The sequence below is a fragment of the Achromobacter sp. D7-1 genome (genome assembly GCF_059760445.1).
Map to the genome: position 1 here is coordinate 1 of NZ_JCBAMT010000001.1, position 55,320 is coordinate 55,320.

The 55,320-nt window shown below is 66.6% G+C and carries 55 protein-coding genes (1 of these 55 only partly in view); 34 read left to right on the forward strand and 21 right to left on the reverse strand.

What is annotated here, in order from left to right:
• Window positions 1-17 precede the first annotated feature (17 nt).
• A complete protein-coding gene (locus AC6LKD_RS00005; RefSeq protein WP_013395963.1) occupies window positions 18-1,337 on the reverse strand; it encodes an MFS transporter in 1,320 nt (439 codons plus the stop codon).
• A 222-nt stretch (window positions 1,338-1,559) separates the two neighbouring features.
• Here AC6LKD_RS00005 and cyoA point away from each other — a divergent pair, with 222 nt between their 5' ends.
• The 8 genes from cyoA to AC6LKD_RS00045 all read left to right on the forward strand — a co-directional run bounded on the left by cyoA (window position 1,560) and on the right by AC6LKD_RS00045 (window position 9,592).
• A complete protein-coding gene (gene cyoA / locus AC6LKD_RS00010) occupies window positions 1,560-2,603 on the forward strand; it encodes a ubiquinol oxidase subunit II (RefSeq protein ID WP_498114652.1) in 1,044 nt (347 codons plus the stop codon).
• Window positions 2,604-2,676: 73 nt separating this feature from the next.
• Window positions 2,677-4,680, forward strand: coding sequence for a cytochrome o ubiquinol oxidase subunit I (gene cyoB / locus AC6LKD_RS00015; RefSeq protein ID WP_013395965.1), 2,004 nt, complete (start codon window positions 2,677-2,679; stop codon window positions 4,678-4,680).
• Complete coding sequence (cyoC, locus tag AC6LKD_RS00020; RefSeq protein ID WP_498114653.1) at window positions 4,673-5,314, forward strand: cytochrome o ubiquinol oxidase subunit III; 642 nt, start codon at window positions 4,673-4,675, stop codon at window positions 5,312-5,314. The genes cyoB and cyoC overlap by 8 nt, the downstream gene beginning before the upstream one ends.
• Window positions 5,311-5,715, forward strand: a complete 405-nt coding sequence (cyoD, locus tag AC6LKD_RS00025; protein WP_013395967.1) for a cytochrome o ubiquinol oxidase subunit IV — start codon at window positions 5,311-5,313, stop codon at window positions 5,713-5,715. Before cyoC ends, cyoD begins: the two co-directional genes overlap by 4 nt.
• On the forward strand, window positions 5,715-6,494 hold the full coding sequence (locus AC6LKD_RS00030) for an SURF1 family protein (RefSeq protein ID WP_498114654.1): 780 nt from the start codon (window positions 5,715-5,717) through the stop codon (window positions 6,492-6,494). The genes cyoD and AC6LKD_RS00030 overlap by 1 nt, the downstream gene beginning before the upstream one ends.
• Window positions 6,495-6,606: 112 nt before the next feature.
• Entirely contained in the window at window positions 6,607-7,713 is a 1,107-nt protein-coding gene (locus tag AC6LKD_RS00035) for a porin (RefSeq protein ID WP_498114655.1), read from the forward strand.
• A 135-nt stretch (window positions 7,714-7,848) separates the two neighbouring features.
• Window positions 7,849-8,232 carry a hypothetical protein gene (locus AC6LKD_RS00040; protein WP_498114656.1) on the forward strand — a complete coding sequence of 128 codons (384 nt, stop codon included), beginning with the start codon at window positions 7,849-7,851 and terminating at the stop codon, window positions 8,230-8,232.
• Window positions 8,233-8,266: 34 nt separating this feature from the next.
• Window positions 8,267-9,592, forward strand: coding sequence for a ParB/Srx family N-terminal domain-containing protein (locus tag AC6LKD_RS00045; protein ID WP_498114657.1), 1,326 nt, complete (start codon window positions 8,267-8,269; stop codon window positions 9,590-9,592).
• Window positions 9,593-9,615: 23 nt separating this feature from the next.
• Here AC6LKD_RS00045 and AC6LKD_RS00050 read toward each other — a convergent pair whose 3' ends face one another.
• Entirely contained in the window at window positions 9,616-10,221 is a 606-nt protein-coding gene (locus AC6LKD_RS00050; protein ID WP_498114658.1) for a glutathione S-transferase family protein, read from the reverse strand.
• 118 nt (window positions 10,222-10,339) lie between these two features.
• Between AC6LKD_RS00050 and AC6LKD_RS00055 the strand changes: the two genes are divergently transcribed.
• From AC6LKD_RS00055 to AC6LKD_RS00070, 4 genes are all read left to right on the forward strand, one after another.
• Window positions 10,340-11,323, forward strand: coding sequence for a helix-turn-helix transcriptional regulator (locus AC6LKD_RS00055; RefSeq protein ID WP_498114659.1), 984 nt, complete (start codon window positions 10,340-10,342; stop codon window positions 11,321-11,323).
• A gap of 99 nt (window positions 11,324-11,422) precedes the next feature.
• Window positions 11,423-11,869 carry a gas vesicle accessory protein GvpU gene (gvpU, locus tag AC6LKD_RS00060; RefSeq protein WP_207465905.1) on the forward strand — a complete coding sequence of 149 codons (447 nt, stop codon included), beginning with the start codon at window positions 11,423-11,425 and terminating at the stop codon, window positions 11,867-11,869.
• Window positions 11,870-12,036: 167 nt separating this feature from the next.
• Window positions 12,037-12,687 (forward strand): response regulator, encoded by a 651-nt coding sequence (locus tag AC6LKD_RS00065; RefSeq protein ID WP_498114660.1) that lies wholly within the window; start codon window positions 12,037-12,039, stop codon window positions 12,685-12,687.
• 41 nt (window positions 12,688-12,728) lie between these two features.
• On the forward strand, window positions 12,729-13,424 hold the full coding sequence (locus tag AC6LKD_RS00070; protein WP_498114661.1) for a pentapeptide repeat-containing protein: 696 nt from the start codon (window positions 12,729-12,731) through the stop codon (window positions 13,422-13,424).
• On the opposite strand, the gene AC6LKD_RS00075 is transcribed toward AC6LKD_RS00070, so the two are convergent.
• The 3 genes from AC6LKD_RS00075 to AC6LKD_RS00085 all read right to left on the reverse strand — a co-directional run bounded on the left by AC6LKD_RS00075 (window position 13,404) and on the right by AC6LKD_RS00085 (window position 15,549).
• Complete coding sequence (locus AC6LKD_RS00075) at window positions 13,404-14,399, reverse strand: bifunctional helix-turn-helix transcriptional regulator/GNAT family N-acetyltransferase (RefSeq protein ID WP_498114662.1); 996 nt, start codon at window positions 14,397-14,399, stop codon at window positions 13,404-13,406. The two genes, AC6LKD_RS00070 and AC6LKD_RS00075, sit on opposite strands and share 21 nt — an antisense overlap.
• A gap of 86 nt (window positions 14,400-14,485) precedes the next feature.
• The gene (locus AC6LKD_RS00080) at window positions 14,486-15,130 is read right to left on the reverse strand and encodes a DNA-3-methyladenine glycosylase I (protein ID WP_492274422.1); all 645 of its coding nucleotides are present in this window, start codon (window positions 15,128-15,130) and stop codon (window positions 14,486-14,488) included.
• Between the two features lie 8 nt (window positions 15,131-15,138).
• Complete coding sequence (locus tag AC6LKD_RS00085) at window positions 15,139-15,549, reverse strand: lysozyme inhibitor LprI family protein (protein ID WP_013395979.1); 411 nt, start codon at window positions 15,547-15,549, stop codon at window positions 15,139-15,141.
• Between the two features lie 100 nt (window positions 15,550-15,649).
• On the opposite strand from AC6LKD_RS00085, the gene AC6LKD_RS00090 reads away from it, so the two are divergent.
• Complete coding sequence (locus AC6LKD_RS00090; RefSeq protein ID WP_041654302.1) at window positions 15,650-16,468, forward strand: metallophosphoesterase; 819 nt, start codon at window positions 15,650-15,652, stop codon at window positions 16,466-16,468.
• Here AC6LKD_RS00090 and AC6LKD_RS00095 read toward each other — a convergent pair.
• The 3 genes from AC6LKD_RS00095 to AC6LKD_RS00105 all read right to left on the reverse strand — a co-directional run bounded on the left by AC6LKD_RS00095 (window position 16,458) and on the right by AC6LKD_RS00105 (window position 20,432).
• Complete coding sequence (locus AC6LKD_RS00095; protein WP_498114663.1) at window positions 16,458-18,647, reverse strand: TonB-dependent siderophore receptor; 2,190 nt, start codon at window positions 18,645-18,647, stop codon at window positions 16,458-16,460. The genes AC6LKD_RS00090 and AC6LKD_RS00095 overlap by 11 nt on opposite strands.
• A gap of 109 nt (window positions 18,648-18,756) precedes the next feature.
• Window positions 18,757-19,188, reverse strand: a complete 432-nt coding sequence (locus tag AC6LKD_RS00100) for a YciI family protein (protein ID WP_498114664.1) — start codon at window positions 19,186-19,188, stop codon at window positions 18,757-18,759.
• A gap of 194 nt (window positions 19,189-19,382) precedes the next feature.
• Window positions 19,383-20,432 (reverse strand): NADP(H)-dependent aldo-keto reductase, encoded by a 1,050-nt coding sequence (locus tag AC6LKD_RS00105; protein WP_498114665.1) that lies wholly within the window; start codon window positions 20,430-20,432, stop codon window positions 19,383-19,385.
• Window positions 20,433-20,592: 160 nt separating this feature from the next.
• On the opposite strand from AC6LKD_RS00105, the gene AC6LKD_RS00110 reads away from it, so the two are divergent.
• Window positions 20,593-21,369 (forward strand): bestrophin-like domain, encoded by a 777-nt coding sequence (locus tag AC6LKD_RS00110; RefSeq protein ID WP_013395984.1) that lies wholly within the window; start codon window positions 20,593-20,595, stop codon window positions 21,367-21,369.
• A gap of 33 nt (window positions 21,370-21,402) precedes the next feature.
• On the opposite strand, the gene fhuE is transcribed toward AC6LKD_RS00110, so the two are convergent.
• From fhuE to AC6LKD_RS00140, 6 genes are all read right to left on the reverse strand, one after another.
• Window positions 21,403-23,598, reverse strand: coding sequence for a ferric-rhodotorulic acid/ferric-coprogen receptor FhuE (gene fhuE, locus AC6LKD_RS00115; protein WP_498114666.1), 2,196 nt, complete (start codon window positions 23,596-23,598; stop codon window positions 21,403-21,405).
• 258 nt (window positions 23,599-23,856) lie between these two features.
• Window positions 23,857-24,867, reverse strand: a complete 1,011-nt coding sequence (locus tag AC6LKD_RS00120; RefSeq protein ID WP_498114667.1) for a Dyp-type peroxidase — start codon at window positions 24,865-24,867, stop codon at window positions 23,857-23,859.
• Window positions 24,868-24,957: 90 nt separating this feature from the next.
• Window positions 24,958-25,746 carry an alpha/beta fold hydrolase gene (locus AC6LKD_RS00125; RefSeq protein WP_041654305.1) on the reverse strand — a complete coding sequence of 263 codons (789 nt, stop codon included), beginning with the start codon at window positions 25,744-25,746 and terminating at the stop codon, window positions 24,958-24,960.
• Between the two features lie 71 nt (window positions 25,747-25,817).
• The gene (locus tag AC6LKD_RS00130) at window positions 25,818-26,126 is read right to left on the reverse strand and encodes a DUF1634 domain-containing protein (RefSeq protein WP_498114668.1); all 309 of its coding nucleotides are present in this window, start codon (window positions 26,124-26,126) and stop codon (window positions 25,818-25,820) included.
• Window positions 26,123-26,980, reverse strand: coding sequence for a sulfite exporter TauE/SafE family protein (locus tag AC6LKD_RS00135; protein ID WP_498114669.1), 858 nt, complete (start codon window positions 26,978-26,980; stop codon window positions 26,123-26,125). The genes AC6LKD_RS00130 and AC6LKD_RS00135 overlap by 4 nt, the downstream gene beginning before the upstream one ends.
• 10 nt (window positions 26,981-26,990) lie before the next feature.
• On the reverse strand, window positions 26,991-27,734 hold the full coding sequence (locus AC6LKD_RS00140; RefSeq protein WP_498114670.1) for a GntR family transcriptional regulator: 744 nt from the start codon (window positions 27,732-27,734) through the stop codon (window positions 26,991-26,993).
• Window positions 27,735-27,871: 137 nt separating this feature from the next.
• Here AC6LKD_RS00140 and AC6LKD_RS00145 point away from each other — a divergent pair, with 137 nt between their 5' ends.
• A complete protein-coding gene (locus AC6LKD_RS00145; protein ID WP_013395991.1) occupies window positions 27,872-28,381 on the forward strand; it encodes a DUF1993 domain-containing protein in 510 nt (169 codons plus the stop codon).
• A gap of 40 nt (window positions 28,382-28,421) precedes the next feature.
• On the opposite strand, the gene AC6LKD_RS00150 is transcribed toward AC6LKD_RS00145, so the two are convergent.
• Window positions 28,422-29,183, reverse strand: coding sequence for a class II aldolase/adducin family protein (locus AC6LKD_RS00150; RefSeq protein WP_498114671.1), 762 nt, complete (start codon window positions 29,181-29,183; stop codon window positions 28,422-28,424).
• Window positions 29,184-29,388: 205 nt separating this feature from the next.
• Here AC6LKD_RS00150 and AC6LKD_RS00155 point away from each other — a divergent pair, with 205 nt between their 5' ends.
• The 7 genes from AC6LKD_RS00155 to AC6LKD_RS00185 are packed head-to-tail and all read left to right on the forward strand — an operon-like array spanning window position 29,389 to window position 38,518.
• Window positions 29,389-30,918 (forward strand): class I adenylate-forming enzyme family protein, encoded by a 1,530-nt coding sequence (locus tag AC6LKD_RS00155; RefSeq protein WP_498114672.1) that lies wholly within the window; start codon window positions 29,389-29,391, stop codon window positions 30,916-30,918.
• A 37-nt stretch (window positions 30,919-30,955) separates the two neighbouring features.
• On the forward strand, window positions 30,956-31,945 hold the full coding sequence (locus AC6LKD_RS00160; protein WP_498114673.1) for a Bug family tripartite tricarboxylate transporter substrate binding protein: 990 nt from the start codon (window positions 30,956-30,958) through the stop codon (window positions 31,943-31,945).
• 14 nt (window positions 31,946-31,959) lie between these two features.
• On the forward strand, window positions 31,960-32,823 hold the full coding sequence (locus AC6LKD_RS00165; protein ID WP_013395995.1) for an IclR family transcriptional regulator: 864 nt from the start codon (window positions 31,960-31,962) through the stop codon (window positions 32,821-32,823).
• Between the two features lie 26 nt (window positions 32,824-32,849).
• On the forward strand, window positions 32,850-34,034 hold the full coding sequence (locus AC6LKD_RS00170) for an acyl-CoA dehydrogenase family protein (RefSeq protein ID WP_498114674.1): 1,185 nt from the start codon (window positions 32,850-32,852) through the stop codon (window positions 34,032-34,034).
• Window positions 34,035-34,047: 13 nt separating this feature from the next.
• On the forward strand, window positions 34,048-35,181 hold the full coding sequence (locus AC6LKD_RS00175) for an acyl-CoA dehydrogenase family protein (protein ID WP_492274411.1): 1,134 nt from the start codon (window positions 34,048-34,050) through the stop codon (window positions 35,179-35,181).
• A gap of 32 nt (window positions 35,182-35,213) precedes the next feature.
• Window positions 35,214-37,322, forward strand: a complete 2,109-nt coding sequence (locus tag AC6LKD_RS00180; protein WP_498114675.1) for a 3-hydroxyacyl-CoA dehydrogenase NAD-binding domain-containing protein — start codon at window positions 35,214-35,216, stop codon at window positions 37,320-37,322.
• Between the two features lie 14 nt (window positions 37,323-37,336).
• A complete protein-coding gene (locus AC6LKD_RS00185; protein WP_498114676.1) occupies window positions 37,337-38,518 on the forward strand; it encodes an acetyl-CoA C-acyltransferase in 1,182 nt (393 codons plus the stop codon).
• A 540-nt stretch (window positions 38,519-39,058) separates the two neighbouring features.
• On the opposite strand, the gene AC6LKD_RS00190 is transcribed toward AC6LKD_RS00185, so the two are convergent.
• The 4 genes from AC6LKD_RS00190 to AC6LKD_RS00205 all read right to left on the reverse strand — a co-directional run bounded on the left by AC6LKD_RS00190 (window position 39,059) and on the right by AC6LKD_RS00205 (window position 43,047).
• Window positions 39,059-40,051, reverse strand: coding sequence for a Bug family tripartite tricarboxylate transporter substrate binding protein (locus tag AC6LKD_RS00190; protein ID WP_498114677.1), 993 nt, complete (start codon window positions 40,049-40,051; stop codon window positions 39,059-39,061).
• A gap of 114 nt (window positions 40,052-40,165) precedes the next feature.
• Window positions 40,166-41,077: a LysR family transcriptional regulator gene (locus AC6LKD_RS00195; RefSeq protein WP_013396001.1), complete on the reverse strand. Its 912-nt coding sequence runs from the start codon at window positions 41,075-41,077 to the stop codon at window positions 40,166-40,168.
• Window positions 41,078-41,116: 39 nt separating this feature from the next.
• On the reverse strand, window positions 41,117-42,253 hold the full coding sequence (locus AC6LKD_RS00200) for a CaiB/BaiF CoA transferase family protein (protein ID WP_498114678.1): 1,137 nt from the start codon (window positions 42,251-42,253) through the stop codon (window positions 41,117-41,119).
• A complete protein-coding gene (locus tag AC6LKD_RS00205) occupies window positions 42,253-43,047 on the reverse strand; it encodes an enoyl-CoA hydratase (RefSeq protein ID WP_498114679.1) in 795 nt (264 codons plus the stop codon). Before AC6LKD_RS00205 ends, AC6LKD_RS00200 begins: the two co-directional genes overlap by 1 nt.
• Window positions 43,048-43,198: 151 nt before the next feature.
• On the opposite strand from AC6LKD_RS00205, the gene AC6LKD_RS00210 reads away from it, so the two are divergent.
• The 11 genes from AC6LKD_RS00210 to AC6LKD_RS00260 all read left to right on the forward strand — a co-directional run bounded on the left by AC6LKD_RS00210 (window position 43,199) and on the right by AC6LKD_RS00260 (window position 52,912).
• On the forward strand, window positions 43,199-44,119 hold the full coding sequence (locus AC6LKD_RS00210; RefSeq protein WP_492274406.1) for a LysR family transcriptional regulator: 921 nt from the start codon (window positions 43,199-43,201) through the stop codon (window positions 44,117-44,119).
• A 165-nt stretch (window positions 44,120-44,284) separates the two neighbouring features.
• Window positions 44,285-45,247 carry a Bug family tripartite tricarboxylate transporter substrate binding protein gene (locus AC6LKD_RS00215; protein WP_498114680.1) on the forward strand — a complete coding sequence of 321 codons (963 nt, stop codon included), beginning with the start codon at window positions 44,285-44,287 and terminating at the stop codon, window positions 45,245-45,247.
• Window positions 45,240-45,614 (forward strand): Zn-ribbon domain-containing OB-fold protein, encoded by a 375-nt coding sequence (locus tag AC6LKD_RS00220; RefSeq protein ID WP_013396006.1) that lies wholly within the window; start codon window positions 45,240-45,242, stop codon window positions 45,612-45,614. The genes AC6LKD_RS00215 and AC6LKD_RS00220 overlap by 8 nt, the downstream gene beginning before the upstream one ends.
• On the forward strand, window positions 45,611-46,777 hold the full coding sequence (locus AC6LKD_RS00225) for an acetyl-CoA acetyltransferase (protein WP_498114681.1): 1,167 nt from the start codon (window positions 45,611-45,613) through the stop codon (window positions 46,775-46,777). The genes AC6LKD_RS00220 and AC6LKD_RS00225 overlap by 4 nt, the downstream gene beginning before the upstream one ends.
• A 12-nt stretch (window positions 46,778-46,789) precedes the next feature.
• Window positions 46,790-47,695, forward strand: a complete 906-nt coding sequence (locus tag AC6LKD_RS00230) for an SDR family NAD(P)-dependent oxidoreductase (RefSeq protein ID WP_013396008.1) — start codon at window positions 46,790-46,792, stop codon at window positions 47,693-47,695.
• Between the two features lie 7 nt (window positions 47,696-47,702).
• Window positions 47,703-48,578 (forward strand): MaoC/PaaZ C-terminal domain-containing protein, encoded by an 876-nt coding sequence (locus AC6LKD_RS00235; RefSeq protein WP_492274402.1) that lies wholly within the window; start codon window positions 47,703-47,705, stop codon window positions 48,576-48,578.
• Window positions 48,575-49,243 (forward strand): 3-oxoacid CoA-transferase subunit A, encoded by a 669-nt coding sequence (locus AC6LKD_RS00240; RefSeq protein WP_013396010.1) that lies wholly within the window; start codon window positions 48,575-48,577, stop codon window positions 49,241-49,243. The genes AC6LKD_RS00235 and AC6LKD_RS00240 overlap by 4 nt, the downstream gene beginning before the upstream one ends.
• Entirely contained in the window at window positions 49,240-49,908 is a 669-nt protein-coding gene (locus AC6LKD_RS00245) for a CoA-transferase (protein ID WP_013396011.1), read from the forward strand. Before AC6LKD_RS00240 ends, AC6LKD_RS00245 begins: the two co-directional genes overlap by 4 nt.
• A 12-nt stretch (window positions 49,909-49,920) precedes the next feature.
• On the forward strand, window positions 49,921-51,096 hold the full coding sequence (locus AC6LKD_RS00250) for an acyl-CoA dehydrogenase family protein (protein ID WP_498114682.1): 1,176 nt from the start codon (window positions 49,921-49,923) through the stop codon (window positions 51,094-51,096).
• Window positions 51,089-52,045 carry an acyl-CoA dehydrogenase family protein gene (locus AC6LKD_RS00255; RefSeq protein ID WP_498114683.1) on the forward strand — a complete coding sequence of 319 codons (957 nt, stop codon included), beginning with the start codon at window positions 51,089-51,091 and terminating at the stop codon, window positions 52,043-52,045. Before AC6LKD_RS00250 ends, AC6LKD_RS00255 begins: the two co-directional genes overlap by 8 nt.
• Window positions 52,046-52,171: 126 nt before the next feature.
• Entirely contained in the window at window positions 52,172-52,912 is a 741-nt protein-coding gene (locus AC6LKD_RS00260) for a hypothetical protein (RefSeq protein ID WP_498114684.1), read from the forward strand.
• An 11-nt stretch (window positions 52,913-52,923) separates the two neighbouring features.
• On the opposite strand, the gene AC6LKD_RS00265 is transcribed toward AC6LKD_RS00260, so the two are convergent.
• Window positions 52,924-54,369 carry an NAD-dependent succinate-semialdehyde dehydrogenase gene (locus tag AC6LKD_RS00265; RefSeq protein ID WP_013396015.1) on the reverse strand — a complete coding sequence of 482 codons (1,446 nt, stop codon included), beginning with the start codon at window positions 54,367-54,369 and terminating at the stop codon, window positions 52,924-52,926.
• On the opposite strand from AC6LKD_RS00265, the gene AC6LKD_RS00270 reads away from it, so the two are divergent.
• Entirely contained in the window at window positions 54,353-54,556 is a 204-nt protein-coding gene (locus AC6LKD_RS00270) for a hypothetical protein (RefSeq protein ID WP_498114685.1), read from the forward strand. The genes AC6LKD_RS00265 and AC6LKD_RS00270 overlap by 17 nt on opposite strands.
• Here AC6LKD_RS00270 and AC6LKD_RS00275 read toward each other — a convergent pair.
• Window positions 54,534-55,320 carry the 3' portion of an NAD(P)-dependent oxidoreductase gene (locus AC6LKD_RS00275; protein WP_492274397.1) on the reverse strand. It continues 101 nt past the right edge of the window, so the window shows 787 of its 888 coding nt (coding positions 102-888); the start codon falls outside the window, past its right edge — the gene reads right to left on this strand; the stop codon is at window positions 54,534-54,536. The two genes, AC6LKD_RS00270 and AC6LKD_RS00275, sit on opposite strands and share 23 nt — an antisense overlap.

Consider the following 55,320-nt stretch of genomic DNA (forward strand, 5'->3'; position numbering starts at 1 on the left):
GCCTTGGTTTCATCCCTTCAATCCCGCGTTTCCAGCACCTTGTTGATGCGCAGCGCCAACAGCGTGCAGGCCGCACCGGACAGCAGATAGACGCTGACCGCCACCAGCCCGAAGCGCGCCGACAAGCCCAGAGCGACCAGCGGCGCGAACGCGGCGCCGATCAGCCAGGCCATGTCGGAAGTCAGCGCCGCGCCCGTGTAGCGGAAGCGGCGCGTGAAGTTCGCGGTAACGGTGCCCGAGGCCTGGCCGTAAGACAGTCCCAGCAGCGCGAAGCCCACCAGAATGAATGCGTCCTGCGCTTTCGGGCCGCCGCCCAGCAGCCAGGGCGTAAACAGCGCAAACACGGCGATCAGCAAGGCCAGCAGGCCCAGCGTGGTGCGCCGGCCGATGCGGTCGGCCAGCCAGCCCGAGGCGATGGTGCCCAGGATGCCCAGCACTGCGCCTATGATCTGCACGACCAGCACGTCCTGGATCTGCTGGGTGGCGCTGACCGCGATCCACGATAGCGGAAACACCGTGACCAGGTGGAACAAGGCATAGCTGGCCAATGCCGCGAAGGCACCGATGAACAGGTTGTAGCCTTGCTCGCGCACCATCTGCGTGGTGCTGATGGGTTCGAGCTCGCCCTCTTCCAGCAGTTGCGTGTATTCCTCGGTCACCACCAGCCGCAGCCGCGCGAACAGCGCCACTACGTTGATCGCGAACGCCACGAAGAAGGGATAGCGCCAGCCCCATTCCAGGAAATCGGCTTCGGTCAGCGTCACGTGCAGGAACAGGAACAACGCGCTGGCAACCATGAAGCCCACGGGCGCGCCCAGTTGGCCCAGCATCGAATACCAACCGCGGCGATTCGGCGGCGCATTCAAGGCCAGCAGCGACGGCAGCCCGTCCCATGAGCCGCCCAGCGCCAGGCCTTGCAGGCAGCGGAACAGCGCCAGCAGCGTGATCGCGTGCGCGCCGATGACGTTGTAGCCGGGCAGGAAGGCCATGCCCACGGTGGCGGTTCCCAGCAGGAACAAGGCAATGGTGAGTTTGGTCGCGCGCCCCCAGCGCCGCTGCGCCGCCATCGACAGCGCCGTGCCGATGGGCCGCATGATGAACGCGAACGAGAAGATGACGAAGGACCAGAGCGTGCCTTCCAGGCGCGGTTCAAAGGGGAAGAAGACCTGCGGAAACACCAGCACGCAGGCAATGCCGAAGACGAAGAAATCGAAGTATTCGGAAGCGCGCCCCACCACCACGCCCACCGCGATTTCACCCGGCGCCACCTTGGCGTGGCCGCCGCCGGCTGCGGGGACTGAAGGGGCATGACCGGGATATTGCGTGGTGGTCGCCATGTGAATGCTCGCTGAAAGGAGGTTCGGAACAGCCTGGCCTACGATCCTGAAACACACCCGCGCGCCTGCGGTCCATATCGCGCAGAGCCGCTCCGTTATTGGGATGCAGCCCTGGTCCGCGCGCGCCGCCCTGCACATTTTTGTTCTTTTTACCCTAGATTTTTCGCGGCTTCCAGCGTAGTGTTGCGTTTACTTCCCACGGTTACGTTTCGGGGTATGGTCATGCCGTCCTTCCCAAGGTTCCGCGGATTGGTCCTGATTGCCGCTCTGCCATTGCTCGCCGGATGCAATGCGGTCCTGCTCTCGCCGTCAGGCGACATCGCCTTGCAGCAGCGCAATCTGATCATCATTTCCACCGGCTTGATGCTGCTGATCATCGTGCCGGTGATCTTCCTGACGTTCCTGTTCGCGTGGCGCTATCGCGCCAGCAACAAGGAAGCCCACTACGACCCCGACTGGAACCACTCCACCATGCTGGAGCTGCTGATCTGGGCGGCGCCGCTGCTGATCATCATTGCGCTGGGTGCGGTTACCTGGGTCAGCACTCACCAGCTGGACCCCTACCGCCCGCTCGCGCGCCTGTCCGAAGGCCGCGAAGTGCCGGCCGGCACCAAGCCGCTGGTGGTCGAAGTCGTGGCGCTGGACTGGAAATGGCTGTTCATCTATCCCGAACAGGGCATCGCGGCGGTGAACGAGATGGCAGCCCCCGTGGACCGTCCCATCCAGTTCAGGATCACCTCGTCCACGGTAATGAACTCCTTCTTCGTACCCGCGCTGGCGGGCCAGATCTACGCCATGCCCGGCATGCAGACCACCTTGCACGCCGTGATCAACCACCCCGGCGAATATGAAGGCATTTCCGCCAACTACAGCGGCTCTGGCTTCTCCGGCATGCGCTTCAAGTTCCACGGGGTAGACCAGCAGGGCTTCGACCAGTGGGTGGCCAGCGCGCGCGCCTCCAGCGCCGCGCTCAGCCGCGACGCCTACCTGAAACTTGAACAGCCGAGCGAACGCAATCCGGTGCAGCTCTATGCCTCCAGCGCACCCGGCCTGTTCGAAGCGATCGTCAACCGCTGCGTGGAGCCCAACCGCATGTGCATGCGCGACGCGATGGCGATCGACGCGCAGGGCGGCATGGGCATACCCGGCGCGCTCAACGTCACCACCCTGGATGCGGAAACGCGGGAGCGCCTGGGACTGACCGGCACGCCGCCGCGCAAATACGTGGGCGCGATGTGCACGGCCACCGAAGGATTGGTCCTGTAGCGGATCGCTGGCGCACGGCGATCCGGATGATGCAAGGGCTTCGTGAAATTGCGGTCTTTTTGCTGGAATCGAGATGCCTGACCAACCAGACCTCACCAAGCTGATCTTCGGTAAGTTGACCTGGGAAGCCATTCCCTACCATGAACCGATCCTGCTCTTCACCTTCATCGCGGTCGCCATAGGCGGCATCGCGGTAGTGGGCGCCATCACCTACTACGGCAAGTGGGGCTATCTGTGGCGCGAGTGGTTCACCAGCATCGACCACAAGAAGATCGGCATCATGTACGTCATCCTGGGCATCGTGATGCTGCTGCGCGGCTTTGCCGACGCCATCATGATGCGCTTGCAGCAGGCGGTGGCTTTCGGCGATTCGGCGGGCTACCTGCCGCCGCACCACTACGACCAGATCTTCACCGCGCATGGCGTGATCATGATCTTCTTCGTGGCCATGCCGCTGGTCACGGGGCTGATGAACTACATCGTGCCCTTGCAGATCGGCGCGCGCGACGTGGCCTTTCCCTTCCTGAACAACTTCAGTTTCTGGATGACCACGGGCGGCGTGATCCTGGTCATGATGTCGCTGTTCGTGGGCGAATTCGCGCGCACCGGCTGGCTGGCGTATCCGCCTTTATCAGGGATCATGCAGAGTCCCGACGTCGGCGTCGATTACTACATATGGGCCTTGCAGATAGCGGGGGTAGGCACACTGCTGTCCGGGGTCAACCTGCTGGTCACCATCGTCAAGATGCGCGCGCCGGGCATGACGATGATGCGCATGCCCATCTTCACCTGGACCGCGCTGTGCACCAACGTGCTGATCGTGGCCGCCTTCCCGGTGCTGACCGCGGTGCTGGCGCTGCTGTCCATGGACCGCTACGTGGGCACCAACTTCTTCACCGCGGACTTCGGCGGCAACGCCATGATGTACGTGAACCTGATCTGGATCTGGGGCCACCCCGAGGTCTACATCCTGATCCTGCCGGCGTTCGGCATCTTCTCCGAAGTGGTCTCCACCTTCTGCCGCAAGCGCCTCTTCGGCTATGCGTCCATGGTGTATGCCACGGTCGTGATCACGGTGCTGTCGTACCTGGTGTGGCTGCACCACTTCTTCACCATGGGGTCGGGCGCCAGCGTGAACTCGTTCTTCGGGATCACCACCATGATCATCTCGATCCCGACGGGCGCGAAGATCTTCAACTGGCTGTTCACCATGTACCACGGCCGCATCCGCTTCGAGGTCCCCATGCTGTGGACCCTGGGCTTCATGGTGACCTTCGTGATCGGCGGCATGACGGGCGTGCTGCTGGCCGTGCCGCCCGCCGATTTCGTCCTGCACAACAGCCTGTTCCTGATCGCGCACTTCCATAACGTGATCATCGGCGGCGTGCTGTTCGGGCTGATGGCAGGCATCACGTACTGGTTTCCCAAGGCCTTCGGCTACAAGCTCGATCCATTCTGGGGCAAGTGCTCGTTCTGGTTCTGGCTGGTGGGCTTCTACGTCGCCTTCATGCCGCTTTACGTGCTGGGGCTGATGGGCGTGACGCGGCGCGTGAACCACTTCGAGGACATGTCGCTGCAGATCTGGTTCCAGGTGGCGGCCTTCGGCGCGCTGCTGATCGCCTGCGGCATCGCCAGCTTCCTGATCCAGCTGGTGGTCAGCTACCGCCGCCGCGAATCGCTGCGCGACACCACCGGCGACCCCTGGGATGGGCGCACGCTGGAATGGTCGACCTCGTCGCCGCCGCCCAACTACAACTTCGCCTTCACGCCGCGCGTGCATGACCAGGACGCCTGGTGGCAGATGAAGCAGCACGGCTACCTGCGGCCGCAACAGGGCTTCATTCCCATCCATATGCCCAAGAACACCTGGGCCGGCATCGTGCTGGCGGGGATCAGCGTCGTCATGGGTTTCGCGCTGATCTGGCACATGTGGCCGCTGGCCGTGCTGTCGTTCGCGGCGCTGATCCTGGTGTCCATCGTTCATACCTTCAACTACAAGCGCGACTACTACGTGCCGGCCGACGAGGTCGTGCGCGCCGAAGACGCCCGCACAAGGTTGCTAGCGAAAAATGTCTGATACCCTGGCCCCCAACCTGCCCGGCGGCGCCGCGCCGCCCGCGGAGCCCGTGTTCTACGTCGCGGGCGAACACCATCCCAAGAACGGCACCCTGCTGGGGTTCTGGGTCTACCTGATGAGCGACTGCCTCATCTTCGCCTGCCTGTTCGCCACCTACGGCGTGCTGGGCCGCAACTACGCGGCAGGCCCGTCCGGCGCCGACCTGTTCGATCTGCCGCTGGTGGCGGTGAATACCGCGCTGCTGCTGCTGTCGTCGATCACCTACGGTTTCGCGATGCTGGAGATGCGGCGCAACCGGGTCGGCGCTACCCAGCTGTGGCTGGCCGTGACCGGCATCCTGGGGCTGGGCTTCCTGTCGCTGGAACTGTACGAATTCACGCACCTGATCCACCAGGGCGCCGGCCCTCAGCGCAGCGCCTTCCTGTCGTCCTTCTTCACGCTGGTCGGCACCCACGGGCTGCACGTCACCTTCGGCATCGTGTGGCTGGTGACGATGATGATCCAGGTGCAGATGCACGGGCTGATTCCCGAAAACCGCCGCCGCCTGATGTGCCTGTCCATGTTCTGGCACTTCCTGGACCTGATCTGGGTGGGCGTCTTCACCTTCGTGTACCTGATGGGAGTGCTGCCATGACCGCGCACCTGGAGCACCCGGCCGATCATGGCCATGGCGGCCATGACCATCACGACGATGATGACGGCGCCGCCCACGGCACTTTCAAGAGCTACATGACCGGCTTCGTGCTGGCCGCCGTCCTGACCGCCATCCCGTTCTGGCTGGTCATGGGCCGCGTCTTCACCGAATCCCGCACCACCGCGCTGGTGATCCTGGCGTTCGCCGTGGTGCAGATCGTGGTCCACATCATCTACTTCCTGCACATGGACACCAAGTCCGAAAGCGGCTGGAACATGTTGGCGTTAATATTCACGCTGGTGCTGGTCGTAATCACGCTCAGCGGATCCATCTGGATCATGTACCACCTCGACTCCAATATGATGCCCATGTCTACCCACGACATGCGGAAAATGCCCTGATGGCCGCAGTAAACGACTCTACTTCCCGCGACACCTCCTCCCGCAATCCGCGCAGCAAGATCACCCTGATCATCCTGGGGGTGCTTGCTGTCGCCATTTTCGCGGGCCTATGCGCCCTGGGCACCTGGCAGGTGCACCGGCTGGCCTGGAAACGCACCCTGATCGCGCAGGTCGAACAGCGCGCCCATGCGGCGCCCACGCCGGCTCCAGCCCAGGCCGAATGGCCCGCGCTGAGCTCCGACAACGCCGAGTACCGCCGCGTCACGGCCACGGGCACCTACCTGTACGACCGCCAGACCCTGGTGCAGGCCGCAACCGAACTGGGCAGCGGCTACTGGGTCATGACCCCGCTGCAGTTGCCCGACGGCGGCACGGTGCTGGTCAACCGCGGCTTCGTGCTGCCCGAATGGCGCAAGAGCAAGTCCGCCATCCAGTCCGCGCCCGAACAGGCCAGCGTCACCGGCCTGCTGCGCATGGGCGAGCCCGGCCATGGCTTCCTGCGCAACAACGATCCGGCGACCAACCTCTGGTACTCGCGCGACCTGCCCGCCATCGCCGCGGCGCGCGGCCTGACCGACGTGGCGCCCTACTTCATCGACGCCGACGCGACGGGCAAGGACGGCAGCGGGCGCACTGCGCCGGTCGGCGGCCTGACCGTGCTGAACTTCCCCAACAACCACCTGGGTTACGCCATCACCTGGTACGCGCTGGCGGCCATGGTGCTGGTCGGCGCATTCATCTTCGTGCGCGAGGAAAAGCGGGCGCGCCGCAAGGGCTGAGCCTGCCGGCCACGGCCGGTGTCCTACAATGAGGGCTGGGAACAGCGCTGGGCTACATGCTCGCGTGCTGTTCCCTTTTGTTTTTTCCACCCCTCTACAGGAGTCCCCAAGGATGAAAAAGACGCTGCTCGCAGCCGCAATGTTCACTACTTTTGCAGGCGTCGCTCAGGCAGAATCGTCGGTAACTCTCTATGGTGTCATCGACACCGGCATCGGCTACAACAAGATCAAAGGCGATGGATACGACGGTAGCAAGATAGGCATGATCAACGGCATCCAGGCCGGGTCGCGCTGGGGCCTGCGCGGCGCCGAGGACCTGGGCGACGGCCTGCGCGCCGTGTTCAAGCTGGAAAGCGGATTCGACTCGGCCAACGGCCAGCGCGGGCAATCCGGCCGCCTGTTCGGCCGCCAAGCCACTATCGGCCTGGCCAACGACGCCTGGGGCACGCTGGAGTTCGGCCGCCAGGCCACGGTGGGCTCGAACTACCTCGCCGACATCGACCCCTTCTACACCAGCTACACCCAGTCCAACATGGGCCTGGGGTTCAGCGCCGCCAACACCATGCGCTGGGACAACATGGTCATGTACAAGTCGCCATCCATGAGCGGCTTCGAGTTCGGCGTCGGCTACTCATTCAATGCGGACGACACGGTGGCGGACCAGACGGGCTTTCGCACCGCCGACAACACCCGCGGCATCACCGCCGGCCTGCGCTATGTGCAGGGCCCGGTGAACGTCACGCTGACCTATGACCAGTTGAACGGCTCCAATCGCGGCGCCATCGATCATGACGCCACGCCGCGCCAGTACGCGCTGGGCCTGTCCTATGACCTGGAAGTGGTGAAGCTCGCCGCCGCCTACGGCCGTACCACCGACGGCTGGTTCGTCGGCCAGGATCTGCCGGCCGGCACGCCCTTCAGCGACGAATTCGGCACCAACCGTTTCGTTGACGGCTTCAAGGCCAACTCCTACATGCTGGGCGCCACCATGCCCATGGGCGGCGCCGGCAGCCTGTTCGCATCGTGGCAGCACGTATCGCCGAACAACGACAAGCTGACCGGCGGCGACACCAACATGAACGTCTGGAGCGTGGGCTATACCTACGACCTGTCCAAGCGCACCAATCTGTACGCCTACGGTTCGTACGGCAAGGACTACGCCTTCATCGACGGCCTGAAGAGCACGGCCGCCGGCATCGGCGTGCGCCACACGTTCTAAAGCAAAGCGGCGGAGCGGCTGCGGGGCCGCCTCCGCCTATGGCGAATCCGTCCGATTCGCAGCCTCCTGGTACCGGGCTTTTTTAATATCGCCCGCGAGCCTGACGTCATTCGCATGTACGCCTAGGAGGCTCTCATGCACAAATCGCTCCCCCATGCTCCCGCCGGCCCTGCCGCTGGCACGCTCGCGGTGTACGCCGCGCTTGCGCCCGACCATCGCCAATTGATCCGGGACACCATGACCCAGGATCTCGACGCGCTGGAACAGGCCGCCGAAAAACCCGACGCCGTCGCCACGGCCCAGATGCTGCATCGCATACAGGGCGCGCTGCTGGCCTTGCAGATGCGGGCGCCCGCCTCGCACTTCGAAGCCCTGGAAGAGGAACTTTCGACAGGCCTGTCCGCCGCCGCCGCCGCCCGGATCCACGATCAGGCCACCGTCGTGCGGGGCCTCATGGACAGGCTGCATGCATGGCAACCCGCTGCCGTGCAATCTTCAGGAAACACGTGTGCCTCATGATCGGCTATCTTTGAAACCAGATCCTGAACGGACCATGACCCCGACCTTCCGCCCCGCGCGCGCTTCCCTTCCCAACCGGCAACGCCTGTTGCGCATCCTGGCCGCGGCCTTGTTGCCGCTGGCCCTGGCGGCCTGCAACGGCGGCGGCGACGACCATGACGACGAACCCGTCGCCGTCACGCCTCCCCCCACCGGGGAAACGCCGCCGCCCGTCGAAACCCAGCCGCCTCGCAACACTGCTTACCTCGAAGCCAAGCCGGGCGACGTGATCCAGGTCCGCATCGAGGAACTGCACCCCACCCAGGCCGCCATCGGCTACGACCAGATCTACTACAAGCTGGGCCGCTGGCAAGGCGACTTCGAGCGCCCGACCTGGACCGACAAGCCGGTGCAGCAGCTGGACTACCTCAACCGCACGGTCGGCAAGAAGTTCGACGACTACTGCGAAGACATGGGCGGCGCCGAGCGCGCGCAGGAATTCCAGAGCATCGCCGAGGCGCGCGCCGCCCGCCTGGACCAGCCCGCCACCTACGCCTGCAAGAACGCCCCCGGCACCAATGCGGCCAACCTCAAGACGGTGGTGGTCGGCTGGGACGGCAATCTGTATCTGACCGACGGCCACCATACCTTCTCGTCGCTGCGCGAGATCGCCGATGGCGGCCCCAAGCTGCCGGTCTGGGTCAAGGTGGACGCCAACTACAGCAGCCTGCCCAACGCCGCCGCCTTCTGGCAGCGCATGGTCGACGAACGCCGCGCCTGGCTGCGCGACGGCCAGAACCAGCCCATCACCGTGGATCAACTACCCGCCCGCCTGGGCCTGGCCAGCGCCCAGGAGGCCGGCGGCATGCAGGAGGACCGCTACCGTTCGCTGGTGTACTTCACCCGCGACATCGCCTACAGCAACGGCAATTTGCCGGAATTCGCCGAGTTCCTGTGGGGCGACTGGCTGCGCCGCCAGGCCGCCGGCGGCCAACTGCCCGGCCTGGATCAGTACAAGATGATGGCGCCCGCCGCCCCCGCACAGATCCTCGCCGTCAGCACGCTGGACAAGAGCCTGGCCCCGGCCGGCGCGAGCGACAGCTATGCTGCCGCGGTGCGCGACGCCTCCCTGAAGATGGCGGCGCTCAAGGACGGCGACATCGTCTTCGACGACCGCGACGCCGCCGGCCTGGGGCGCATCGTCCTGGTGGCCGACGCTGCCAGCGGCTCGCCCACCAAGAAGGCGCGCGACACCCTGGAGGAGCTGCCGCGCAACGATGCCAAGGCCGACGGCAGCCCGCGGGGCGCGGGCAAGCTGTGGTTCGCCGTGAACTACCGCAACTGCGGCAAGCCCGCGGCCGGCACCTGCTGGGGCTGGTAGGCCGCGGCGCCAGTCAGCCGGCGCTAGGCATCGATCTGCATGGCGGGCCGGGCCTGGACCCGGCCCAGCCATGCCTGCACATGCGGGTGCAAAGCCACCCTGGCGCCCAGATAGGCGCTATAGCCGACCACCGAACCCACCACCAGGTCGGCCAGCGAATAGGCCGCGCCCAACATCCAGGGCTGCTGCGACAGATGGCCGTCCAACACGGCCAGCAATGCATCCACGTCGTCCAGCACGCGTTCCGCTTCGGCGCCGCCGGGCGCGCCCTCGGCCTGCGTGGCGAGAAACAGGCGCATCACCGCCGCACCGTAGCTGACATAGGACCAGGCGCACCACGACATCGCCAGCAGGCGTTCGGGCGTGCCGGCGGCAGGCCACAGGCCGCGCTCCACGCCGTAGCGCTCGCCCAGCCACAGTTGTATCGCCAGGGCCTCGAACAAGGGCGCGCCGTCCACCGTCAGGGTGGGAACCTTGCCGTTGGGGTTCAGGGCCAGGAATTCGGGGCGGCGCTGCTCGCCCGTCCTGATGTCCACCTTGACGCGTTCGTGCGGCACGGCCAGTTCGGCAAGCGCGCAGGCCACCGGGGTCGCGCTGGACATGGGGTGCCAATAAAAGACGATAGACATGGGCAAATCTCCAATTCAATCAAGGGATGAGCGTCGCGGCCCCTGCCGCTGACTACGGGCGCCACTGTAGAATCCATTGAGGACAGATTCCGCCCTCGATACGCGTTATCGTGCCTTCATGCTTACTTCCAGCAACCGCCTCCTGCGCCTGTTGTCGCTGCTGCAGACCCGCCGCCACTGGACTGGGACCGAACTGGCGGCGACGCTGGCCATCCATCCCCGCACCCTGCGCCGCGACATCGACAAGCTGCGCGAACTGGGCTACCCCATCCATGCCAGCAGCGGCGTGGCCGGCGGCTACGCGTTCCGCGCGGGGCAGGCCCTGCCGCCCCTGCTGCTGGACGACGAAGAAGCCCTGGCCGTGGCGCTCACCCTGCGCACCGCGGCCACCGGCACGGTGGGCGGCATAGAGGAGACCGCGCTGCGGGCGCTGGTGAAGCTGGAGCAGGCCATGCCGCAGCGCCTGCGCCGCCGGGTCGACGCCCTGCGCTCGGCCATCGTGCCCATACCGCGCGATGGCGCCACCGTCGACGCCACCCTGCTCGCCACGCTGGCGGCCGCCTGCCGCGACCAGTTGCGGCTCGGCTTCGACTACGCGGACGGCAGGGGCCAAGCCAGCACCCGGCTGGTCGAACCGCAAGGGCTGGCGCATACGGGGTATCGCTGGTATCTGGTGGCCTGGGACCCTGCGCGCGACGACTGGCGCACCTTTCGCATCGACCGCATCGCGGGCGCCCCGCAGGTCGGCGCGCATTTCGCGCCGCGGCCTCCACCCGAAGGCGGCGACCTGCGCGCCTACGTGTCGCGCTCGGTCAAGATGACGCCGCATCCGGAACCTGCGCGCGTGGTCCTGCACGCGCCGCGCGCCGTCATGGCCGCGCGGATCCCGCCCGGCGCCGGCCAGATCGAACCCCTGGACGAAACGCGCTGCCTGCTGCTATGCGCGGTGCCTTCCCTGGACGCGCTGGTGTATTGGCTGATGGCGCTGGACGTGGAGTTCGAGGTTCTGGCCCCTGCAGCGCTGCGGGACCGCCTGCGGCTGGCGGCCGGAAGGCTGGCTCGCGCCCTGGAAAAAATGCCAGCGCCCGAAGCCGGGGGATAGGGGTCGGATTTGGCTGTTTTTCGGGCGATCCCATTCTGTGTATTTCGCCCGCGATTCGAGTATCTTGGCTGCTTTCCAAATATTCCAGAAGATCACGCCATGAGCACCGCTCCCAACGCCAGCCTGGGCGCCAGCGCCACGCCCGACGCCGACGCCTTTCTGCAATTCCTGGTCAACCTGGTGAACAACGGCAGCCAGATCGAGAGCATCGGCGTCACCCTGCAAATGGGCGGCATGCTGGTGTCGGGTTCCATCGTGTCCGGCGCGGATTACTTCGACAGCTTCGCAGCCAGTTTCACGGGGTCGCTGAACACCGTGGACGAAGCTACCCGCAAGGCCGTGCATGTCTCCCTGGCGGAGTTGGGCGACGTCTTCCGCGTGCCGCAGCCGGCGGATCCGCTGCCGAACTACATCCATCTCGCCGATGCCCTGTTCTTCACGGCCGATGGCACCCCCATCGCCGGACAGCCCACGCTCTGGCGCGGCCGCACCAGCGCGGTCGACGGCTTCATCCTGGGGCGCATGCAGGCCGAAGCGGCGGCCTGAAGCCGCCCGGCGTCAGTCCCTCGGACCTCCCCCCGGCCCGCGCCCCGGCGCGGGGCGCGCAGCTTCGCAAAAACCACTACGCTATCGGTTTGCCTCCGACCCCAACCCCGAGCCCGACCGCCCTATCTCCGCTTGAAACCAGGGCTCGCCTGACGGCACTCCCCCGCATGGAAAGACTCCGAATCGTCCTGGTCGACGACCATCCCCTGGTCTTGATGGGGATGCGCGACCTGCTGGAAAAAGACCTCAATTTCGAGGTCACGGCCACCCTGCCCGGGCCAACCGCGTTGATCCAGCACCTGCAACGCGACGCGCCGCACGTGGTCATCACCGACTATTCCATGCCCGGCGACGATACCTACGGCGATGGCATCCGCCTGGTCAAGTACCTGACGCGCCATTACCCGCAGGTACAGATCGTGGTGCTGACCATGGTGTCGAATTCCATGATCATCTCGGCGCTCTACGACGCCGGCGTAGCCGCCGTGGTGCTCAAGCGCGACAATCTCAGCGAAATCATGACCGCGCTGGAAACGCTGCATGCCGGCCGCAAATACTATCCGCCGGGCTTCCAGCGCGACGGCGCGCCCGATGAGCGCAGCAAGTTCATCGGCGAACGCATCAACAGCCTGTCGCCCAAGGAATTCGAGGTGCTGCGTCATTTCATCCGCGGCGGATCCATGATGCAGGTGGCCGAGGCGCTCAAGCGCAGCGTCAAGACGGTCAGCGGCCAGAAAATATCGGCCATGCGCAAGCTCAACGTCCGCACCGACCAGGAACTGATCGCCTTCTGCGTGGAAAGCGAGATTTTCCAGTAGGCTTTCCGTCTTTTGCAGAAATTCAGGCAGGAACGCGCGGCATGACACAAGCAGCAATCGGGACAGTGACGGGCCAGGAAGTGGACCGCAAGATGATGCAGGCCTTGATCGAACAGTCCGCCGGGCACGCGCTGTCGTTCCAGGACTGCGACTTCCAGGACGCCGATTTCTCGCGCCTGGATTTGCGCGGCGCGCAACTGACCGCCTGCGCCATCGCGGGAGCCTCCTTTCAGGGCGCCAACCTGGCGGACTCGGCCTGGCTGCGCTGCCGCGGCGGCCAGGTCAACTTCGCCTCGTGCGACGCCAGCGACGCCGTCTTCGAAAATTGCGATCTCAACAATGCCAACTGGCGTCGTGCACGGCTGGCTGCGGCCCGTTTCCAGGGCTGCAAGCTCACCGGCAGCGATTTCGACGGCATCGCCTGCCTGGGCTGGTCCCTGCGGGAATGCCTGCTGGTCGGCGCGCTGCTGCGCGGCCTGTCGTTTCGCAAGAGCGACGTGCAGCAGCTGGACTTCTCTGATGCCGACCTGACCGGCAGCGATTTCCGCGACACCGTATTCCATGGCGGCAGCCTGCGCAACGCCGTCCTGAAGAACGTACGCTTCGAAGGCGCGGACCTGCGCGAAGCCGACCTCGGCGGCCTGGACCTGAACTCGGCCGCGCGCCTGGCCGGCGCCACCATATCCAAGACTCAGGCGGCGGCGCTATTGGCCGAACTACGCATCAGCGTGATCTGAGGCGCGCTGGCTGCGGCGGACGAAGCGCTGCTCGACCACCACGCTGCCCCACTGCCTGCCTTCGGATTCCTCGGCCAGCGTGAAGCCCGCAGCCTCGTAGAGGTGCCTGGCGGCGTCCAGCCCCTTGAAGGTCCACAAGTAGGTTTCATCGTAGTTCGCGTCGGCAAAGGCCAGGGCCTGTGACAGCAGCGCGCGGCCCACGCCCATGCCGCGCAGCGACTCGTCGACGATGAACCAGCGCAGGTGCGCCTGGCGCTTAGCCAGATCGCCATCGATGACGATGGAAGCCAGCGTCCTGCCGTTGTCCACGTACAGCCAGATGTTCTTGCCAGCGGCGGGCAGGCCTTCGGCAAATTCGGCCAGCTGGGTCGCCACCTTGCGTTCGAAGTACACGCCGAATCCCGAGGCCTGTGCGTAATAGCGCGCATGCAGGCTGGCCACGTCGCCGATGCAGCCAGGCAGATAGCCGGCGCGTATCTGGTCTTCGATGCCGCTGGCGGCGGCAGGCGCGGTGTTGGGGTTCTCGTGCGACAGGGCGTCGGCATAGAGCGAGAGGAACCGTATCAGCGACTGCTGGTCCGCCGGCGCCAGCTGCCGCAAGGCGCGCGACACCTGGTCCGTGGCGAACTGGTCGATCTGGGCGCGCAGCTGGTTCCCCGCCTCGCTCAAGTGCAGCCGCGACGAGCGGGCGTCTTCGCTGTCGGCCTCGCGCGTCAGCAGTCCGGCAGACTCCAGCTTGGCGACCTGACGGCTGGTATTGGACTTGTCCAGCCTGAGGATGGCCGCCAGGTCGCGCGCCTGGATGCCGGGCTGCAGCCCGATCTCGATGATGGCGTGGACCGCGGACGGCGCCAGTTCGCTGCCTGCCAGCGAACTGCGCATGAAGCCCAGTTCGCGCACCAGTTTGCGGGAGAACTCCCGCAGGTCCCGGATCGTCTGGTCGCGGGATTGGACAGGAGGGTCGATCAGATCCATGGCGCGCCTTTAAAGTTGCGGTTCGCAACCAATATACTTGCGAAGCGCAACCAATTCAACAATTTTATCGGCGTCCCTGCCGCGGCCTACTGGGGCCGCTTGAAGCCCGCGCGCGCCGCCTCGACCGCCTGGCGGCAGACGCAGCCGCTCATATGGTCGTTGACCATGCCCACAGCCTGCATGAAGGCATACATGGTCGTCGGCCCGACAAAGGTCCAGCCACGCTTTTTCAGTTCGCGCGACAGAGCCGCCGACGCTGGCGAGGTCGGATTGCCATTCCAGTAATCCAGGTCCACCGTCGCGGGCCGGTCCTGGACCGGCGGCTCATGGCGCCAGAGCCAGGCCGACAGCGAACCCGACTCATGGGCCAGGGCCTGCGCGCGCTTGGCGTTGTTGATGGCGGACAAGATCTTGCTGCGGTTGCGCACGATGCCGGCGTCACCCATCAGGCGTTCTACGTCGCGCTCGGTGTAGCGCGCCACCCGCTCGAAATCGAAGTCGTCGAAGGCCGCGCGGAACGCTTCGCGCTTGCGCAAAATCGTGATCCAGGCCATGCCGGCCTGAAAACCCTCCAGGCAGATTTTCTCGTACAAGCGGCGGTCGTCCGCCACCGGCATGCCCCATTCGTGGTCGTGATAGTCGGGCATGGACGGCTGCCAGAAGCAGCGCGCCGCGCCCTGCCCGTCCGTGATCAGGCCTGGATTGGTCGGGCTCATCTCGTTGGTCTTCATGCGGTGGCTTACTGCTTGCCCGGCACCGGGCAGCTCAGGTCGCCTTCCTCGCACTTCAGGTAGGCCCGCAATTCCTTGGTGCGCGCCTGCGTCAGCTTGTCCAGGCACAGACTCAGCGTCATGGGATAGGCGCTGCCGCCGGACGTGCTGCTGGACGCAAAGGCGCACTCCGCGTCGCGGAAGAACAGCCAGGCCTTCTGGGCGGCATGCAGCTGGGTCGTCGCGTCCCGGTCGTTCTTCAGGCGCGCGCCCACCTCCTTGTAGGCGGCGTTCAAGGCGGCGTCGGACTTGCGGTACGCCTGGTCGGCGCACAGGCTCATGTCCGTCTGCGTGGCCGCGTTGCCGCAGTCCAGCGGCTGCGCCTGCGCGTTGGCGGCCAGCGCAAGCGCGGCAGCGGCGGTCATGATGGCGATACGCATGGAATTCCTCCTGTGTGACTGGGTGAACCCGGAAAGTGTCGCATGGAACAATGACCCCATGCAGCGGCGGCTCCGTCGCCGGTGGCCTAAGATGGCGGCTATGAAGATCCAACTGCTCTCAGACTTGCACCTTGAAACCGACCCGGACTTCCTGGCGCGGCCCGCGCCCGGCGCCGATCTGCTGGTGCTGGCCGGAGACATAGGCTCCTACCGCCGCGGCTCGCTCATGACGGGGACCGACTTCGGCCTGGGCAGCTATGCGCCGCACAAGGGCTGGCCCACGCCCGTGGTGTACGTGCCTGGCAACCACGAGTACGACAACGTGGATTTCGACGAAACCCACGAGCGGCTGCGCGGGCTCTGCGAGGAACTCGGCATCCACTGGCTGGAACGCGAAACACTGGTGGTCGATGGGGTGCGCTTCATCGGCACCACGCTGTGGACGGATTTCGACGCGCTGGCAGCCCCCGGCGACACGGTGGGCGCGGCCCTGAAAAAGCGCGAGAAGGCTTTCCGCGCGGCCGACTTCTACCTGGAAAAGGCCGAGATGCGCCGCAACGGCGCGCCCTTCATGGCCGAGCAAATGCGCGAGCAGGGGCTGCTTTGCCAGCAATGGCTGCAGGACGCCCTGCGCGTGCCCCACGACGGCCCGACCGTGGCCATCACCCACTTCGCCCCCACGCTGGCAAGCGCCGATCCGCGCTACGGCGTCACCCCGGGCACCGCAGGGTTCTGCAATGCCCTGGACGCCCTGCTGCCCCTGGCCGACGTCTGGATGCACGGCCATCTCCACTGCCCGCAGGACTACGTGAAGGATGGCTGCCGCATCGTGGCCAATCCGCTGGGCTACGCCAAGAAGGGAGAGCAGCAGGACTTCGCGCCGGATCGGCTGTGGGAGGTAGCGGCGCCTAGAACTTGAGACTTGCGCTCAAGGCATAGGTGCGAGGATCGCCCGCCTTCACGTAGTCCGGGGATTGGTACAGCCAGTAGCGCTTGTCCGCCAGGTTGTTGATGCCCGCGCGGAACGTGGTTTCGTAGCCGTAGATGCGCGTGTCGTAGGTGGCGCCGATGTTGACGATGGCGTAGTCGGGTACCTGGACCGCGTTGGAAGCGCCCAGCATGGTGCTGCCGGTGTATTTCACGTCGGCCCTGAGCTTCAGGCCAGGCAGCTGCGGCACCGAGTATGCGACCTGGGCGGCGGCGACGAACTTGGGGGCGCCCGCGACGCGGTTGCCAGTGAAGCTGGAGCCCTTCTTGTATTCGGTGTCCAGGAACATCAGGCTGCCGCCCACGTTCCAGCTCGTGGCGATGCGCGTGGACGCTCCCAACTCCAGGCCTTGATAGATCGACTTGCCGTCCTGCACCAGCTCATTGGCGGCATTGGTGTATTCCGCCTTCTTCTCGATGCGGAACAGCGCAGCCGTGGCCGCCCAGCCATCCTGGTTGGTCTTGATGCCCAGTTCGTACTGCTTGCTCTTGAGCGGGTCCAATAGCGCGCCGTAGTTGGCATAGGTATTGCCCACCGACGACCCCGGCTCCAGCGATTCGATGTAGCTGGCATAGGCCATGGTCTGCGGCGTGATGTTGTACATCAGCGCCACCGTCGGCGTCAGCACGCCGTTCTTGTCGTAGCGCGAATTGCGCGCCCCCGCCGCATCGAAGCCGACCTGCTCGTAGTTGGTATAGCGCAGACCGCCCAGCACGGACCAGCCGCCGGTCAGGTCTATGGTGTCGCTGGCGAACAGCGCCTTCTGCGTGATCTCGGCAGCGCGATACAGGTCCAGGCTGCCCTGGCTGTAGTAGGTGTTGGTGTTCTGGGAGCGCAGATTGCCCGTGCCTTGCAGCTGATACACGCCGTTGACGCTGTAGTCGTTCTTCTGCTTCTGCCATGACGCGCCGGCCACTACCTGATGCTTCAAGGGGCCGGTGTTGAACTTGCCTTCGACCATGCCCTGCCATTGGTTGTAGGCATAGGCTTCGCCGTAGTCCGAGCGGTAATCCTGGTAATCGCCCGCCTGGTTCTGCAGGAACAGCACCGATTCATTGCGGCGGGTCCGGGTGGAGCTGTAGCTGTAGTCGGTGCGCACTGACCAGTCGGAAGACAACTGGTACTTCAACCCGGTCGAATAAAAGCGGAATTTGTTGTCGGCATACGGGCCCTCGCCCACCAATCTGCCGTTGTCGTTGCGCACCGGCGACGGCAACTCCGAACCCGCCATCTGGCCCGCGTAGATGGTCGGCTCCTGGCCGATCGCCTTGCGGTCCTGGTAGATCGACTGGAAGTCCCAACTCAGCTTGTCGGTCAGGCGCGCATCCAGCGCCAGCGACACCGAATCCCGGTACAGCGAACCGCCGTTGTAGGTATTGCCCTCTTCATGCGTGGCGTTCAGGCGATAGCCGAACCTGCCCTCGCCGCCCACGCGTCCGCCCAGATCGACGTGCTCGCGCAAGAGTCCCTTGGACACATAGCCCAGTTCAATGCTGCGCACCGGCTCATCGGTCGGTTTCTTGGTGACGTAGTTGATCAGTCCACCTGGCGAACCGAAGCCGTACATGAAACCAGACGCGCCCTTGAGCAGGTCGATCTGCTCGAAGTGCTCGTAGGGCAAGGTTGTGACGTAGCTAAGGAAGGGCTTGCCGTCGATGCGGTAGGAATTCTGCCAATCCAGCGGCAGGCCGCGCACGCTCAGATAGCTCGCCCAGGCGCCGTAGGAGGCGCTGTTGTCGGTGACCGATGCGTCCAGGGCGAACACGTCGCCCAGCTTGCGGACCTGCCGCTCTTCGATATCCGCGGCGGTGACCACGGCCGTGGAAAACGGCGTCTCCAGCTGGCTGCGGTTGCCCAGCGCCCCACTGTTTACTGGCGCAGACAGATGCTCTAGCGTGTCGTCCACCGAGGTCGCGTTGACGGTCACTGCGGGCAACTGGGCCACGCCTTGCGTATCCCCCGCGCCCTTGGGCGGCGGCACGCCGGCAGCCTGGGCATGGACGCCCGCGGAATGGACGATGCCCAGGGTCAGGGCTAGGGCATAGGGCGCAACTGCATGCCGCGCGTGCTTGCGCGCGCGGCACTTCCTGGCGGAAGCGGGACGGACCACGTTGAATACTCCAGAGCGGGAGGGGAAGAAACAATTATTTTAATGAATAGGACTGATTCGCAATTGTATTATCAACTGAAAACTTCCCCATTCCGCTCAGGCATTGCGGTCACTGCTTGGACGCTTTCTCCAACTGGTCGCGCAGCCGTTCCTCCTGGGCGCGCAGCTCAGGCGTGAATTCGTCGCCGAAGTCCTCGGCCTCGTACAGCGGGCGGATTTCGATATCGGACGGGCCCGGCATCGGATTGGGACAGCGCTTGACCCATTCGATCGCCTCTTCCAGGGAGGCGCACTCCCAGAGCCAGTAGCCGGCGATCAACTCCTTGGTTTCCGCGAAGGGGCCGTCTATCACTTGCCGGCTGCTGCCGGAAAAATGTACCCGCGCGCCCTCGGAACTCGGCTTCAGGCCGTCGCCCGCCAGCATCACGCCCGCCTTGACCAGTTCTTCATTGAACCGCCCCATGTCCGCCAACAACTGCTGAGTAGGCATCACCGCTGCTTCGCTATCGGCGGTGGCCCTGACTTGAACCATGAATCGCATCTCGGTCTCCTTGTGTGGATGGTGGAACTTGCATGCTCCATCCACACGACGAACCGCGCCAGACGAAATCGACATTCGCCGCGAAAAAAAATGTATCCGGGGCCGGATCGGCGCAATTTTCCATGAAAAAACCCATGACGCCCCGAGGAGCATCATGGGTCCCGGCCACCATCGCGGACGGGGCGATCAGCCCGTCACGGCGCCGGATTCGGCTGGCGGGCGTGGATCTTGTCGATCGCCTCCAGCACCTCCGCCGACAGGGTCACGTCCACGCTGTCGATGTTTTCCTTCAGCTGTTCCAGCGTCGTGGCGCCGATCAGGTTGCTGGTGACGAAGGGGCGTTGGTTGACCCAGGCCAGGGCCAGGTGGGTAGGCGAAATGCCATGCGCGCGCGCCAGTTCGACGTAGGCGCGGGTGGCGGCCTCGGCCTGCTCGTTGCTGTAGCGGGTGAAGCGCGTGTACAGCGTCAGGCGGGCGCCGGCCGGGCGCGCGCCGTCCAGGTACTTGCCGCAAAGCATGCCCATGGCCAGCGGCGAATAGGCCAGCAGGCCCACGCCTTCGTGGTGCGAGTACTCCGACAGTCCGATCTCGTAGACGCGGTTCAGCAGGCTGTAGGCGTTCTGGATGGTCGCGATGCGCGGCAGGCCCTTGTTCTCGGCATGGCGCAGGAACTGCCCCACGCCCCAGGGCGTTTCATTGGACACGCCGATGTGGCGCACCTTGCCGGCGCGCACGAAGTCCTGCAGCACCTCCAGCGTTTCCTCGATCGGCACGGTGTATTCATCCTGGACCCAGGGATAGGACAGCTTGCCGAAGGTGGCGGTGGTACGGTCCGGCCAATGCAGCTGATACAGGTCCAGGTAATCCGTCTGCAGGCGCTTCAGGCTGGCGTCCAGGGCCGCGGTCAGATTCTTGCGGTCCAGATGGGTCTTGCCGTCGCGGATGTGGCCGGGGCGCTTGGCGTCGCGTACCGGGCCCGCAACCTTGCTGGCCAGCACGATGTCCTGGCGGCGCTTGCTGCGCGCCAGCCAGGTGCCGATATAGGTCTCGGTCAAGCCTTGCGTTTCGGGTTTGGGAGGCACCGGATACATCTCGGCGACGTCAACCAGATTGATGCCACGCTCCAGGGCGTAGTCCAGCTGCTGGTGCGCCTCGGCTTCGGTGTTCTGCTCGCCCCAGGTCATGGTGCCCAGTCCGATCAGGCTGACATCCAGGTCGGTACGGCCGAGTTTGCGGTATTTCAATTTCTGCTCCGTGCGGTGTCGCTTACAAGGGAAGCGACACCTTACTCCAAGACGGTTTTCAAGAACCTGGCAACTCGCTCCGGCTGCGGGTTATTCGCCCCTTGCCCGCCGCATTCCTCTCGGCATACGCTTTATCCCCAAATAACCACCAGGAATCGACGTGCTGCGCGAAATTGATGAAACCTATGTGTTCTTCATCTGCGTCATCGTTTGCCTGGCCATCATCGAGCTGGGCTTCCAGCTGGGACGCAAGCGCCGCCGGGCCTCCGACGACGCCGCCAAGACCCATATCGGCGCGCTCCAGACCGCCCTGCTGGGCCTGCTGGCGCTGCTGCTGGGCTTTACCTTCGCGATGTCGGTAACGCGCTTCGAGACGCGCAAGAACCTGGTGCTGGAAGAGGCCAACGCCATCGGCAACGCCTACTGGCGTTCGCAGCTGCTGCCTCCCGCCGCCCGCGAGCCCATCGCAAAGCTGTTGCTGGACTACACGACGACGGCGCTGGAGTTCAGCGACGCCGACAACGACAAGGAACGTCTGACAGCGGCCAGCGCGGCGTCGCGGCGCATCGAGCGCCAGATCCGGAGCACCGCGGCCAGCGTCCTGGAAAATCCGCCCTCGATTTCCGCGGTCATGTTCATCCAGGCCATCAACGAAATGGCGCAAGTCAACGAAAAACGCCGCGTCGCGCTGGAAAACCACGTTCCCGAGCCCGTCTTCTATCTGCTCTTCATCGTCACGGCGGGCGCCATGGGCTTCATCGCCTACGGCACCGGACTGCACAAGCGCAGGCGGCTGATCTCGACCGGCCTGTTCGCCATGCTTATTTCCCTGGTGCTGACCTTCATCCTGGACATCGACCAGCCCGCCACGGGCGTCATCATGGTCAGCCAGGAAAGCATGGTGCGGATGAAGACGACGCTGGAGCAGGAACGGTAGGCGCGCGGCGCCCCCGTCCCGGCTGCCGACGCATCAGTACTGATAGCGCATCGTCAGCATGGCGCTGCGGCCCGCACCCCACGCCCCCTGGCTGTAAAACCCGATCTGGCTGTAGTACTTGCGGTCGAACAGGTTATTCACATTGAGCTGGGCGCTCAGGTTGCGATTGAAGCGATAGCGAGCCATCAGATTGGTGATCGCGTAGCTGCCCTGGCCCACGCGCTCTTCGCCATTGGGTCCGGTGGCCATGGTGTACACATGGCTCTGCCAGTTGACGCCGCCGCCGACCGTCAGCCGGTTCCAGTCGCCGGGCAACTGATAGGTCGTGAACACGCGCACCAGGCTGCGCGGCTGATCGGTCTGTATCGCGTTGCCGTCTCCATCGCGCGCGGTCCAGTGCGACCAGCCTGCGGCCAGGTTCCAGCCCGGCATCACCTCACCCGAGACTTCCAGGTCGAAACCGCGGCTGCGCGTGCCCTGCGCGGCGGTATAAGCCTGATTGATGGTGCCGGGCACCATGTAGCCCGGATCAACCTGGGCCACATTGTCCTGCTCGATCTGGAACACGGCGGCGCTGGCGTTCAGCTTGCCCTCCAGGAATTCGCCTTTGATGCCGGCCTCGTAAGCCTTGCCCTCGAGAGGATCGAGCCAGCTACCGCTGCGGTCCTGATAGCTCTGCGGATTGAAGATTCCGGTGTAGCTGACGTAGGCGGTATAGGTATCGTTGATGTCGTAAAGCAACCCGGCATAGGGCGTGAATTCGTTCTTCTTGAAAGCTTGGCGGCTGCCGCCGCCGAAGCCGACCGAATCCGTCTCCCACGTGCTGTAGCGCCCGCCCACGATGAGCTTGAGCGGATCGGCGAGGTTCAGCCGCAAGGCGCCATACCAGCCCGTCTGCTTGGTGGTATAGCGGTTGGCGGTGACCGAGTCGCTGTTCCACTCCGGTTCCGGATACGAGCCGTCCCAGTCCAGGAAGTTGCCCACGGCTGCGCTTGACAGGGCCGAACGGTAGTCGAAATCGCCGTGCTGGCGGTTGAAGCTGGCGCCCACGACAGCTTCGTGGCGCCGGCCGAACAGTGTGAATGGGCCGGACGCCTTCACATCCAGACTGTTCTGCTTGCGGTCTCCCAGATACCAGCTGGGCGATGCGCCCATGCCCAGGCCGGTATTGCGGTCGGGCCAGCCATAGAGATAAAGGAGCTTGGCGTCCATTTCGTTCTTGGAGTGCGATCCCACTGCGTTGACGGTCCAGCCGTTGTCGAAGCGGTGCTCCAGACTGGCGAAGGCCCCCTGGGTGGTGCTGCCCCACGACGACCAATCCGCGCCCGTGTTCAGCGATCGGCTCCAGTCGGTGCGGCCGCCGTCCGCATACCATAGCGGGAAGCCGCCCCAACTGCTGCGTTTCGGATCGTTGTCCTGATAATTGAAACCCACGCTCAGCGTCGTGCGGGAAGTGATGTCGGCGTCCACCACGCCGTAGAAGATCTTCTTGCGGTTTTGGTAGCCGTCCAGGTAGGAATGATTGTCCTGGTAGGCCGAGACGATGCGCCCGCGCACGCTGCCGGCAGCGTTAAGCGGCGTCGACAGATCCACGGTGGCGCGGTAGGTGTCCCAGTTCCCGGCGCTGACGCTCATGTCCGCCTTGAACTCGCGGCTGGTGGCGCGCTTGCGCACCAGGTTGATCGATGCGGACGGATTGCCTGCACCGGTCAGCAAACCGGTCGCGCCGCGCACCACTTCGACGCGGTCGTAGATGATGGGGTCAAGCGATGATTCGCCCGCTGCGTAACCCGTGTCGAAGCTCGTCGGGATGCCGTCATACATGTAGTTGCTGACGCTGAACCCGCGCGAATTGAACGAATAGCGCTCGCTGTCATAGTTCTGCACCGAAATACCCGGTGTGCTCGCCATCACGTCGACCAGCGACAGCATGTTCTCGTCATCCATGCGTTGGCGCGTGACTACCGTGACCGACTGCGGCGTTTCGCGTAATGTCAGCGGCAGCCCCGTGCTGGCGGCGGTGGCGCGCGGCGTATACGAACCGGTACCCTCGGTGGTCGTATTGTCTGCATTGCCGACCACCTGCATGGACGGCAAGGTGGCCACGCCCTCCTCCTGCGCGGCGGCTACGCCGCATGCCAGCGCCATCAGCACCAGGCATGGCGTGCGCCGCAGGACAAAGCGCGGACGGATGAGACGAGCGCGGCCGGCAGGCCTGAGGTGTTGCATGTTGGCTTCCTTTCCCTGTTTGAAACTTCAAATCGGAAGAAAGTGTAATGCAAACGATTCTCAGGTGCTTTATTGATAAAGCTAAAACTACCGCGCAGAAAGGCGCGATTTTTGGGGACATAATCGCGGCAAGAGGCGCGCTGCCCGGACCGTGAAACGACTTCGCGTGGCATGGTCAGAATGAAAACTGGCGCGGCCACCATCGCGGCCGCGCCAGGAATTTTTGCTGGCGCAGCCAAGGCTGCGCCTCGATGCGCTTTAGTTGGCCTTGCCCGCCGATGCGAGCGCCGACGCCGCAGGCTCGCCCGCATCCGTACAGGCCGCCGGACTGCGCTCCGCGAGTTCTTCCAGCAAATCTGCCGAAGGCACGAAGAACAGGCCGCCCGTGACCGCGTGACTGAAGTCGAGCAGGCGGTCGTAGTTGCCGGGTGGACGCCCGACGAACATGTTCTCCAGCATCAGTTCAATGGGACGCGGCGAACGCGCGTAGCCGATGAAATAGGTACCGAACTCCCCTGCCCCCGGCCTGCCGAATGGCATGTTGTCGCGCAGGATCTTCAGTTCCTGGCCGTTTTCCTCGATGGTGGTCAGGGCGCTGTGCGAAGACGTAGGTTTGATGTCATCGTCGAGTTCGACGTTGGACCACTTGTGGCGGCCGATGACGCCTTCTTGGCCCTCCACCGTCAACGCGTTCCATGCCGCCATGTCGTGCAGGTATTTCTGCACCAGCACATAGCTGCCGCCGGCGAACTCGGCGTCCTCGTCGCCGATGACGGTGAAGTCGAACGCCTCGCGTCCTTCCGGGTTCTCGGTCCCGTCCACGAAGCCGATGATGGCGCGCCGGTCGAAGTAGCGGAAGCCATGGACTTCATCGACGACGGTCACGGCATCGCCCAGCCCGCCTAGCAGCAAGGTCGCCAGCTCGAAACAAAAATCCATCGAATCCGCGCGGATGTGCAGCAGCAGGTCTCCCGGGGTAGCGACGGCCAGGCGCTCGCCCGCGCCAAATTCGCGGAAAGGATGCAGCGCAGCTGGGCGCGGCGCGCCGAAAAGCGTGTCCCAGGCCGTGGAGCCGAAGGCGGTGACACAGGAAAGATTCTGCTCGGGCGCGCGCGTGGACACCGTGCGGACGACGCCTGCGATATCGGCGCACCAGTCGCGCACGGTACCTGCGGCGGCAGCCCCCTGGTTGAGCGTGGCGACGATGAAAATCGCGTGGCGGGTGGTCGTGTTGTGTACGGCTTGGGATTCGGGTTGACGGTCGGACATCGGATCTGGGACCTCAAGAAAACGAGCGCGGCGGCGCGGAAAGGCTAGTCCGATTCTAAGCGCGGACTGTGGATGAATGCACCGGGTTCGTCAGGGCACCGCCCTCAACCATTCGCTCACCACGTCCAGCACGATGCGGCTTTGTTCACGGTGGGGGACATGGCCGCAGTTCTCCAGCAGCAAGGGGCGCGCGCCCGCCAGGGCGACGAGCTTGTCCTGATGCCTGGGGGAGCCGTATTCGTCGACTTCGCCGTGCAAGGCCAGCACCGGGCAACGGACCTGGCGCAGTTGCTCGTCCAGGTTCCAATCGGCGAAGTCCGGCGACAGCCAGGTGTCGATCCAGGCGCCCAGCACCCATGCGGCTTTTTCGCCGTGGTACTTCTTCAGGCGGTCCAGTTGGCCGGGTTCCGCAAAGCTCTGTTTGGCCGCGCGTATGCCTTCCAGCGTGCGGTCTTCCGCAAACATCTGCGCCGACTCGGTGATCAGCGCGCGGCAATCGTCGGCGTACACGCCGGCGCTGCAGACGGCCATGCCGCCGCCCACGCTGTGGCCGAACCCCACGAAGGCGCCGATGTTCAGTTCTTCGCGCAGGCTGCGGAACCCCTCGCGGGCCTCGTCTTCCACAAAGCCAGGCTCGAACACTGCCGTATTGGGATCGGAGCGGCCAAAACCCAGACGGTCGTAGGCGATGACGCTGCGTCCGGTCGCTTGCGCCAACTGTTCGGGGAAATCCCGCCACAATTCCACGCAACCCAGCGAATCGTGGAACATCACGATGGGCGCCGCGGCCACCGCCTCCCCTGCGGGGTCCCAGCGCCGCGCGTAAAGACGGCCCTGGCTGGTGTGCACGTAGACATCCTGGCTGGTAATGGCAAGCATGAAAAGTCCTGGGGAGAGTATGCGGCGATGCGCCATCGCACCGCGCTCCGATTATAGGAAAGCCCGCAGCCTCACCGCAGCCCGGACACCACGCCGGCTGCAATGATGAGCAGCACCAGCGCGGAAATCGCCATGTAGGCGTAGTCGCGTTCGCGCAGGAAGATGGCCAGCATCAGCGCCACCCGCGCCACCGGCAGCAGGATGAAGAGGGCCACTCCGGCCCTGACCAGTTCGAGCGCGCGCAAGCCGGCCGGCACTTGCGGCAGGAAATCAATTGCCATGCCCGCGGCGATGAGAGCCGAGGCAATCCATGTTCCATACCAGAGCAATCCGGCGATGACACGGTCGCGCCGCGCCTGCCTGTCTGCCGCCTGCGTCATGCCGGACCTCCCGGAATATGCACCCCCAGCGCGCTCAGCAACATCTGCACCGCCAGCAGGGACAGCACGATCACGAAGAAGAGGCGCAGCTTGTCCGCAGGCAGGCCCATCAGCAGGCGGGCGCCCAGCAGCGCGCCCGCAACCGAACCCAGCGCGACGGGACCGGCGATGCCGATGTCGATGTCGCCGCGCACGAAGTAGGCGCCCGCGCTGGCTGCGGCCGTCACGCCGATCATGAAGTTGGAAGTGGCGGACGAGACCTTGATCGGCAGCTTCAGCGCGGCGTCCATGGCGGGGATCTTGAGCACGCCCGAGCCTATGCCGAGCAAGGCCGAAATCAGGCCCGCGCCATACATCAGCGACAGGCCCAGCGGCACGCGGTCCACCTGATAGTGCACCTCGCGGCCCTGCGCTCGGTCGGGAAAGCTGGAATGCAGGCGCAACGCCGTGGCCCAGCTTGCGGCGTCGGGCGCGATTGCCACGGCCTCGCGGCGACGTGCCAGCATCTGCTGCGCGGACACGGCCAGGATGGCGGCGAACAAACCGTAGAGGAATTCGGTGGAGACAATGCCGATGAGAAACACGCCGGTCAGCGCGCCCAGCGTGGTGGCGGTCTCCAGCACGATCGCCAGCCGGACGTTGGTCAGCCGCCCCTTCAGGAATGGCGCGGCGCTGCCGCAGGAACAGGCAATCACCGAGATGATGCTGGCGCCGATGGCCACATGGATGTCCACGCCGAACAACAGCGTCAGGATGGGCACGATGAAGATGCCGCTGGCCATCCCCAGCACCCCGCCCAGCGCGCTGGCGCCGAAAGCGGCGGCGAACAGCCAGAAAAGGGTCGACGTCTCCATGGCCGCCGGCTCAGGCCCGCTTGCGCGGTTGCCGCGAGAGGCGGGTGGTGAACCGGATCAGGTCGCCGCGGTAATACAGCTTCTCGTAGTCGACCGGCCGCTGTCCCTCGGTGTAGGAAGTGCGCTCGATCAGGAAGATCGGGCTGCCCACGGCAACGCCCAGCGCCTGCGCGACGCGCTCGTCCGCCGTCACCGCTTCAAGCTGGTATTCGGCCTCGATCAGCGGCAGGTCGTAGCGCAATTCCAGCAGGTCGAAGATGGGTTCGGCTTCCAGGTCGTTGCTGGCAACCTTTACGCCTATGTCCAGCGGCAGATAGGTTTCATCGAACGACATGGCCACGCCGTCCGCCAGCCGCACGCGCTCGATGCGGTAGACCTGCGCGCCACGCGTCACGCCCAGCTGGCGCGCGACGTCTGCCGTGGCCGGCACCGGCCGCTTGTCCAGCAGGCGCGCCGTGGCCTGGCGGCCGAGCGCGTCCATGTCTTCGACGAATCCGCTCAGCGCCGTCAGCGCCTGCGTCAACTTGGGTTCCGTGACGAACGTGCCCTTGCCGCGCCGGATTTCCACCAGCCCGCGGGCAACCAGGTTTTCCACCGCCTTGCGCACCGTGGTGCGACTGACGGCGAAGCGCTCGATCAGTTGGTCTTCCGTCGGCAATTGGCTGCCCCGCGCCAGGCTGCCGGCCGCGATTTCCGCGGCCAGTGCCGTTTCCATCCGGGCATAGAGAGGCGCATTTTCGGATTGATTTTGCATGAAGACATCATAACATCATGATGTCATGATGATGCAAGCAACTCCCCGCGTTACAACGGAGTCGCCAGCAACTGGTAGTCTTCGCAGGCCCGGCCGGCGCCTCCCGCGCCGGCGCCCACTCTCAAGCGAGACACGATATGAGCAGTTTCATGCACAGCGCCTCCGTTCCCGTCCTGACGCAAATGCTGTCGGCCCTGTCCGATGTGCTGAAGAAGGCGGAAGCCCAGGCCACGGAAAAGAACATCGATCCGGACGCCTATCTCGGCGCCCGCCTGTTCCCCGACATGTTCCCGCTGGCGCGTCAGGTGCAGATCGCGTCGGATTTTGCCAAAGGCATCGCCTCGCGCCTGGCCGGCGCGGAAGTGCCGTCGTGGCCGGACAGCGAAGCCAGCTTCGCCGGCCTGCAGGCCCTGATCGCCAAGACCTTGGAGCACCTGGGTTCCTTCGGCCCGGAACAGTTCGCGCAGAGCGAAGCCCGCGAGATCGTGCTGCGCCCTGGCACGCCGAAGGAAAAGAAGCTGAGCGGCAGCGCCTACCTGCTGCACTATGGCCTGCCGCAGTTCTTCTTCCACGTCACCACGGCCTACGACATCCTGCGCCACAACGGCGTGGAAATCGGCAAGCGCGATTACATGGGCAAGTATTGATCCACCACTGCGGGCCCCTGCCACGGGGCCCGCATCGCCGCTACTCCGCGTAGCCGGGGTTGCGGCGATCCAGCCGGCGCAGCAAGCCCGGCCAGGCCAGCATGGCCTTGTGCGCGCGGTCGGCCTGCGATTCCACCGTCGCGTTCTTCAGGATGTCGGGCGGTATGTAGGTCAGCTCGCCGCCGGCCTGGGCCCGCACCTGCACCATGCAGGCGGCCTCCAGCCGGTGCATGGCCTGGAAGGCTTCGGCCATGCTCTGCCCCACGGTCAACAGGCCGTGGTTGCGCAGGATGAGATAAGAATTGCTGCCCAGGTCCCGCACCAGCCGCGGTTGTTCCTCGGGATTCAACGCCAGGCCTTCGTAGTCGTGGTAGCTGAGCGAGCGCAGCACGATGAACGCGAACTGCGACAGCGGCAGCAACCCGGCCTTCTGCGCCGACACCGCCACCCCGTTGATGGAATGCGTGTGCAGCACGCACATGGCGTCCTTGCGGGCCGCGTGGATACAGCTGTGGATGGTGAAGCCGGCCGGATTGATGTCGTATTCCGAGTCCATGACCTTGCGCCCATCGAGGTCGATCTTGACCAGGCTGGATGCGGTGATCTCGTCGAACATCATGCCGTAGGGGTTGATCAGGAAGTGTTCGGTCCCGGGCACCTTGGCCGTGATGTGGGTGAAGATCAGGTCATCCCAGCCGAACAGCGCCACCAGCCGGTATAGCGCCGCCAGATCCTTGCGGACCTCCCATTCCGTTGCGCTGACCTGTTCGCGCACGCTGGCGCCCTTGCCTGCCGTATCCATACTGTCTCCATTTTTCGATGATTGCCCGCGGCCACTGCGCGGGCGCTGACTGGCACTTTATTCGTTTTGCCCCAGGCCGGCACGCGGCGCGGCCAAGGAGCGGTCACCGCGGTTCACGAAGAATTCACATATGTGATGGAAATGGCGAGATGTCATTCCTATGATTCCGCTCAATAGCAGCCCAGTACAGACGCCCCGCCACACCATGTCCGTTGATCTACCCGATACCGATTTCCGCATACACCAGCTGGTCAGCCGGCACCTGCCTGGCCTGGCCGCGCATACCGCCCTGATTTCCGATGAAGGAAGCTGGACCTATGCGGAACTCGACACGGTGGTCGACGCGCTGGCCGCCTATCTGCGGACCCAGGGCCTGCGCGCTGGCGACCGCCTGCTGATCGCCGGGGAAAGCGGCGGCACCCAGCTGGCCGCCGTGCTGGCCTGCAGCCGGCTGGACGCCTGGGCCGTGGTCGTCAACGCCCGCATGACCGGCGTGGAAGTCGACGCCATCAAGGCGCACTGCCAGCCGCGGCTGCTGCTCGCCACCAGCGGCCTGTCGACGGAAGCCCAGGCCCACGGCCTGCGCCATGGCGCGCGCGAGGTCGAGCTTGCCGGCCTGCGCTTTGCCTGCACCGAAGCGGACCCCGCCGCGCAAGCCGAGCCGGCGCAGGCGGACTCGCGCGAACAGGTGGCGGTGATGATCTACACCAGCGGCACCACCGGCACGCCCAAGGGCGTGATGCTTACGCATGCCAACCTGGGCCATTCGTCCGCCGTCGCACGCCACGCGCGCGGCACCAGCCGCGATGACCGGATCTATTCGGCGCTGCCCATCTCGCACGTGTATGGCCTGAGCACCGTGGCCCTGGCCGCGCTCGGCGCCGGCGCGACGCTGCAATTGGCCAGCCGCTTCGACGTTGCGCACGCGATCGCCGCGCTGGCCGGCGGCATCACCATGCTGCATGGCGTGCCCGCCATGTACGTGCGCCTGCTGCAGGCGCATGAGCAAGGCACGCCGATCCCCGCGCCGCGCGTGCGCCTGCTGCATTGCGGCGGCGCGCCGCTGGATCCGTCGCTCAAGGCGCGCATCGAAGCAATCTTCGGGGAACCCATCAACAACGGCTATGGCCTCACCGAGGCCTCGCCGACGATCAGCATGGTGCCCTACCGCCAACGGCGCGCCGACCTGAGCGTGGGTTATCTGATTCCGGGCATGCAGGCCCGCATCGTCGGTGAAGACGGCCAGGAAGTGGCGTCCGGGGAAGTCGGCGAACTGCAAGTGCGCGGCCCCAACATCATGAAGGGCTATTACAAGGCGCCCGAGCAGACCGCGCAGGCGCTGGACGCCGCGGGCTGGCTGCGCACCGGCGACCTGCTGCGCGCGGAGCCGGACGGCGCGCTGTTCGTGATGGGCCGGATCAAGGACCTGATCATCCGTTCCGGCTTCAACGTCTACCCCAGCGAAGTCGAGGCCGCGCTCAACGCCTATGCCGGCGTGCGCCAATCCTGCGTGGTCGGCGTGCCGCTTGACGGCGACGAGCAGATCATCGCCTTCGTCGAAGCGGAGGACGGCCTCAGCATCGAGGCGGAAGCCTTGCAGGCCTTTGCGCGCGAGCGCCTCGCGCCCTACAAGCGCCCGCAGAAAATCATCCTGCTTTCCAGGCTGCCAGCGGCAGATAATGGAAAGATCCTCCGCAAGGCCGTCGTCGACATGGCGCGCGCGCATTGCAATTGACTTACCAAAACAAAATATCCATCCACAGGAGACAACCATGAAATTCGCAGCACGCAGGCATTTCCTGGCGGCCGCCGCCGCCCTGGCCGCGGTTTGCAGCCTGCCGGCGCAGGCGGCCGACAACGCCTGGCCCGAGAAGCCGATCCGCTTCATCGTGCCCAGCGCCGCAGGCGGCGGGGCCGACACGGTTGCGCGCCTGTTGGCCCAGCACATCGGCGGCGTGCTCAAGCAACCGATCGTGGTCGAAAACCGCGCCGGCGGCTCGGGCGTGATCGCCGGCAATGCCGTGCTGGGCGCGCCGACCGACGGCTATACCTTCATGCTGGGTTTCACCACCATGTCGCAGCTGCCGGCGACCTCGACGGTCAAGATCCCGTATCAGGTGGACCGCGACTTCATTCCGGTATCCCTGGTCGCCCGTTCCTCCAACGTGCTGGTGGTCAATCGCAGCAGCGTGGACGTGGATTCGGTCAAGGCCCTGGTGGAAGCGCTGCGCGCCGCTCCCCAGAAATACAGCTACGGGTCCTACGGCAACGGTTCGACCGGCCATTTCCTGGGCGCCCAGTTCCTGCAGGAAACCAAGACCAGCGCCCAACACGTGCCGTACAAGGGCGCTGCGCCCATGATGTCCGACCTGCTGGGCGGCGTGGTCTCCTTCGCCTTTCCCGACATCGGCTCGGCCCTGCCGCACCTGAATTCCGACCGCCTGCGCGTGCTGGCCGTGACCGGCGACAAGCGCATGGCGACCCTGCCGCAGACGCCCACCATGACGGAACTGGGCTACCAGGGCTTCAACCTGGGCGCCTGGTTCGGCCTGTTCGCGGCCAAGGGCACGCCCGACGCCATCGTCCAGGCCATGTCGACGCAGATCGCCGACGCGGTCAAGGCGCCCGAGGTCCAGTCCAAGCTCGTCGGCATGAACCTGGATCCCGTGGGCAGCGATCCCAAGACCTTCGCCACGTTCTTCCAGACCGATCTGAAGCGCTGGGCAGAACTGGCAGACAAGGCCAATATCCGCACCGACTGATCCCGAGGCACGCCATGTCCCGTTCATCTCGCCGGCTCGAACTTCCTGACGCGTCCATCAAGGACAGCACGCGCGACCTGGGCCAGCGCTCGGTGAAGTCGGCCCAGCGCGTGCTCGAACTGATCGAGCTGCTCGAACAGCTCGGACGGCCCGTCACGCTGGCGGAGATCGTGCGCGCCAGCGGCTATCCGCAGTCCAGCACCTGGATGCTGGTGCAGACGCTGATGCGCATGGGCTATCTGTGCCACAACCCGGACGATGGCACCTACATGCCCAGCCTGCGGCTCAACATGCTGGGCGGCTGGGTGCATGACCTGGCCCTGCCCCGCAGCAACCTGCGCCTGGCCATGCGCGCACTGGGCGAACGGCTGGGCCTGAGCATCATCCTCGGCCAGCGCAGCGGCCGCTATGTGCAGTACGCCCACGTGCTCTACGGCGCCAAGGACCGCAAGACCCAAGTCCCCATCGGCGTAGTGCGTCCACTGATCGACACTGGCCTGGGCTACGCGCTGCTGGCGCAGTTGCCCGACGACGAAGTCTGCGCCATTGCCAGCGTCTGCCTGGCGCGCGCCGAGCACGAATCGCCGGTGACGACCCTGCGCCAGGTCCTGACCATTGTCGACAAGGCCCGCAGCGCCGGCTTCGTCTACTCGCACCGGCTGCAAAGCGCCAACCGCGCCTCCTTCTCCTTCGCGCTGGTCACCGACCCAGGCGCCGGCGACCACACCGGGCTGATGGGCCTGGCCATCGCCGGCACGCGCCAGGACGTGGCCGCGCGCCTGCGCGATATCCCCCGCACGGTCAATGAAGTTGCCGCCGAATTTCTGCCCGATGTCCCCATACACATCAAGGCCGCCCATCCCATTTCGCCGATCTGAAGGCGCCCCATAGAGCGATCATCACCATGGATATTGAAATCACGCCTGAAGAGCGGGAATTCCGCCAGGAAGTCCGCAGCTTCGCGCAGGCCCACCTGCCCGAAGGCGTCCGCCGCAAAGTGCTGTATGGCGAGAAACTGGAGAAACACGAATACGTGGATTGGCAGCGGCATCTGCACCGCCAGGGCTGGATCGCGCCGGCATGGCCCGTGCAATACGGCGGCACCGGCTGGAGCCTGGGAAAACAGCGCATCTTCCTGCACGAGCTGGCCCTGCAATGCGCGCCCGAGACCATTCCATTCGGCATTTCCATGGTCGGCCCGGTGATCTACACCTTCGGTTCGGACGAGCAGAAGGCGCAATACCTGCCCGCCATACTCGGTTCTGAAACCTGGTGGTGCCAGGGCTTTTCGGAACCCAACGCCGGCTCCGACCTGGCCTCGCTGCGCACCCGCGCGGTCGATTGCGGCGACCACTATCTGCTCAATGGCCAGAAAGCCTGGACCACCCACGGGCGCCATGCCGACATGATGTTCTGCCTGGCCCGCACCAGCGACACCGGCAAGCCACAGCAAGGCATTTCCTTCCTGCTGCTCGACATGAAGACCCCGGGCATCGAGGTCCGGCCGGTGCGCACCATCGATGAAGGCGCCAGCATCTGCGAAGTGTTCTTCAACGACGTCCGCGTGCCGAAGTCCGGCCTGGTCGGCAAGGAAGGCGAAGGCTGGACCTACGCCAAGTTCCTGCTCGGCCACGAGCGCGCCATGATCGCCCGCGTCGGCCGCTCGCGCATGCAGCTGGTGCGCGCGCAACGCCTGGCCTCGCATCCGCTGGCCGACGGCAGCCGTCCCATCGACAACCCGATCTACCGCCAGCGCCTGTGCGACATCGAAGCGCGCCTGCGCGCACTGGAATTGACCGAGTTGCGCGCCTTGTCGGCCTACCGCCCGGGATCCGGCTTCGACGTCGCCGATTCTTCCATGCTGAAGATCGAAGGCTCCGAGATCTGCCAGGCCCTGACCGAACTGCTGCTGGACCTCGCCGGCCGCTACGGCATGGTCTACACCGGCCGCTACACCCAGTCGCCCATCGGCGACGCCACGGCGCACGGCCTGCTGGGCGACCACCTGTTCAACCGCGTGGCCACGATTTACGGCGGCAGCTCCGAAATCCAGAAGTCCGTGATCGCCAAGAGCCGATTCCAGAAATAAGCAAGGACACGCCATGAATCTGAACCTCTCCGACGAACAAGCGATGATCCGCGCGAGCGTGTTCGATTATTTTTCGACCGCTTACGGCTTCGACCGCCATCTCGAACGGCTGGCCAACCCCGCCAAGACCGACCGCGCCGCCTGGCAGGCCATGGGCGAACTGGGCTGGCTGGGGCTCACCGTGCCGCAGGACGACGGCGGCCTGGGCCTGGGGCCGCAGGAAACCATGCTGTTGATGGAAGGCGCGGGCGCCTCGCTCAGCACCGAACCGCTGCTGGCCAGCGCGGTATTGACGGCGCCGCTGCTGGCGGGCGCGGCCGCGGGATCGCCTGCCGCGCAGGCGCTGGAAGCCGCAATCGCGGGCCAGGCCAGCCTGGCCCTGGCCTGGACTGAAACCGATCGCGGCTTCGCGCCGCTGCAGGCGAACGCCCGCGCCGAACGCGACGGCGAGGGCTGGCGCGTAAGCGGCCGCAAGACGCTGGTGGACAACGGCGCGGACGCCGACTGGCTGGTGGTGACGGCCCGCAGCGAAGCCGGCCTGGCGCTGCTGCTGGTGCAGGGCAACGCCGCGGGGCTGACCCGTACCGGCGCCCCGCTGGCCGACGGCGCCCGCAGCGCCGACCTGGTGTTCCAGAACACGCCGGCCGCGGCCTGCCTGGCCAGCGGCCAGGAAGCCCAAGCCCTCCTGCTGCGCGCCGTCTACCGTGGCCTCGCGGCCAGCTGCGCGGTGGCGCTGGGCGCCATCGAACGTACGCTGGAAATCTGCCGCGACTACCTGCACGAACGCAGCCAGTTCGGCAAGCCGCTGGCCGCGCTGCAAGTCCTGCAGCACCGCTACGTGGACATGCTGATCGCGGCCGAACGGGCGCGTTCCATGACCCTGCTGGCCGCGCTACGCGCGGACGAAGCCGCCGCTGGCGATGCCGAGGCGCAGCGCGATCTCAGCCTGGCCAAGCTGACCGTGGGCCGCAGCGCGCGCCACGTGGGCGGCCAGGCCATCCAGGTGCACGGCGGCATGGGCATGGCCTACGAATATCCCATCGGCCACTACTACCGCAAGCTGCTGTGCTGCGACGCGGCCTTCGGCTCGCAGGACGACCATCTGGCCCTGCTGTCCGAAGGCTTGGCAGCGCCCGCCGACGCCTGACATCCGCTTTGATCATTCCTTCCTATCTCGCCATGGCAACCCCCGCAAACCAACGCATCCAGGCCACGCGACAGGACGACGTCCTGCTGCTGGGCCTGAACCACCCGCCCCTCAATACGCTGGACCATCCCCTGCGCCAGCAATTGCATGAAGCCTTGCAGGCCGCCGCCCAGGATGCGTCGGTGCAAGCCATCGTGCTGCACGGCGCACAGGGCAACTTCAGCGCTGGCGCCGACATCCGCGAATTCGACCAACCCAGGCAGGCGCCCTGGGCCGGCGACGTCGCCAATCTCATCGCCGCCAGCAGCAAGCCCATCGTCGCGGCGCTGCAAGGCGTGGCCCTCGGCGGCGGCCTGGAGCTGGCGCTGGCAGCCCATGCCCGCGTCGGCGCCGCCAACGCCAGGCTGGGCCTGCCCGAGGTCAAACTCGGCCTGCTGCCCGGCGGCGGCGGCACGCAACGCCTGCCGCGCCTGATCGGCGCGGCGGCTGCCCTGCCCCTGATCCTTGAAGGCCGTAGCGTAGACGGCAAGGCCGCGCTGGCGCTGGGCCTGCTGGACCAGGTCTGCGACGAAGCCAGCCTGCTGGACTGCGCCGTGCGCAAGGCACGGGCGCTGTGCGCAGACAATGCCGCCGCGCGCCGCGGCGCCGCTGCGGCCGACGACAAGCAGGCCGGGCTGGCCGCCGTGGCTGCGCAACGCGAGCGCCTGGCCGCCAAGCCCCATTCCCTGCCGGCCCAGCATCTGCTGCTGGATTGCCTGCAAGCCGCGCTTGAACTGCCGCTGGCAGAGGGCCTGAAGGTCGAGCGCGAGGCCTTTCTGCAATGCGTGGCCAGCCCCGAGCACAAGGGCCTGGCGCACGCCTTCTTCGCCGAAAGACTGGCCGGAAAATCCCCGGCTGGCGCGGCCCGGCCGCGTCCCGTGCAACGCGCCGGCGTCATCGGCGGCGGCACCATGGGCGCCGGCATTGCCGTGGCCATGCTCGATGCCGGCCTGGACGTGGTGCTGATCGAACGCGACGCCGCCTCGCTGCAGGCCGGCCAGGAGCGGATCGACGGCGTCTACCAACGGCAGGTCAACTCGGGCAGGCTCGACGCGGCCACGCGTGAGCGGCGCCTGTCGCGCCTGAGCGCGGCAACCGACTACGCCGCGCTTTCCTCGGTCGACCTGGTGGTCGAAGCGGTGTTCGAAGACATGGAAGTGAAGACCCAGGTATTCGCGGAACTGGACCGGGCCTGCAAGCCCGGCGCCATCCTGGCCACCAATACCTCGTACCTGGACATCAACCAGATCGCGCGCAGCATCTCGCGTCCGCAAGACGTGATCGGGCTGCACTTCTTCTCGCCCGCCAACATCATGAAGCTGCTGGAGATCGTGGTGCCCGAGCAGGTCGCCGACGACGTGGTGGCGACGGGCTTCGCGCTGGCGCGGCGGCTGGGCAAGGTGCCGGTGCGCGCCGGCGTGTGCGACGGCTTCATCGGCAACCGCATTCTCTACGTGTACCGCGAGGCCGCCAACCACATGATGGAGGATGGCGCCTCGCCCTACCAGATCGACCAGGCGCTGGAACGCTTCGGCTACGCCATGGGACCGTTCCGCACCGCCGACCTGACCGGCGGCGACATCGGCTGGGCGACCCGCAAGCGCAAGGCCGCCACCCGCCCGCCCGAGGCCCGCTACGTGCAGGTGGCCGACCGGCTGTGCGAACGCGGCTGGTTCGGCCAGAAGACCGGCCGGGGCTATTACCTCTACCCTGAACGCGGCCAGCGCGGCAAGCCCGACGCCGAGGTGCTGGCGCTGATCGACCAGGAACGCGCCGCGCGCGGCATCGAAGCCCGCCGGTTCAGCGACGAGGACATCGTGCGGCGCTACATGGCCGCGCTGGTCAACGAAGCCGCCAAGGTGCTGGACGACGGCATCGCGCTGCGGCCCGCGGACATCGACGCCGCGCTGGTCAACGGCTACGGCTTTCCGCGCTGGCGCGGCGGCCCCATGAAATACGCCGACGACGTCGGCCTGGCGGCCGTCCTGGCCGACATCGAATCCTATGCCAAGGAAGACGCGGCGTTCTGGGCCCCCTCGGAACTGCTGCGGCGCCTGGCGCGCGCAGGCGCGACCTTCGGCAAACTGAACCAACCCCAATAAGGAATCGCCGCATCATGCGAGAAGCCGTCATCGTCGCCACCGCGCGCACGCCGCTCACCAAGTCCAAGCGCGGCGAGTTCAACATCACCCAGGGGCCGACCCTGGCCTCTTACGCCATCCAGGCCGCGGTGGAACGCGCGGGCGTGGATCCGCACAGCATCGAGGACGTGGTGCTGGGCTGCGGCTACCCGGAAGGCACCACCGGCCGCAACGTGGCCCGCCAGGCGGCGTTGCGCGCCGGCCTGCCGCAAAGCGTCGCCGGCGCCACCGTCAACCGCTTCTGCGCCTCCGGCCTGCAGGCCGTGGCCGATGCGGCGGCGCGCGTGGTCATGGGCCAGTCCGGCCCGGTCGTAGCCGGCGGCGTGGAAAGCTGCTCGCTGCTGCGCACCCGCGACGACGGCGTCAGCGGCATCGACAGCTGGCTGCAGGACCAGATCCCCGGCCTCTACCTGCCCATGATCGCCACCGCCGATATCGTGGCGCAGCGCTACGGCATCAGCCGCGAGGACCAGGACGCCTTTGCCTTGCGCAGCCAGCAGCTCACCGCCGCGGCGCAGCGCGAAGGCCGCTATGCCGACGAGATCATTTCCGTGCGCGCCACCATGGAAATCACCGACAAGGCGACGGGCGCCACCCGCCGCGAAGACGTCACCGTCAGCGCCGACAACTGCAACCGCGCGTCCACCACCGCCGAAGGCCTGGCCGGCCTGGTTCCCGTCATGGGCCCGGACCGCTACGTGACCGCGGGCAATGCCTCGCAGCTGGCCGACGGCGCCTCGGCCTGCGTGCTGATGGACGCCCGCGACGCCGAACGCGCCAACCTCGAACCGCTGGGCGCCTTCCGCGGCCTGGCCGTGGCCGGTTGCGCTCCCGATGAAATGGGGATAGGCCCGGTCTACGCCGTGCCCCGCCTGCTGGAGCGCCACGGTCTGAAGGTCGAGGACATCGACCTGTGGGAGTTGAACGAAGCCTTCGCCTCGCAAGCGCTGTACTGCCAGCGCCGCCTGGGGATCCCGCTGGAGCGGCTCAACGTCAACGGCGGTTCGATCGCGGTGGGCCATCCCTTCGGCGTGACCGGCGCGCGCCTGACCGGCCATGTCCTGCTGGAAGGCAGGCGCCGTGGCGCCAAGTATGCGGTGGTCACCATGTGCGTGGGCGGCGGCATGGGCGCGGCGGGGTTGTTCGAGATCTTCTGAGCACGCAAAGGCGCGGGGTTGGAACCGCCGCGCGCCGCGTCGCTTCGTAGGCCGCACGCCGGCGCGGACGCGGTGAGCGGTTTGCTGATGTCCTTTAGCTTCTTGGGGTGGGCGGTGACGCCATCAGAAAATCAATCGCCGCATTCACACCAGCGAACACAGTAGCAATCAAAAAAAGCATGTATGTGTTATTCGGCCGCCCGCGCGGCCGAATAACACGGGCAGCCCAAGACTCGCCCCTGACCACAGCTCCGGCAGCGCGACGACCCAAGACACACGTAGCCCGTCGGTGCGGGCGGCGTGGCGGCGAGCAACCTCGATGCGCCCGACGGAATCCGAAGGAGTCGCCGAAGGCGAGGACGAGGATGAGGATGGGGCAGTCCGGAGCGAAGGCTCCGGACCGCAATCGTGGGCGCTCGCCGCCACGCCGCCCGCGCCGACGGGCGACCTACGAAGCACGAGCCGCAGCAACAGCAACAACCACAAAAACAGAGCAAAAAAAGAAGGGCGTCCGCGGACGCCCTTGCGGCTTCCCGCCGCTTACTGCGGTTCGATCTTCGCGTCGATCGCGCGTTGCGTCCAGACCTGGCGCTGCGATTGCGCGAAGGCCTGGTGTTCGGCCAAGGTGTTGGGCGAGACCTGCATGCCCAGGGATTCGAAGCGTTGCAACACGTCAGGCTCGCGCAGGATGGCGGCGACTTCCTGGTTCAGCTTCTGCGCGATGGCGTCGGGCGTCTTGGCCGGCACGGCCACGCCGACCCACACCACCAAGTCGAACTTCTGGTAACCCAGTTCCGCCAAGGTCGGCACGCCGGGGAATTCCTTGGCGCGCTCATGGCCCGTGTAGGCCAGGCCGCGCAGCTTGCCGGCCTGCATGAAGGAGGTGACGACGGACAGATCGGCGAACAGGTAGTCGACGTGGCCGCCCAGCAGGTCGGTCACGGCCGGCGGCTGGCTCTTGTAGGGCACGCCGTTGGCGGCAGCGCCGGCCACGGTGTTGAAAGTGGCGCCGGCGATCTGGCTGGTGGGCGAGCCGTAGGCGTAGTTCAGGGGCTTAGCCTGCGTGGCCTTGACCAGTTCCTGCAGCGACTTGTAGGGCGCATCCTCGCGCACCACCAGCATCATCGGGATGGTGGCGATGCGGATGACGTGGGTGAAGTCGCCAGTGGGATCGAACGGCAGCTTGCGGAACAGCGCCGGCGTGGCCGAGTGCGTCGAGCTGCTGGTGAGGATCAGCGTATAGCCGTCGGGCTGGGCGCGCGCGGCGAACGAGGCGCCGATGGTGCCGGACGCGCCGGGCTTGTTCTCGATCACGACCGGCACGTTCAGGCGCGGACCGAGCTTTTCGGCAATGATGCGCGCGCTGGTGTCGGTGGCGCTGCCCGGCGAGAACGGCACGACGATGGTGATGGGCTTGTCGGGATAGGCGCCCTGCGCCAGCGCCACGGGCGGCAGCGCGCCAGCCAGCGCGGTCAGGACGGTGAGGCTGCCAGCGGCCAGCAGGCTGCGGCGCACGCCGAACGGTCGATTCATGCTTGTCTCCTGTCAGGGGCCGCGGGTCGGCCTCTTTAACTCTGACCGTATGATGCTTGCGACCCGCTTATCCCAACAAGGGACTAATTTTCATAGACTTATTCCAAACCCGGATTAATTGCCTTCAGACTGGCGCTCGCGCAGATAGTCTTCGGTGGCCTGCAAAAAGGCTGAAGCCGCCAACGACAGACGCGCGTTGCGGCGCTGGATCAGCCAGAGCTCGTGCCCATGCTTGCGGGCGCCATCGATCTCCAGGATGCGCAAGCCCAGCTGCCGCGCCAAGTCGCAGGCATAGCCGGGCACCACGGTTATCCCCAGCCCCGCGCCGACCAGCTTCAGCGCCGAGACCAGCATGCCGGCCTCGATGCGGTAACGGAATTCCAGGTTCAGGTCGGCCGCCACGCGGTCCAGGCTGCGCCGCACGCTGTACACGTTGCGCAGCATGATGTGGTCGTGGGCGGCCACATCGGCCCATGACACGGAACGCTTGCGCGTCAGCGCGTGGCGCGGCGCGCATACCGCGTACATGGTGTCGCGGTAGATGACCCGCGTGGCCAGTTCTTCCGAAGGCGTTTCGACCGAGACGATGCCGAAGTCTGCCCGGCCATTGCGCACGTGTTCTATGGTGTCGTCGGTGGACAGCTCGAACAGGTCCAGCTTCACGCTGGGATGGGCGCGGTGATAGTCGGCCACCACCTCGCCCAGCAACCCGACCATCATCAGCGGCGAGGTGGCCACGCCCACGGTGCCGCGTTCCAGTGTGCGCAGGCCCGACATGCTGCGCTCGGCGGCGCGCACGGTGCCCAGGATTTCCTGGGCGTAGGCATAGAAATCCGCCGCGCCGTCGCAAGGCGTGACGCTGCGGGTGGAGCGCTCGAACAGCGGCTGGCCGACCTCGGCCTCCAGTTCGGCGCAGAGTTTGCTGACGGCCGACTGGGTCACGAAGGCCGCGCGCGCGGCCGCCGTGAAACTGCGCAGTTCGTAAAGCGCGCAAAACACGCGCAATTGCTTGAGAGTGATGTTCATGGTCGAAGTCGCCGCCAGGCGCCGCCGGCCATGCCGGCCTCAGCGCGCAGGCTCGAGCATATCGCGATCGGCGTCCTGGCGCGGCGCCTGGCGCTTGATCTCGCCCGGCGTGCGCGAGAAGCGCACCGGGATGCCCGCGGCCATCAATGGCCCTTCGGTCGGATGTTCCACGCGCTGGAAGAACCCCGTCGCCTGCAGGTGCGGATCCTCGAACAAGGCTTCCGGCGTGTTCACGCGCGAATGCGGGATGTCCGCGTCCGCCAGCAGCGCCAGCCACTCCCCGGTGCCGCGCAGCGCGACGATGTCCGCCAGGTCCTGGTAGAGCTCGTCGAAGTGCCGCGCGCGCGAGGCCGCGTCGACGTAGCGCGCGTCCGCCGCCAGGTCGGCGCGTTCGGCCAGGGCGAAGAAGCGCCGCCATTGCGCATCGGTATAGGGCAGCAAGGCCAGATAGCCGTCGCGTGTGCGGTAGGGACGCCGCTGCGGCGACAGCACCCGGCTGTAGCCCATGGGTCCCAGCGGCGGCACGAAGCTGTGCCCGCTCATGTGTTCGACCAGGGTGAAGGAGACCAGCGTTTCGAACATGGGGATTTCGACTGCCTGCCCCTGGCCCGAACGCTCGCGCTCGTACAAGGCCATGGGAATCGCATACGCCAGCGTCAACCCCGCCACCTTGTCGGCGATGATGGTGTTGACATAGGCCGGCGCGCCGCTGTTGCGGCCTTGCAGGTCCGCCATTCCGCTCATGGCCTGGATGATGTCGTCAAAAGCCGGACGCGCGGCGTAGGGGCCGTCCTGGCCGAAGCCCACCGCCGAGCAATGGATCAGGCGCGGGTTGCGCGCGCGCAGCGTGTCCGCGTCCAGGCCCAGGCGCGCCAGGGCCGCCGGGCGCACGTTGGACACGAACACGTCGGCGCCGTCGATCAGGCGCAGCAGGCTGTCGCGGTCGGCCGGCGTCTTGGCGTCCAACGTCACGCTGTACTTATTGCGGTTGAGGTTCAGGTAGGCCGGCCCCATGCCCGGGTTCATCGCCGGAGCCGAGGTCCGGAACACGTCGCCTTCGGGCGCCTCGACCTTGATCACCTCCGCCCCCATGTCGGCCAGGATCTGGGTGCCGTACGGCCCCATGGCCACCGAGGTCATGTCGACGACCCGCACGCCCGCGAGCGGGCCAGCCATTACTTGGCCTCCTGCTGCTTCTTGCGGTTGACGAAGGGCGCCATGTAGCGGCGCGGCTCGTCGGTGGTGAAGGCCTCGCCGAACGCAGCCACGCTGCGGTCCAGGCCGGCTTCCACGGTGGACTCGCTCCAGTATTGCAGCAGCGCCTTCTGCGAGCGCACCGCGATCGGGCCGCTTTCGGCGATGGGCGCCACCGTGCGTTCGACCAGCGCGTCCAGCGCGCCGGTTTCGCTGACGAATTCCAGGAAGCCCCACTGCTGCGCCTGCGCAGCGTCCACCGTCTCGCCGGTCAGCAGCAGCCAATTGGTGGGGCCGGGGCCGATGATGGCCGGCAGCAGCACGGCGTGGATCACGGACGGGATGCCCACGCGCACCTCGGGCATGCCGAAGACCGCGTCCTTCGATCCCAGACGGATGTCGCAGGCCGCGGCCAACTCCATGCCCGCGCCCAGGCAGAAGCCCGGGATGCGGGCGATGGTGGGCACGGGAATCGCGGCCACCGCGTCGCACAGGTCGCGCAGCCGGGTGATGAATTCGCGCGCGCCCTGCGGATCAAGCTCGGCCATCTCATAGATGTTGGCGCCGCCCACGAAGGCGCGCTCGCCCGAACCGCGGATGACCACGGCGCGGGCATCGTCCTGGGCCGCGATCCAGCGGGCGGCCTCGGTCAGGCTCAGCGTGACCGCCGAGGCCAGAATGTTCAGGCTCTTGGCGTCGTGGATCTGCAGGGTATAGACGCCGCGCTCGTCGCGGGTCACGAGGGCATGGGCGAAAGCAGGGATAGGCGCAGTCATGGAAACTCCAGCTAGGGTTATGGCCACCGATGCTAAGGGTAGGGTTTCATCACAACAAACGAGTAATTTTCATGAAATAAGTCTGAAACGGAATAAATACCGAAGCCCCGGCGGCTTGGTTACGATAGCCGCCTCTTGCGGGAGTCGCACCATGGGTATCACGCTGCGCCAGCTCCGGGCCTTCTGCGCCGTGTACGAGCTGAAGAACTTCACCCGCGCCGCCGAGGCGCTCAACCTGACGCAGTCGACCGTCAGCAAGCTCTGCTCCGAACTGGAGAGGGCGATAGGCATGGCGCTGTTCGAGCGCTCGGCGCGCGGCGTCGAACTGCTGGAAGGCGCGGCCGAGCTGTATGCCTACGCGCAGGAAACCTTCGGTTCGCTGCGCGCGGCCGAACGCAGCCTGAGCAGCCTGGCGGGGCTGGAGCGCGGCGAGGTCTCCATCGCGGCGTCACCCATCATGATGCACACGCTGATCGCGCCGGTGGTGGCGCAATTCCATGCGCGCCACCCCAACATCGTCTTCGACCTGCATGAACTCACCGGCGACGAGGCCACCGAACACGTCCTGCACGGCAAGGCCGACCTGGGGCTGGTGGCGATGGAAAGCCAGGACCCCAGACTGGACTGCCGCGTGGTCTATCGCGGCCCCATGTATGCCGTGGTGCCCGCCGGCCACCCCTTGGCGCGGCGCGACGAGACGCGCTGGCGCGAACTCGCCCGCTACCCGCACATCCTGCTGCGCGGCACCTACACCGTGCGCCGCAAGATGGACCAGATCCTGCAGGACCAGGGGCTGACAGTGCGCAGCGTGGCCCAGACCGGCAGCCTGACCACCGCCTTCGCCATGATCCGCGGCGGCATGGGCATTACCGTCATGCCGGGCTACGTGCGCAAGGTCTGCCAGGAAATGGGCCTGAAGGCGCTGTGCATCGCCGACCGGCCTCAGGCCCTGCACGAGCTGTCCGTCCTGCGCCGGGCCGACTACCGGCTGTCGCGCGCCGCGGCGGCGTTTCTTGCCGCCTTCGAAGCGCATCTTGGCGAACAGGGACAGCCCGCCGCGGCCGGCGATTAATCTCTTTCCTGAATGCCTTCATGATAATTAATCAATTGTTTGCATGATGGACCGCTTCCATCATTAGCGCGTCGAGGCCCCGCACCCCGCGCGCTATCCAGACGGTCACCTCGACGCCATAACCATGCAGGGCAAATCAGCCCGCAGCACGAGGAGACCTCCGACATGACACTCAAGCCTGGCCTGAAGCAGCTGCTGACGCTGCTCGCCGTTGTTCCCGCCATCGCCGCCGCCGAGACCTATCCGGCCAAACCCGTCACCCTGGTGGTGGCCTACGCCCCCGGCGGCATGACCGACATCCTGACGCGGCGCATCGCAGCCGATCTGCAAACCCGCCTGGGCAAGCCCTTCGTGGTCGAAAACAAGCCGGGCGCCACCGGCCAGATCGCTACCGAGTACGTGTCGCGGCAGAAGGCGGACGGCTACACCATCCTGGTGGGCGCGACCAGCCACGTGATCAACCCCGTGCTGAAGAAGCTGCCCTACAACGCCCGCAAGGATTTCGCCCCGGTGGCGCTGCTGGCGGTCAGCCCGAACTTCCTGCTGGTCAACGCCAACCTGGGCATCAAGACTTTCGCGGACTTCAAGAGCTATGCGCAGAAGCAGCCCTCCGTGCCCTACGGCACGGCCGGCGCCGGCGGCGCGCCCCACATCGTCGGCGAACTGCTGCGCGCGCAAAGCGGCCTGCCGCTGATGCACGTGTCCTATCGCGGCGCGGGCCCGGCCATGACGGATCTGGTGTCGGGACAAGTGCCTGTCGGCATGGCCGAGTCGGTCACCGCCAACGCCTATCTGCAATCCGGCAAGATCGTGCCCCTGGCGATCGCTTCGGCCCAGCGCCAGTCGCGCTATCCCGAAGTGCCCACGCTCAACGAGCTGGGCTACAAGGGCTTCGACCTGAGCACCTGGGTAGGCGTCTACGCCCCGGCCGGCACGCCCGCCGACATCGTGCAGACGCTGAACAGCGAGATCCGCAAATCGGTGATGCAGCCGGCCACGCAGGAGTACATCCGCTCCACCGGTTCCGAGCCGGGCGACATGGATCTGGGCCAGTACCAGAAGTTCGTCAGCGACGAAATGGACAAGTGGCAGGCCGTCATCACCCAGGCCGGGGTCAAGGATGAGTGAGGTCCGCATCGGCTCGCTGTCGCCGGAAGCCTATTTTGCCGAGGCGCTGCGTGCGGGACGCCTGGAAGTCCAGGTGTGCCGCAGCTGCGGCCTCTCGTTCTTCTTCCCGCGCACGCACTGCACCCATTGCCGTTCGCAGGAATATGCCTGGCGGCCCATGCGCGCCGGCGCCACGCTCTATTCCTATTCGGAAATCCCCGCCACGCCGCAGGCGCCCGCGCGCAACGTCATCCTGGCCGACATGGACGAAGGCTTCCGCATGATGTCCACGCTGCTGGACGAGGGCGAGCCGCGCATCGGCATGCGGCTGACGGCCCGGCCCGACCCGCAGCGCGCCCGAGTGGTGTTTGGAAAGGAAGCGCCATGACGGACTGGAACAAGAACCTGCGCGGCGCCATCGCCATCACCGGCTGCGCCACGGCGGGCATAGGCGACGCGGGCGGACTGAACGACCTGGAAATCACCTCCCTGGCGGTGCACGCCGCCGTGCGCGATGCCGGACTGCGCATGGAGGACATCGACGGCCTGATGAGCGCCAGCCTGTCCTCATCGATGTGGCTGAACAAGCTTTCCGAGTATCTGGGCCTGTACCCGCGCTTCATGGATAGCACCCAGATCGGCGGCGCCTCCTTCGTCGGGCACCTGTTGATCGCCGCGGCGGCGATCCAGGCCGGCCTGTGCCGCAATATCGTGATCGCCTACGGCGCCGCCCCGCGCGGCGGCAACGGCGTCTCGGCGACCTCGGGCGCCCGCGCCCGGCTGGATCCGTTTCCCTACGAGGAACCGTTCCAGCCCTTCAACCCGCCCACCAGCTACGCGCTGGCGACGCGCCGCCACATGCATGAGTACGGCACCACCCGCGAACAGTTGGCCGAAGTGGCGGTCGCCGCGCGCGCCTGGGCGCGGCTGAATCCGGAAGCCTACAAGCGCGAGCCGCTGTCCATCGCCGAAGTGCTGGCCGCGCGCGTGATCTCCTCGCCGCTGACCGCGCGCGACTGCTGCCTGGTAACCGACGGCGCGGGCGCCATCGTGGTCACCGCCGCAGACCACGCCGACGCCGCACGGCCGGTGTATGTGCAAGGCACGGCCATGGCGCACTCGCATCGCCAGATCGCCTGCATGGCCGACCTGACACGTACCGTGGCGGGGCAAAGCGCCGACCTGGCACGTGAGCGGGCCGGCGTGGCGCTGGCAGACATCGACCTGGTGCAGCTCTATGACGCCTTCACCATCAACCCCATCCTGTTCCTGGAGGACATGGGGTTTTGCGCCAAGGGCGAAGGCGGCGCCTTCGTGTCCGGCGGACGCATCGCTCCCGGCGGCGAGCTGCCGGTGAACACCAATGGCGGCGGGCTGTCCTGCGTGCACCCGGGCATGTACAGCATGTTCGGCCTGGTGGAAGCGGTACGCCAACTGCGCGGCGAATGCGGCGAACGACAAGTCAAGAATGCGCGCACCGCGCTCGTGCACGGCAACGGCGGGGTGCTGAGCGCCCAGGCCACCACCGTGCTGACCAATTGGATGGACTGAGGGAGACTCAATATGCTGGAAGGAAAAGTGGTGGTCGTCACCGGCGCGGCCAACGGCATCGGCCGCGCCGCGGCCGTGGCCCTCGCGGCGCAGGGCGCCCGCGTGGTGGTCAACGACCTGAACGTGTCGCTGGACGGCACCAGCGCCTCGCAAAGCACGGCCGCTCAGGTGGTCGAGGAAATCCGCGCAGCGGGCGGCGAAGCCATCGCCAACGGCGACTCGGTGGCCGAGTACGCCAGCGCGCAGCGCATCATCGAGGCCGCCGCCGACACCTATGGCCGGGTGGACGCCGTGGTGAACAATGCCGGCATCGTGCGCGACAAGATGTTCCACAAGCTCACGCCCGAGGACTTCGATGCCGTGGTCAAGGTGCATCTGTACGGCTGCTTCAACCTCAGCCACGCCGCCGCGCGGCACTTCCGCGAACAGGGCGGCGGCAGCCTGGTCAACATGACCTCCAATTCTGCCGTCATCGGCAACCGCGGCCAGGCCAACTATTGCGCCGCCAAGCTCGGCATCGTCGGCCTGTCCAAGGCCATGGCGCTGGACATGGCCGCCTTCAATGTGCGTTCGAACTGCATTGCCCCGCTGGCCTGGAGCCGCATGACGGAGACCATTCCGGCCAAGACCGAGGAACAGGCGCGCCACGTCGAGAAGATCCGCCGCATGGGTCCGGAGACCATCGCGCCGCTGATCTGCTACCTGGCCTCGGACGCTTCCGCCGAGGTGTCCGGGCAGGTGTTCGCCATCCGCCTGAACGAGATCTTCCTGATGAGCCAGTCGCGCCCGGTGCGCTCGGTGCATCGCTCGGATGGCTGGACCACGGAGAGCATCGCCGAGCACGGCATGGCCGCGTTGCGCGCGTCGTTCATGCCGCTGGACACCTCGGCCCAGGTGTTCGCCTGGGATCCGGTCTGAGGCCGCCATGGCGCTGGATTACCGCAGTCTGAAGTCGCACGTCTTCGCGCCGGAACGCCAGGCCTACGGCGAGGATGACTGCATCCTCTACGCCCTGGGCGTGGGCGCCGGCCTGTCCGACGACGAGACGGTCGGCGACGAAACGCAATTCATCTACGAGCAGGGCCTGCGCGCCCTGCCCGCCATGGCCTGCGTGCTGGCCTACCCCGGCTTCTGGATGCGCGATCCGCGCCACGGCCTGGACTGGAGCCAGGTGGTGCATGGCGAACAGCGCATGCGCTTCGCGCGCCGCCTGCCCGCAGGCGGCGAAGTCATCTGCCAGATGACAGTCGCGCGCATCGCCGACAAGCGCCCTGGCGCCTTCGTCGTAACGCAGCGCACGCTGAGCGACGCGGCGACGGGAAAGGAAATCGCCGTCATCGAACAGCTGAACATCTGCCGTGGCGACGGCGGTTACTCGGGTGGCGACGCCGCGCTCAGCGATGCGCTGGCCGTGCCCATCCCGGCGCCGCCCGCCACGCCGCCGGACAGCATCATCGTCCTGCCCACCAGCCGCAACCAGGGCGCGCTGTACCGCCTGAACGCTGACCGCAATCCGCTGCATGTGGATCCGGCTGCCGCGCGGCGAGCAGGCTATGAACGCCCCATCCTGCACGGCGCGGCGCTGCTCGGCATGGTCAACCGCGCCCTCGAAGCCTGCCTGCGGCAATTGCCGGGCCTGCGCCTGGGCGAACTGGACCTGCGCTTCATGGCGCCGGTCTATCCCGGCCTGGATGTGGCTGTATCGCTATGGCGCCAGCCGCAAGGCCTGGCCCTGGCCTGCCACCAGGCCGGCGCCCTGTGCGCCCAGGGCCGCGCGGCCTGGGCCGAGGAGGAACAATGAAAGACAAGACTTGCGCAAACGTCGAGGAAGCCCTGCGCGGCATCGAATCCGGCGCCGTGATCTTCGTGGGCGGCTTTGGCGGCTCGGGCATACCCGCGCGCCTGCTGGCCGGCCTGCTGGCCAAGCAAGGCGTGGATGACCTGACCCTGATCAACAACAACGCCGGCGCCGGTGAAGCCAGCTTCCTGGCCCTGGTGGCATCGGGCCGCGTCAGCCGCATCGTCTGCTCCTACCCGCGCATGCCGGGCAACGACGTCATCCGCGAGCGGGTGCAGGCCGGCAAGCTGGCGGTGGAAGTCATGCCCCAAGGCACGCTGGTCGAACGCATCCGCGCCGGCGGCGCGGGCATGGGGCCGTTCTACTCGCCGACAGGCTATGGCACGCCCCTGGCCGAAGGCCGCGAAACGCGCGTGTTCGGCGGCCGCGGCTACGTGCTGGAGGAGCCGCTGCGCGCGGACTACGCCTTCATCCGCGCGCACCGGGCCGACCAGCTGGGCAATCTGGTCTACCGGCGCGCCCAGCGCAACTTCGGTCCAGTCATGTGCATGGCGGCCCGCAGCACCATCGTCGAAGTCGAAGAGATCCTGCCTTGCGGGGCGCTCGATCCCGACGCCATCGTCACGCCCAGCCTGTTCGTGCACCGCCTGTTGGGGAGTCCGCAATGAAAAGACTGTCACGCGAGCAATTGGCCGCCCTGGTGGCCGACGACCTGCCGGCCTATGCCGTGGTCAACCTGGGCATAGGCATGCCCACCATGGTCACCGACCGCCTCGATCCCGCGCGCGGCGTGCAGCTGCATAGCGAGAACGGCATCCTCGGCATGCGCCTGCTGCAAGACCACGAGACCGCCGACGGCGATCTCATCAACGCCAGCAAGCAGTCGATCGCGCTGACCGAGGGCGCCGCCATCTTCGACCACGTCTATTCCTTCTCCATCATGCGCGGCGGCCACATAGACATCACGGTGCTGGGCGCCTTCGAAGTGTCCTGCCACGGCGACCTGGCGAACTGGTCGCTGGGCGCGGACGATCCCATGCCGTCCGTGGGCGGGGCCATGGACCTGGCGGTAGGCGCGCGCAATGTCTGGGTCATGATGGAAGCGCTGACCCGCGAGGGCGCCCCGCGCCTGCGCAGCCGCTGTGGCCTGCCCCTGACCGGCGCGGGCGTGGTCGGGCGCGTCTATGCCGACATCGGCATCTTCGACGTGCGCGATGGGGCCTTCGTGCCCCTGGCCCTGGTGGACGGCCTGCTGCCTTCCGAACTGCACCGCTGGATCGACGCGCCGGTACGCGTCGAGGACGCGCCGCGCGTCCTGCATCCCAACTCCTGATTGCTCTCAACCATGATACGCACCGAACATTTTCTCGAAGACGCCGAGGCCTGGCTGCGCGCCGCGCTGGTCCAGCTGCGCGAGCAGTATCCGGTCACTGCCTCGCATACCCAGGAATGCCGCCAGGCCTGGAACCGCAAGCTGTGCGAGGCCGACCTCATCGCGCTGACCTGGCCACGCGAGTACGGCGGCCGCGAGCTCAGCACCGCCACGCTGATCGCCTTCCACGAACTGTGCGCGCGCCTGCATGCGCCGCAACCCATCAACAGCATCGCGCACGCCATCCTGGCGCCCACCCTGCTGCGCTTCGGCACCCCCTCGCAAAAGGCGCGGTTCCTGCCCGGCATCCGCGACGGCAGCGAGATCTGGTGCCAGGGCTACTCCGAACCCCAGACCGGTTCCGACCTCTCTTCCGTGCGCACCCGCGCCAAAGCCGAAGCCGCCGGCTGGAACGTCAGCGGCCGCAAGATCTGGACCACCCAGGCGCATCTGGCCAAGTGGTGCTTCGCGCTGGTGCGGACCGATCCCGACAGCCAGGCCCATCGTGGCCTGAGCTTCATGCTCATCGACATGCAGGCCGAAGGCGTGCGAGTCGAGCCGATACGCCAGATGACCGGCGAGGCCGACTACAACGAAGTGCTGTTCGACGCCACGCCGGTGCCTGAAGGCCGCATCCTTGGCGAAGCCGGCGAGGGTTGGCGCATCGCCATGGCCGCCGCCGAGTACGAACGCGGCATCTACTTCATGCCGCGCGTCGTGCTGCTGGAAGACGAGCTTCAACAACTGACCACGGCACTGGCGCAGGCCCCGCTGTCCCCGGACGAGCGCGCCGTGCAGGCGCGCCACGTGCGCGAATTGGCGGACCTGTGTCAGGTCATACGCTGGCGCGTGGACCGTGTGCTGCGCGAGGTCGCCGCGGGCAACACGCCCGGCATCGACGGCGCCATGCTCAAGCTGCTGTGGAGCGAAACCCGTCAACGGGTCTGGGAACAACGCGTGGAGCTTCTGGGCGAGGCCGCCATCCTCGGCCCGCAAGCCGGCGCGCCCCATGCCGGGGAGGCCAGCGTGCTGCGCGAATTCCTGTGGTCGCGCGCCGAAACCATCGTGGCCGGCACCTCGGAAATCCAACGCAATATCGTGGGCGAACGCCTGCTCGGCCTGCCCAAGGACAGGGGACAACATGCATAGCGAAATCAGGACATTGCTGTCCTCCACCTTCGGCCGCCTGCTGGAAGAACAGCATCCCGCCGCCTACGCCCGCCGCGCGCTGCCGGCGGACGACGCCGCCCAGCGCGCTCTGTGGAAGGAGCTGGCCGAAGGAGGCTGGCTGGAAGCAGGCTCGGAAGCCTTCCAGGCCGAGTACGGCCCCGGCACCCCGCTCATGGGCGAATGGGCTGGACGCGCCCTGCTCACCCTGCCCTATGGTGCTTCGGCCTTTCTCGCCAGCGTCTTGCTGGCGCAAACGCCCGCCGTGGCGGACGTGCTGCTGGACCTGGCCGCGCATCCGGCCAGCATCCGCTGCGACCGCGCCGGCGACGAGCAGGGCTGGATCGACGCCTACGGCCCCACGGCCCAGTATCTGCGCCTGAGCCGTCAGGACCAGGTCTGGCTGCTGGCGCGTTACGACCCGGCGATGCTCGAATCGGTGCAGGGTCTGGATCCCACGGTGGCGTTGGCCCGCCTGCGCGGCCCTGCCCTGGCGCAGGCCGAATTACCCGCAGCGCGGGTCTTGCCTGCGCTGCAGAACCATCTGGCCTTCCTGCTGGCGCAACTGGTGGGCGCCGCGGCAGCCTCGCTCGACCTGGCCATCGCCTACGCCAAGGAGCGCGAACAGTTCGGCCGGCCCATCGGACAGTTCCAGGCCATCAAGCATGCCCTGGTCGACGCCTGGACCGGCCTGGACAACAGCCGCTATGCCGTGGAAGCCTTGCAGGCAGCCCGCGCCTCGGCCGATCCCGAGCTTGCGGCGCTGGCCGCGCGCCTGGCCGCCAGCGCGGCGCGGCGCGCGGTAAAGCTCTCCATCCAGGTGCATGGGGGCATAGGCTTCTCCTGGGAGCACGACGCCCAGCTTTACCTGAAACGCGTCTATCGGCTGGCGGTCGAGGTGCAGCGGCTGGCCGCGCTGATGCGGGACTAGCGTCCCGCCATGCGCCGCCGGACGGGGCGCGGATGGGGCGCCGTTAAGATAACGGCTTTCCACAGCCGTTATCCGGGCCGGTTCCTGCGCGGCGCAACCCTGCCCGCCCGGATCCTCCCGCATCCGATGCACCACGTCCCGCCACCGCAACGCCCATCCGGCCGCCTGACGTCCTACTACTGGAGCGGCGACGCCATGCGCAGCCGCAGCGTCAGCAATACCGTGCTGAGCGGCACGCTGGACTTGCCCGCGCCACCCGCCCGCGTGCAGGCGGACTGGGAGCGCGAGATGGCCTCGCGTCTGTTCCTGGAACCCGGAGACGTGGAGCAGATGCCCCTGGCGCGCACGCAGGCGCGCTGGCCCGACTACGGCCTATGCCTGCAAGCCATGCGCGACTGGACGCAAGCGCTGGGATTGCCCGGCGTGCTGGCATCCGCCGACATCGCCCTCATGGCCTGCCGCGGCGCCCGCTATCACCATGACGGCGCGCAATACGGCGGCGCCGCCTTCTGCAATCTGTTCCTGAGCGAAGACCGGGGCCTGGACGTGCACTTCCCGGCTAGCGGCCTGCGCATCCCCCTGGTCCGCGGCACCGCCATGATCTTCGACACCGGCCAGCCGCATGGCGTCATCCTGCGGCGCGGCATGGGCTTTCGCGAGGCCGACTTCGCGGAAGGCCTGGATCTGGCGCAGTTGTTCCTGACCTGGGAACTGCCCATCGAAGACGCCCGCGTTGCGGGCGCGCTCGGCATCGAATTCGATGTCGATGCCGTGACGGCGCCGCAGCTGGACGAGGAACAGATCCGGGTGAACGGCGCGCGCGCCGCTATCGACCCGGAGTCCGGCTTGTGGCTGCTTGAGGAATGAAGCGGATCAGTTCAACACTGCGCCACGTATTTGAACTGTGTGAACTCGGACAGCCCTTCCACGCCGCCTTCCTTGCCTAGTCCGCTCTGCTTGACCCCGCCAAACGGCGTTTCAGCCAGCGAGTGTTGGCAGTGGTTGACGCAGATCGTGCCGCTTTCAATGGCGTCCGTCGCATCGGCGATCGTGTCCGCCTGCTTGGTGAACACATAGGCAGCCAGACCGAACGGCAGGCGATTCGCCTCGGCGATGGCCTGGTCGAAAGTCGAGAAGGTGCCGACGATGGCCAACGGGCCGAAGGGCTCCACGTTGGCGGCGCGCCAGGTGTCGTCGTAGCCCTGCATGACGGTGGGCTGGAAGAAGTAGCCCCGGCTGCCGATGCGCTCGCCGCCCGCCAGGACCCGGCCACCCCGCGCACGGCCATCTTCCACCATGGACTGGATGGCTTCGACCCTGCGCGGATTGGCCAGCGGTCCCATCTGCACGCCTTCTTCCGTGCCCGGACCGACGCGCCAGTGGCGCGCAAGCTCGGCCATGCTGCGCGCGAACGGCTCGGCAATGGATTCGTGGACCAGCATGCGCGTGGGCGAGACGCAGATCTGGCCGCCGTTGCGCATCTTGGCCTGGATCAGGGTGCGCGCCGCGGCTTCGGGGTCGACATCCCCGAACACCAGGACCGGCGCATGGCCGCCCAGTTCCAGCACGCTGCGCTTGAGTCCTGCGGCCGCCATCTGGGCCACTTTCGTGCCGATCTCGGTCGAGCCCGTAAAGGTAACGGCGCGGATCAGGGGCGATTGGATCATCCGGTCGGATACCCTGCCCGGATTGCCAAACACCATGTTGAGCACCCCGGCAGGCAAACCGCTGTCGTGCAGCACGCGGGCCAGGAACAGGGCCGTGGCGGGCGTTTCCTCCGCCGGCTTGATCACTACGGTGCAACCGGCCGCGAGCGCGCTGGCGATCTTGCGGCTGGGCGTGATCGCAGGCGCATTCCAGCCTGAGAACGCCGCCACGGGACCAATGGGCTCGGGGACGACCATCTGCCGCATGCGCGGTTCGCGCGCGGGGATGATGCGACCATAGATGCGGCGGCTCTCTTCGGCCGACCACTCGAACAATTCCGCCGTCTTGTCCACTTCAACCCGGGACTCGGTCAAGGGCTTGCCCTGTTCCCGCGTAATGATCCAGCTAAGCGCCTCCGAACGTTCACGCAGCAGTTGCGCCGCATTGCGCAGAATGGCCGACCGCTGCATCGGCGCGGTACGGCGCCAGGCGGGGAAGGCGGCGTCGGCAGCCTGCAGGGCGGCATCGACGTCCGCATCCGTGGCGTGGGGCAGTGCGCCCAGCGGTTGCTCCGTTGCGGGGTCAAGGACCTCGCTCTGCTCTCGCCCCGCCCCATCCAGCCATTCGCCGTTGATGTATAGCGCCAGCCGCGGATATTCCATGGCGTTCTTCGACATGATTATGGTCTCCTGTGCTTGCGCTCCACGCATCGCGGCGCAGGCGCATTCGGTGCTGTCGTTGAGTGATGCCGGCGCGCGCGATCACGCCGGCCCGGAACTTGTTTTCCGGTTGACTTCTTCATGGATGGCCGATCCGCGCGACGCGCTGTCCGGCCGCCACTTCATTTCGTCGCGATCTGGTTGATGAAGATCGGGAAGTAAGCCTGGCCGTCGCCCTGCGCCACCGCGCTCTGCAGCAGTTCCCGCGTGCGCGCAAGAATCGCGGCGTCCACACCGGAAGCTTCCGCCAGGGACGCGGCCAGCGATACGTCCTTGAGCGCATACGCAGTGGAGAAGCGCCCCTGCGAGAATTCGCGCGGCGCCAGGGCGCGGATGCCGACGACGTTCAGCGCCTGGCTGGCGGCGGACCCGGTGGACAGCACGTCCAGCAGCTGCTTGCCGTCTATGCCGGCGCGCTCGCAGATGAGCAGGGTCTCGGCCAGCACGGCCACATTCATCATCAGCACCATGTTGTTGGCGATCTTGACGATCTGCCCGCATCCAGTCCCGCCGCAGAGCACCACGTCGCTACCCATGCAATCCAGCAGCGGCCGCACGGCATCGAGGTCTTCCTGCGCACCCCCCACCATGATCAGCAAGGTGCCGTCGCGCGCCGCTTCGGGCATGCGCGCCACGGGCGCGTCCAGGAACCTCACGCCCTGTTCGGCGAGGCGGACCGCCAGGGCCCGCGTGCCCGCCACATCGCTGGTGCCGGTATCCACGATCAGGCGGGGCTTGCGCTCGCCGGACAGCAAGCCGTCGACGCCCAGGCAGACCTGCTCGACATGATCGATGCTGGGCAGGGACAGGAATACCACTTCGGCGTGCCCGGCCAAATCCCGAACGGACTGGTGCGCCACCGCACCGTCATTCAGCACACGCCCCACCGCCTGCTCGTGGATGTCATGC

Coding starts and splice junctions, on each gene's coding strand:
- AC6LKD_RS00165 (WP_013395995.1), top strand. CDS start 31,960: ATGTCCCGTTCATCTCGCCGGCTCGAACTTCCTGACGCGTCCATCAAG.
- AC6LKD_RS00035 (WP_498114655.1), top strand. CDS start 6,607: ATGAAAAAGACGCTGCTCGCAGCCGCAATGTTCACTACTTTTGCAGGC.
- AC6LKD_RS00050 (WP_498114658.1), bottom strand. CDS start 10,221: ATGTCTATCGTCTTTTATTGGCACCCCATGTCCAGCGCGACCCCGGTG.
- AC6LKD_RS00255 (WP_498114683.1), top strand. CDS start 51,089: ATGCATAGCGAAATCAGGACATTGCTGTCCTCCACCTTCGGCCGCCTG.
- fhuE (WP_498114666.1), bottom strand. CDS start 23,598: ATGCAACACCTCAGGCCTGCCGGCCGCGCTCGTCTCATCCGTCCGCGC.
- cyoD (WP_013395967.1), top strand. CDS start 5,311: ATGACCGCGCACCTGGAGCACCCGGCCGATCATGGCCATGGCGGCCAT.
- AC6LKD_RS00070 (WP_498114661.1), top strand. CDS start 12,729: ATGACACAAGCAGCAATCGGGACAGTGACGGGCCAGGAAGTGGACCGC.
- AC6LKD_RS00195 (WP_013396001.1), bottom strand. CDS start 41,077: ATGAACATCACTCTCAAGCAATTGCGCGTGTTTTGCGCGCTTTACGAA.
- AC6LKD_RS00250 (WP_498114682.1), top strand. CDS start 49,921: ATGATACGCACCGAACATTTTCTCGAAGACGCCGAGGCCTGGCTGCGC.
- cyoC (WP_498114653.1), top strand. CDS start 4,673: ATGTCTGATACCCTGGCCCCCAACCTGCCCGGCGGCGCCGCGCCGCCC.
- AC6LKD_RS00265 (WP_013396015.1), bottom strand. CDS start 54,369: ATGTCGAAGAACGCCATGGAATATCCGCGGCTGGCGCTATACATCAAC.
- AC6LKD_RS00175 (WP_492274411.1), top strand. CDS start 34,048: ATGAATCTGAACCTCTCCGACGAACAAGCGATGATCCGCGCGAGCGTG.
- AC6LKD_RS00245 (WP_013396011.1), top strand. CDS start 49,240: ATGAAAAGACTGTCACGCGAGCAATTGGCCGCCCTGGTGGCCGACGAC.
- AC6LKD_RS00150 (WP_498114671.1), bottom strand. CDS start 29,183: ATGGATACGGCAGGCAAGGGCGCCAGCGTGCGCGAACAGGTCAGCGCA.
- AC6LKD_RS00100 (WP_498114664.1), bottom strand. CDS start 19,188: ATGCGATTCATGGTTCAAGTCAGGGCCACCGCCGATAGCGAAGCAGCG.
- AC6LKD_RS00200 (WP_498114678.1), bottom strand. CDS start 42,253: ATGGCTGGCCCGCTCGCGGGCGTGCGGGTCGTCGACATGACCTCGGTG.
- cyoA (WP_498114652.1), top strand. CDS start 1,560: ATGCCGTCCTTCCCAAGGTTCCGCGGATTGGTCCTGATTGCCGCTCTG.
- AC6LKD_RS00030 (WP_498114654.1), top strand. CDS start 5,715: ATGGCCGCAGTAAACGACTCTACTTCCCGCGACACCTCCTCCCGCAAT.
- cyoB (WP_013395965.1), top strand. CDS start 2,677: ATGCCTGACCAACCAGACCTCACCAAGCTGATCTTCGGTAAGTTGACC.
- AC6LKD_RS00190 (WP_498114677.1), bottom strand. CDS start 40,051: ATGAATCGACCGTTCGGCGTGCGCCGCAGCCTGCTGGCCGCTGGCAGC.
- AC6LKD_RS00155 (WP_498114672.1), top strand. CDS start 29,389: ATGTCCGTTGATCTACCCGATACCGATTTCCGCATACACCAGCTGGTC.
- AC6LKD_RS00160 (WP_498114673.1), top strand. CDS start 30,956: ATGAAATTCGCAGCACGCAGGCATTTCCTGGCGGCCGCCGCCGCCCTG.
- AC6LKD_RS00045 (WP_498114657.1), top strand. CDS start 8,267: ATGACCCCGACCTTCCGCCCCGCGCGCGCTTCCCTTCCCAACCGGCAA.
- AC6LKD_RS00090 (WP_041654302.1), top strand. CDS start 15,650: ATGAAGATCCAACTGCTCTCAGACTTGCACCTTGAAACCGACCCGGAC.
- AC6LKD_RS00065 (WP_498114660.1), top strand. CDS start 12,037: ATGGAAAGACTCCGAATCGTCCTGGTCGACGACCATCCCCTGGTCTTG.
- AC6LKD_RS00075 (WP_498114662.1), bottom strand. CDS start 14,399: ATGGATCTGATCGACCCTCCTGTCCAATCCCGCGACCAGACGATCCGG.
- AC6LKD_RS00125 (WP_041654305.1), bottom strand. CDS start 25,746: ATGCTTGCCATTACCAGCCAGGATGTCTACGTGCACACCAGCCAGGGC.
- AC6LKD_RS00260 (WP_498114684.1), top strand. CDS start 52,172: ATGCACCACGTCCCGCCACCGCAACGCCCATCCGGCCGCCTGACGTCC.
- AC6LKD_RS00270 (WP_498114685.1), top strand. CDS start 54,353: ATGGCGTTCTTCGACATGATTATGGTCTCCTGTGCTTGCGCTCCACGC.
- AC6LKD_RS00205 (WP_498114679.1), bottom strand. CDS start 43,047: ATGACTGCGCCTATCCCTGCTTTCGCCCATGCCCTCGTGACCCGCGAC.
- AC6LKD_RS00235 (WP_492274402.1), top strand. CDS start 47,703: ATGGCGCTGGATTACCGCAGTCTGAAGTCGCACGTCTTCGCGCCGGAA.
- AC6LKD_RS00140 (WP_498114670.1), bottom strand. CDS start 27,734: ATGCAAAATCAATCCGAAAATGCGCCTCTCTATGCCCGGATGGAAACG.
- AC6LKD_RS00180 (WP_498114675.1), top strand. CDS start 35,214: ATGGCAACCCCCGCAAACCAACGCATCCAGGCCACGCGACAGGACGAC.
- AC6LKD_RS00055 (WP_498114659.1), top strand. CDS start 10,340: ATGCTTACTTCCAGCAACCGCCTCCTGCGCCTGTTGTCGCTGCTGCAG.
- AC6LKD_RS00135 (WP_498114669.1), bottom strand. CDS start 26,980: ATGGAGACGTCGACCCTTTTCTGGCTGTTCGCCGCCGCTTTCGGCGCC.
- AC6LKD_RS00130 (WP_498114668.1), bottom strand. CDS start 26,126: ATGACGCAGGCGGCAGACAGGCAGGCGCGGCGCGACCGTGTCATCGCC.
- AC6LKD_RS00230 (WP_013396008.1), top strand. CDS start 46,790: ATGCTGGAAGGAAAAGTGGTGGTCGTCACCGGCGCGGCCAACGGCATC.
- AC6LKD_RS00210 (WP_492274406.1), top strand. CDS start 43,199: ATGGGTATCACGCTGCGCCAGCTCCGGGCCTTCTGCGCCGTGTACGAG.
- AC6LKD_RS00170 (WP_498114674.1), top strand. CDS start 32,850: ATGGATATTGAAATCACGCCTGAAGAGCGGGAATTCCGCCAGGAAGTC.
- AC6LKD_RS00080 (WP_492274422.1), bottom strand. CDS start 15,130: ATGAAGACCAACGAGATGAGCCCGACCAATCCAGGCCTGATCACGGAC.
- AC6LKD_RS00040 (WP_498114656.1), top strand. CDS start 7,849: ATGCACAAATCGCTCCCCCATGCTCCCGCCGGCCCTGCCGCTGGCACG.
- AC6LKD_RS00240 (WP_013396010.1), top strand. CDS start 48,575: ATGAAAGACAAGACTTGCGCAAACGTCGAGGAAGCCCTGCGCGGCATC.
- AC6LKD_RS00185 (WP_498114676.1), top strand. CDS start 37,337: ATGCGAGAAGCCGTCATCGTCGCCACCGCGCGCACGCCGCTCACCAAG.
- AC6LKD_RS00225 (WP_498114681.1), top strand. CDS start 45,611: ATGACGGACTGGAACAAGAACCTGCGCGGCGCCATCGCCATCACCGGC.
- gvpU (WP_207465905.1), top strand. CDS start 11,423: ATGAGCACCGCTCCCAACGCCAGCCTGGGCGCCAGCGCCACGCCCGAC.
- AC6LKD_RS00215 (WP_498114680.1), top strand. CDS start 44,285: ATGACACTCAAGCCTGGCCTGAAGCAGCTGCTGACGCTGCTCGCCGTT.
- AC6LKD_RS00005 (WP_013395963.1), bottom strand. CDS start 1,337: ATGGCGACCACCACGCAATATCCCGGTCATGCCCCTTCAGTCCCCGCA.
- AC6LKD_RS00120 (WP_498114667.1), bottom strand. CDS start 24,867: ATGTCCGACCGTCAACCCGAATCCCAAGCCGTACACAACACGACCACC.
- AC6LKD_RS00085 (WP_013395979.1), bottom strand. CDS start 15,549: ATGCGTATCGCCATCATGACCGCCGCTGCCGCGCTTGCGCTGGCCGCC.
- AC6LKD_RS00145 (WP_013395991.1), top strand. CDS start 27,872: ATGAGCAGTTTCATGCACAGCGCCTCCGTTCCCGTCCTGACGCAAATG.
- AC6LKD_RS00220 (WP_013396006.1), top strand. CDS start 45,240: ATGAGTGAGGTCCGCATCGGCTCGCTGTCGCCGGAAGCCTATTTTGCC.